The 57298-nt window shown below is 45.8% G+C and carries 65 protein-coding genes, 2 tRNA genes and 1 pseudogene (1 of these 68 cut by a window edge); 26 read left to right on the top strand and 42 right to left on the bottom strand.

The annotated features are described in order from the left end of the window. The 9 genes and pseudogenes from L0665_RS00005 to L0665_RS00045 all read left to right on the top strand — a co-directional run. Window positions 1-543, top strand: a pseudogene (locus tag L0665_RS00005) (hypothetical protein); the annotation flags it as partial. Between the two features lie 331 nt (window positions 544-874). Continuing rightward, on the top strand, window positions 875-1921 hold the full coding sequence (locus tag L0665_RS00010; RefSeq protein ID WP_274923739.1) for a class II glutamine amidotransferase: 1047 nt from the start codon (window positions 875-877) through the stop codon (window positions 1919-1921). After that, on the top strand, window positions 1921-3438 hold the full coding sequence (locus L0665_RS00015; RefSeq protein ID WP_274923678.1) for a glutamate synthase-related protein: 1518 nt from the start codon (window positions 1921-1923) through the stop codon (window positions 3436-3438). The genes L0665_RS00010 and L0665_RS00015 overlap by 1 nt, the downstream gene beginning before the upstream one ends. Beyond that, a complete protein-coding gene (locus tag L0665_RS00020) occupies window positions 3438-4187 on the top strand; it encodes a GltB/FmdC/FwdC-like GXGXG domain-containing protein (RefSeq protein WP_274923740.1) in 750 nt (249 codons plus the stop codon). Before L0665_RS00015 ends, L0665_RS00020 begins: the two co-directional genes overlap by 1 nt. A 6-nt stretch (window positions 4188-4193) precedes the next feature. Then, window positions 4194-5231, top strand: coding sequence for a Coenzyme F420 hydrogenase/dehydrogenase, beta subunit C-terminal domain (locus L0665_RS00025; RefSeq protein WP_274923679.1), 1038 nt, complete (start codon window positions 4194-4196; stop codon window positions 5229-5231). A gap of 116 nt (window positions 5232-5347) precedes the next feature. Then, window positions 5348-6094 carry a DUF128 domain-containing protein gene (locus L0665_RS00030; RefSeq protein WP_274923680.1) on the top strand — a complete coding sequence of 249 codons (747 nt, stop codon included), beginning with the start codon at window positions 5348-5350 and terminating at the stop codon, window positions 6092-6094. A 408-nt stretch (window positions 6095-6502) separates the two neighbouring features. Next, complete coding sequence (locus tag L0665_RS00035; RefSeq protein ID WP_274923681.1) at window positions 6503-6628, top strand: hypothetical protein; 126 nt, start codon at window positions 6503-6505, stop codon at window positions 6626-6628. 181 nt (window positions 6629-6809) lie between these two features. After that, entirely contained in the window at window positions 6810-8108 is a 1299-nt protein-coding gene (locus tag L0665_RS00040; RefSeq protein WP_274923682.1) for an ATP-binding protein, read from the top strand. 643 nt (window positions 8109-8751) lie between these two features. Then, window positions 8752-8946, top strand: coding sequence for a hypothetical protein (locus tag L0665_RS00045; protein ID WP_274923683.1), 195 nt, complete (start codon window positions 8752-8754; stop codon window positions 8944-8946). Window positions 8947-8985: 39 nt separating this feature from the next. On the opposite strand, the gene L0665_RS00050 is transcribed toward L0665_RS00045, so the two are convergent. From L0665_RS00050 to L0665_RS00080, 7 genes are all read right to left on the bottom strand, one after another. Further along, window positions 8986-9636, bottom strand: a complete 651-nt coding sequence (locus tag L0665_RS00050; protein WP_274923684.1) for an ATPase — start codon at window positions 9634-9636, stop codon at window positions 8986-8988. 5 nt (window positions 9637-9641) lie between these two features. Further along, a complete protein-coding gene (locus L0665_RS00055; protein ID WP_274923685.1) occupies window positions 9642-9965 on the bottom strand; it encodes a hypothetical protein in 324 nt (107 codons plus the stop codon). A 99-nt stretch (window positions 9966-10064) separates the two neighbouring features. After that, entirely contained in the window at window positions 10065-11030 is a 966-nt protein-coding gene (locus L0665_RS00060) for a DUF128 domain-containing protein (protein WP_274923686.1), read from the bottom strand. Between the two features lie 134 nt (window positions 11031-11164). Next, entirely contained in the window at window positions 11165-11488 is a 324-nt protein-coding gene (locus L0665_RS00065) for a P-II family nitrogen regulator (RefSeq protein ID WP_274923687.1), read from the bottom strand. Between the two features lie 3 nt (window positions 11489-11491). Continuing rightward, entirely contained in the window at window positions 11492-12688 is a 1197-nt protein-coding gene (locus tag L0665_RS00070) for an ammonium transporter (protein WP_274923688.1), read from the bottom strand. Between the two features lie 115 nt (window positions 12689-12803). Continuing rightward, window positions 12804-14132, bottom strand: coding sequence for a type I glutamate--ammonia ligase (gene glnA, locus L0665_RS00075; RefSeq protein ID WP_274923741.1), 1329 nt, complete (start codon window positions 14130-14132; stop codon window positions 12804-12806). Between the two features lie 163 nt (window positions 14133-14295). Next, the gene (locus L0665_RS00080; RefSeq protein ID WP_274923689.1) at window positions 14296-15303 is read right to left on the bottom strand and encodes a phosphate uptake regulator PhoU; all 1008 of its coding nucleotides are present in this window, start codon (window positions 15301-15303) and stop codon (window positions 14296-14298) included. Between the two features lie 139 nt (window positions 15304-15442). On the opposite strand from L0665_RS00080, the gene L0665_RS00085 reads away from it, so the two are divergent. Beyond that, window positions 15443-15871 carry a hypothetical protein gene (locus tag L0665_RS00085; RefSeq protein WP_274923690.1) on the top strand — a complete coding sequence of 143 codons (429 nt, stop codon included), beginning with the start codon at window positions 15443-15445 and terminating at the stop codon, window positions 15869-15871. Here the strand turns inward: L0665_RS00085 and L0665_RS00090 are convergent. From L0665_RS00090 to thpR, 4 genes are all read right to left on the bottom strand, one after another. Further along, window positions 15856-16008, bottom strand: a complete 153-nt coding sequence (locus tag L0665_RS00090; protein ID WP_274923691.1) for a hypothetical protein — start codon at window positions 16006-16008, stop codon at window positions 15856-15858. The two genes, L0665_RS00085 and L0665_RS00090, sit on opposite strands and share 16 nt — an antisense overlap. Before the next feature lie 126 nt (window positions 16009-16134). Beyond that, entirely contained in the window at window positions 16135-17115 is a 981-nt protein-coding gene (locus L0665_RS00095) for a hypothetical protein (RefSeq protein ID WP_274923692.1), read from the bottom strand. Between the two features lie 127 nt (window positions 17116-17242). Further along, the gene (cca, locus tag L0665_RS00100; protein ID WP_274923693.1) at window positions 17243-18613 is read right to left on the bottom strand and encodes a CCA tRNA nucleotidyltransferase; all 1371 of its coding nucleotides are present in this window, start codon (window positions 18611-18613) and stop codon (window positions 17243-17245) included. Further along, window positions 18610-19149 (bottom strand): RNA 2',3'-cyclic phosphodiesterase, encoded by a 540-nt coding sequence (gene thpR / locus L0665_RS00105; protein ID WP_274923694.1) that lies wholly within the window; start codon window positions 19147-19149, stop codon window positions 18610-18612. The genes cca and thpR overlap by 4 nt, the downstream gene beginning before the upstream one ends. Before the next feature lie 126 nt (window positions 19150-19275). Between thpR and L0665_RS00110 the strand changes: the two genes are divergently transcribed. From L0665_RS00110 to L0665_RS00125, 4 genes are read left to right on the top strand one after another with little or no spacing between them, the layout of a single operon-like run. Then, window positions 19276-19545 (top strand): glutaredoxin family protein, encoded by a 270-nt coding sequence (locus tag L0665_RS00110; RefSeq protein WP_274923695.1) that lies wholly within the window; start codon window positions 19276-19278, stop codon window positions 19543-19545. 1 nt (window position 19546) lies between these two features. Then, a complete protein-coding gene (nrdD, locus tag L0665_RS00115; protein ID WP_274923696.1) occupies window positions 19547-21748 on the top strand; it encodes an anaerobic ribonucleoside-triphosphate reductase in 2202 nt (733 codons plus the stop codon). 30 nt (window positions 21749-21778) lie between these two features. Beyond that, a complete protein-coding gene (locus L0665_RS00120; RefSeq protein ID WP_274923697.1) occupies window positions 21779-22819 on the top strand; it encodes a DUF1786 domain-containing protein in 1041 nt (346 codons plus the stop codon). 31 nt (window positions 22820-22850) lie between these two features. Then, window positions 22851-23516: a DOMON domain-containing protein gene (locus tag L0665_RS00125; protein ID WP_274923698.1), complete on the top strand. Its 666-nt coding sequence runs from the start codon at window positions 22851-22853 to the stop codon at window positions 23514-23516. Window positions 23517-23533: 17 nt separating this feature from the next. Here L0665_RS00125 and L0665_RS00130 read toward each other — a convergent pair whose 3' ends face one another. The 9 genes from L0665_RS00130 to L0665_RS00170 all read right to left on the bottom strand — a co-directional run bounded on the left by L0665_RS00130 (window position 23534) and on the right by L0665_RS00170 (window position 32228). After that, window positions 23534-23758 carry a hypothetical protein gene (locus L0665_RS00130; protein ID WP_274923699.1) on the bottom strand — a complete coding sequence of 75 codons (225 nt, stop codon included), beginning with the start codon at window positions 23756-23758 and terminating at the stop codon, window positions 23534-23536. An 82-nt stretch (window positions 23759-23840) separates the two neighbouring features. Beyond that, complete coding sequence (locus L0665_RS00135) at window positions 23841-24290, bottom strand: NusA-like transcription termination signal-binding factor (protein ID WP_274923700.1); 450 nt, start codon at window positions 24288-24290, stop codon at window positions 23841-23843. 1 nt (window position 24291) lies between these two features. Continuing rightward, a complete protein-coding gene (locus tag L0665_RS00140; RefSeq protein WP_274923701.1) occupies window positions 24292-24582 on the bottom strand; it encodes a 50S ribosomal protein L30e in 291 nt (96 codons plus the stop codon). 10 nt (window positions 24583-24592) lie between these two features. Then, on the bottom strand, window positions 24593-25759 hold the full coding sequence (rpoA2, locus tag L0665_RS00145; protein WP_420847010.1) for a DNA-directed RNA polymerase subunit A'': 1167 nt from the start codon (window positions 25757-25759) through the stop codon (window positions 24593-24595). Further along, a complete protein-coding gene (locus L0665_RS00150; protein WP_274923702.1) occupies window positions 25756-28398 on the bottom strand; it encodes a DNA-directed RNA polymerase subunit A' in 2643 nt (880 codons plus the stop codon). The genes rpoA2 and L0665_RS00150 overlap by 4 nt, the downstream gene beginning before the upstream one ends. A gap of 13 nt (window positions 28399-28411) precedes the next feature. Then, complete coding sequence (gene rpoB, locus L0665_RS00155; RefSeq protein ID WP_274923703.1) at window positions 28412-30238, bottom strand: DNA-directed RNA polymerase subunit B; 1827 nt, start codon at window positions 30236-30238, stop codon at window positions 28412-28414. Continuing rightward, entirely contained in the window at window positions 30235-31803 is a 1569-nt protein-coding gene (locus tag L0665_RS00160; RefSeq protein WP_420847011.1) for a DNA-directed RNA polymerase subunit B'', read from the bottom strand. The genes rpoB and L0665_RS00160 overlap by 4 nt, the downstream gene beginning before the upstream one ends. Before the next feature lie 10 nt (window positions 31804-31813). After that, complete coding sequence (locus tag L0665_RS00165; protein ID WP_274923704.1) at window positions 31814-32068, bottom strand: DNA-directed RNA polymerase subunit H; 255 nt, start codon at window positions 32066-32068, stop codon at window positions 31814-31816. 86 nt (window positions 32069-32154) lie between these two features. Further along, window positions 32155-32228: transfer RNA gene (locus L0665_RS00170), tRNA-Lys, on the bottom strand. A gap of 204 nt (window positions 32229-32432) precedes the next feature. Here L0665_RS00170 and L0665_RS00175 point away from each other — a divergent pair. After that, window positions 32433-32861 (top strand): phosphate-starvation-inducible PsiE family protein, encoded by a 429-nt coding sequence (locus L0665_RS00175; RefSeq protein WP_274923705.1) that lies wholly within the window; start codon window positions 32433-32435, stop codon window positions 32859-32861. Between the two features lie 9 nt (window positions 32862-32870). Here L0665_RS00175 and L0665_RS00180 read toward each other — a convergent pair whose 3' ends face one another. Both L0665_RS00180 and L0665_RS00185 read right to left on the bottom strand, forming a co-directional pair. Further along, complete coding sequence (locus L0665_RS00180; RefSeq protein ID WP_274923706.1) at window positions 32871-33500, bottom strand: response regulator; 630 nt, start codon at window positions 33498-33500, stop codon at window positions 32871-32873. Between the two features lie 2 nt (window positions 33501-33502). After that, window positions 33503-33874, bottom strand: coding sequence for a roadblock/LC7 domain-containing protein (locus L0665_RS00185; protein ID WP_274923707.1), 372 nt, complete (start codon window positions 33872-33874; stop codon window positions 33503-33505). Window positions 33875-34033: 159 nt separating this feature from the next. Between L0665_RS00185 and L0665_RS00190 the strand changes: the two genes are divergently transcribed. The 6 genes from L0665_RS00190 to L0665_RS00215 all read left to right on the top strand — a co-directional run bounded on the left by L0665_RS00190 (window position 34034) and on the right by L0665_RS00215 (window position 37925). Further along, a complete protein-coding gene (locus L0665_RS00190; protein WP_274923708.1) occupies window positions 34034-35209 on the top strand; it encodes a hypothetical protein in 1176 nt (391 codons plus the stop codon). After that, complete coding sequence (locus L0665_RS00195; RefSeq protein ID WP_274923709.1) at window positions 35202-35750, top strand: hypothetical protein; 549 nt, start codon at window positions 35202-35204, stop codon at window positions 35748-35750. Before L0665_RS00190 ends, L0665_RS00195 begins: the two co-directional genes overlap by 8 nt. 168 nt (window positions 35751-35918) lie before the next feature. Continuing rightward, window positions 35919-36710 carry a cell division ATPase MinD gene (gene minD, locus L0665_RS00200; RefSeq protein WP_274923710.1) on the top strand — a complete coding sequence of 264 codons (792 nt, stop codon included), beginning with the start codon at window positions 35919-35921 and terminating at the stop codon, window positions 36708-36710. Continuing rightward, window positions 36707-36913: a hypothetical protein gene (locus L0665_RS00205; protein ID WP_274923711.1), complete on the top strand. Its 207-nt coding sequence runs from the start codon at window positions 36707-36709 to the stop codon at window positions 36911-36913. The genes minD and L0665_RS00205 overlap by 4 nt, the downstream gene beginning before the upstream one ends. Before the next feature lie 48 nt (window positions 36914-36961). Further along, a tRNA-Pro gene (locus L0665_RS00210) sits at window positions 36962-37036 on the top strand. 25 nt (window positions 37037-37061) lie between these two features. After that, window positions 37062-37925 (top strand): damage-control phosphatase ARMT1 family protein, encoded by an 864-nt coding sequence (locus tag L0665_RS00215; RefSeq protein WP_274923712.1) that lies wholly within the window; start codon window positions 37062-37064, stop codon window positions 37923-37925. Window position 37926: 1 nt separating this feature from the next. Here L0665_RS00215 and L0665_RS00220 read toward each other — a convergent pair whose 3' ends face one another. The 3 genes from L0665_RS00220 to rnhB form a co-directional block, all read right to left on the bottom strand. After that, window positions 37927-38661 (bottom strand): tetratricopeptide repeat protein, encoded by a 735-nt coding sequence (locus tag L0665_RS00220; RefSeq protein WP_274923713.1) that lies wholly within the window; start codon window positions 38659-38661, stop codon window positions 37927-37929. A 136-nt stretch (window positions 38662-38797) separates the two neighbouring features. After that, window positions 38798-40096: a site-2 protease family protein gene (locus L0665_RS00225; protein WP_274923714.1), complete on the bottom strand. Its 1299-nt coding sequence runs from the start codon at window positions 40094-40096 to the stop codon at window positions 38798-38800. Window positions 40097-40151: 55 nt separating this feature from the next. After that, on the bottom strand, window positions 40152-40796 hold the full coding sequence (gene rnhB, locus L0665_RS00230; RefSeq protein ID WP_338036404.1) for a ribonuclease HII: 645 nt from the start codon (window positions 40794-40796) through the stop codon (window positions 40152-40154). Window positions 40797-40846: 50 nt separating this feature from the next. On the opposite strand from rnhB, the gene L0665_RS00235 reads away from it, so the two are divergent. Continuing rightward, entirely contained in the window at window positions 40847-41512 is a 666-nt protein-coding gene (locus tag L0665_RS00235; protein WP_274923715.1) for a potassium channel family protein, read from the top strand. Between the two features lie 26 nt (window positions 41513-41538). Here L0665_RS00235 and L0665_RS00240 read toward each other — a convergent pair whose 3' ends face one another. From L0665_RS00240 to L0665_RS00290, 11 genes are all read right to left on the bottom strand, one after another. Beyond that, window positions 41539-42732, bottom strand: a complete 1194-nt coding sequence (locus tag L0665_RS00240) for an NAD(P)/FAD-dependent oxidoreductase (RefSeq protein ID WP_274923716.1) — start codon at window positions 42730-42732, stop codon at window positions 41539-41541. Then, the gene (locus tag L0665_RS00245) at window positions 42722-42901 is read right to left on the bottom strand and encodes a 4Fe-4S binding protein (RefSeq protein WP_274923717.1); all 180 of its coding nucleotides are present in this window, start codon (window positions 42899-42901) and stop codon (window positions 42722-42724) included. Before L0665_RS00245 ends, L0665_RS00240 begins: the two co-directional genes overlap by 11 nt. A 1074-nt stretch (window positions 42902-43975) precedes the next feature. Beyond that, window positions 43976-44722, bottom strand: a complete 747-nt coding sequence (locus L0665_RS00250; protein ID WP_274923718.1) for a proteasome assembly chaperone family protein — start codon at window positions 44720-44722, stop codon at window positions 43976-43978. Further along, on the bottom strand, window positions 44715-44870 hold the full coding sequence (locus L0665_RS00255) for an RNA-protein complex protein Nop10 (RefSeq protein WP_274923719.1): 156 nt from the start codon (window positions 44868-44870) through the stop codon (window positions 44715-44717). Before L0665_RS00255 ends, L0665_RS00250 begins: the two co-directional genes overlap by 8 nt. Next, complete coding sequence (locus tag L0665_RS00260) at window positions 44870-45655, bottom strand: translation initiation factor IF-2 subunit alpha (RefSeq protein WP_274923720.1); 786 nt, start codon at window positions 45653-45655, stop codon at window positions 44870-44872. Before L0665_RS00260 ends, L0665_RS00255 begins: the two co-directional genes overlap by 1 nt. A 4-nt stretch (window positions 45656-45659) precedes the next feature. Then, entirely contained in the window at window positions 45660-45851 is a 192-nt protein-coding gene (locus tag L0665_RS00265; protein ID WP_274923721.1) for a 30S ribosomal protein S27e, read from the bottom strand. A 5-nt stretch (window positions 45852-45856) separates the two neighbouring features. Continuing rightward, window positions 45857-46135 carry a 50S ribosomal protein L44e gene (locus tag L0665_RS00270; RefSeq protein WP_274923722.1) on the bottom strand — a complete coding sequence of 93 codons (279 nt, stop codon included), beginning with the start codon at window positions 46133-46135 and terminating at the stop codon, window positions 45857-45859. 37 nt (window positions 46136-46172) lie between these two features. After that, window positions 46173-46832, bottom strand: a complete 660-nt coding sequence (locus L0665_RS00275; RefSeq protein ID WP_274923723.1) for a hypothetical protein — start codon at window positions 46830-46832, stop codon at window positions 46173-46175. A 28-nt stretch (window positions 46833-46860) separates the two neighbouring features. After that, window positions 46861-48012 carry a DNA primase catalytic subunit PriS gene (gene priS, locus L0665_RS00280; protein WP_274923724.1) on the bottom strand — a complete coding sequence of 384 codons (1152 nt, stop codon included), beginning with the start codon at window positions 48010-48012 and terminating at the stop codon, window positions 46861-46863. Continuing rightward, on the bottom strand, window positions 48009-49589 hold the full coding sequence (locus tag L0665_RS00285) for a tRNA uridine(34) 5-carboxymethylaminomethyl modification radical SAM/GNAT enzyme Elp3 (protein WP_274923725.1): 1581 nt from the start codon (window positions 49587-49589) through the stop codon (window positions 48009-48011). The genes priS and L0665_RS00285 overlap by 4 nt, the downstream gene beginning before the upstream one ends. 5 nt (window positions 49590-49594) lie before the next feature. Next, window positions 49595-49861, bottom strand: coding sequence for a UPF0058 family protein (locus tag L0665_RS00290; protein ID WP_274923745.1), 267 nt, complete (start codon window positions 49859-49861; stop codon window positions 49595-49597). Between the two features lie 53 nt (window positions 49862-49914). On the opposite strand from L0665_RS00290, the gene L0665_RS00295 reads away from it, so the two are divergent. Next, window positions 49915-50799, top strand: a complete 885-nt coding sequence (locus L0665_RS00295; protein ID WP_274923746.1) for an ADP-ribosylglycohydrolase family protein — start codon at window positions 49915-49917, stop codon at window positions 50797-50799. Here the strand turns inward: L0665_RS00295 and L0665_RS00300 are convergent, their stop codons facing one another. Both L0665_RS00300 and L0665_RS00305 read right to left on the bottom strand, forming a co-directional pair. Then, window positions 50800-51255: a UPF0179 family protein gene (locus L0665_RS00300; RefSeq protein WP_274923726.1), complete on the bottom strand. Its 456-nt coding sequence runs from the start codon at window positions 51253-51255 to the stop codon at window positions 50800-50802. A gap of 1 nt (window position 51256) precedes the next feature. Beyond that, on the bottom strand, window positions 51257-52336 hold the full coding sequence (locus tag L0665_RS00305; RefSeq protein WP_274923727.1) for an NAD(P)-dependent glycerol-1-phosphate dehydrogenase: 1080 nt from the start codon (window positions 52334-52336) through the stop codon (window positions 51257-51259). A 13-nt stretch (window positions 52337-52349) separates the two neighbouring features. On the opposite strand from L0665_RS00305, the gene L0665_RS00310 reads away from it, so the two are divergent. The 3 genes from L0665_RS00310 to proS are packed head-to-tail and all read left to right on the top strand — an operon-like array spanning window position 52350 to window position 55199. Further along, entirely contained in the window at window positions 52350-53195 is an 846-nt protein-coding gene (locus L0665_RS00310) for a DUF63 family protein (protein WP_274923728.1), read from the top strand. Then, complete coding sequence (locus tag L0665_RS00315) at window positions 53188-53754, top strand: stage II sporulation protein M (protein WP_274923729.1); 567 nt, start codon at window positions 53188-53190, stop codon at window positions 53752-53754. Before L0665_RS00310 ends, L0665_RS00315 begins: the two co-directional genes overlap by 8 nt. Window positions 53755-53765: 11 nt before the next feature. After that, the gene (gene proS, locus L0665_RS00320; protein ID WP_274923730.1) at window positions 53766-55199 is read left to right on the top strand and encodes a proline--tRNA ligase; all 1434 of its coding nucleotides are present in this window, start codon (window positions 53766-53768) and stop codon (window positions 55197-55199) included. 7 nt (window positions 55200-55206) lie between these two features. Here proS and L0665_RS00325 read toward each other — a convergent pair whose 3' ends face one another. The 4 genes from L0665_RS00325 to L0665_RS00340 form a co-directional block, all read right to left on the bottom strand. After that, window positions 55207-55473 (bottom strand): hypothetical protein, encoded by a 267-nt coding sequence (locus L0665_RS00325; protein ID WP_274923731.1) that lies wholly within the window; start codon window positions 55471-55473, stop codon window positions 55207-55209. A gap of 584 nt (window positions 55474-56057) precedes the next feature. After that, window positions 56058-56561, bottom strand: coding sequence for a pyruvoyl-dependent arginine decarboxylase (locus L0665_RS00330; protein WP_274923732.1), 504 nt, complete (start codon window positions 56559-56561; stop codon window positions 56058-56060). A gap of 133 nt (window positions 56562-56694) precedes the next feature. Further along, on the bottom strand, window positions 56695-57213 hold the full coding sequence (locus L0665_RS00335) for a ferritin (RefSeq protein ID WP_274923733.1): 519 nt from the start codon (window positions 57211-57213) through the stop codon (window positions 56695-56697). 82 nt (window positions 57214-57295) lie between these two features. Beyond that, window positions 57296-57298, bottom strand: partial view of a thiamine pyrophosphate-dependent enzyme gene (locus tag L0665_RS00340; protein ID WP_274923734.1) — the end only. It continues 846 nt past the right edge of the window; the window shows 3 of its 849 coding nt (coding positions 847-849); the start codon falls outside the window, past its right edge; its stop codon occupies window positions 57296-57298.

The raw sequence follows: 57298 nt of genomic DNA on the forward strand, positions 1-57298 counted from the left end.
AGAATGAAGATTGCACCGGAATCCGGCAGCGCAAAAGTGCTGGATCTGATGGGCAAACCATCCCCTGAGATATTTGAGGACTTTCTGAAACGGGCCCGGGATATCGCCTTAAAAGAGGGAATTCCACTGAAAATAAATCCATATATCATCGCCGGGCATCCTGGTGAAGAGAAACCTGAAACAGAAGAGACCATAGATTTTCTCATTAAAAACAAATTACATGGCAACCAGATTCAGATGTTTACCCCCACTCCCCTGACCCGCTCTACGGCGATGTATTATCTGGGATATGATCCTATTACCGAAGATATTACCCCTGCAGAGCATGATGTAAAACGTCTGGAAGAAAGAAAGCTTCAGATTGTCAACCGGGACATCAGTATAAAGAAACTGAGTGCAAGGGAACAGAATGCAAAAATGGAGATACGCAGCAAGTATCCTAATGCAGTCAAATCCGAAAAGAGCATGCCATCTCTGATGAAAAAACCAAGCGGGAATAAGACCCCTGCACGTCCAAAACCGGCGAGAAAACCCAGACGTTAGGTGAGTATTTCAGACATCCGGGAACATAATCATACAACCCAATGATCACCTGTTACCGGGCAATCATTGGCAACACTGAATTTTTTCGCTCGTTCTCCACTATTTTTTATCCATTTCCTGACTGAATGAAAAATTCTTTCATATGGTGTCTTCATCACTCAAATATCCATTCTATCGGCACAATGTGATGGAAGGCACATTCCATCGATCATGTTATAAAACTATGTTATTATCTAGGATAGATTGCATACAATAAAGGGCAACCGGACCCTTGGTCTGGAAAAAGTTCAAATCATATACCACAGATCTCTCTAAAAAATGTGTGATGAAAATGTGCGGAATTATCAGCGTCATCGATAAAAAGAAAAATCCAATGGACGGTACAGCAGTCAGAGAAGCACTCTCCATTATGAATGAAAGGGGTAATGGCGAAGGATCAGGATATGCAGTCTATGGCGCATTCCCGGAATTTGCGGATTACTATGCTATCCACGTATTTTATGACGATCTTATCGGGCCAAAAACAGCAGTCGAAGAAGAACTGGAAAAAGTGGGCACCATAAAGCATGATGAAGAGATCCCGACGTTTGAACAACCCAACCTAAAAAAACGGCACATCCCATGGAGATATTTCTTTCAGCCAAATGTCTCAGCCCTCGGCACAACGGCGTCTGAAGAAGACATCCTTGTCTACCTTATGAAAAAGGTCAATACCACCATTCCCGGGGCGCTGATTTACTCCACCGGCAAAAATATTGCCATCTTCAAGGCAGCAGGCTGGCCGGAGGATGTGGCCAATTTCTATCGCATTCAGGATTATGAAGGATACATCTGGCTTTCACACAACCGGTACCCAACCAATACCGCAGGGTGGTGGGGAGGCGCCCACCCGTTTAATCTGCTTGACTGGAGTGTCGTACATAACGGTGAAATCACATCATACGGGACAAACAAGCGATATCTGGAGGGAAATGGCTACGTATGCACCATGCATACCGATACCGAAGTGGTTGCATACTTAACGGATCTTCTCCAGAGACAGCACGAACTTCCGCCAGAACTGGCATTCAAAGCACTTGCACCCCCATTCTGGGACGAAATTGACAGAATGCCGGAAAAGGAACGGGAACTCAATACTGCCCTGAGAATGACATACGGCCCTGCCATGATGAACGGGCCGTTTGCTATTGTTGTGGCAAGTTCAGAAGGCATTGCAGGAATTACCGACAGAATCAAACTTCGTCCCCTTGTTGCAGCAGAAAAAGGAGACCGCCTGTATCTCTCAAGTGAAGAGGCAGCAATCCACGTTATGGAGCCATCCCCTGACCGGGTATGGATGCCACGTGCCGGAGAACCAGTCATTGGGAGGGTATACTAATGCCCATCGGAAGTGTCCCGCCAAAATATAAAGTGACCATTGACAAAGACCTCTGCATGCTCTGTGAACGGTGCATTGAAAACTGTCCCTACGGAACGTTTCGCCGCGAAGGCAACAAAATCCAGATATTTTCCCGTGCATGCACTGGTTGCCACCGCTGTATCGCCATGTGCCCGCGTGACGCCATCAGCCTTCAGGAAAAACCAATCGATTACCGTTCACACCCGGTATGGTCGCGGGAAGCCCGCGAAGCAATCTATAACCAGGCACAGACAGGGAAGATTGTTTTGACCGGAATGGGAAATGCTCTCAATGTGCCGCAAATATTTGACCGCCTCCTTCTGGATGCCTGCCAGGTCACCAATCCATCCATCGACCCGCTCCGCGAACCAATGGAACTCAGAACCTATATCGGGAAAAAACCCAGGAAACTTACCATTGACAAAACACCGGAAGGGGACATAGACCTTGTCACAAAACTGGCACCTAACCTGAAGTGTGAAACCCCGATTATGATCGCCCACATGAGTTATGGCGCTATATCACTCAACGCTCAGTTGTCACTGGCACGCGGGGCGGCCGAAGAGAAGACATTCATGGGCACCGGAGAAGGCGGACTGCACGAATCCCTGTATCCGTACCAGGACAACATGATTGTACAGATTGCATCCGGGCGTTTTGGTGTTGACATCGATTATCTCGAACGTGGTGCGGCAATTGAAATAAAAATCGGGCAGGGAGCAAAACCCGGAATCGGCGGCCACCTTCCGGGAGAAAAAGTCGATGAGAGTGTATCAAAGACACGAATGATCCCACCCTTCAGCGATGCAATCAGCCCTGCCCCCCATCATGACATCTATTCCATTGAGGATTTGTCTCAGCTTGTCCGAAGCCTGAAGGAGGCAACGGAATGGAAAAAACCCGTATTTGTAAAAATTGCCGCCGTCCACAATGTCGCTGCCATTGCTGCAGGAATTGCACGATCATCTGCGGATGCTGTTGTTATTGACGGATTCCGCGGAGGCACAGGAACTGCCCCCCGTGTATTCCGTGACCATGTGGGAATACCCATTGAAGCCGCCATCGCTGCCGTTGATGCAAAACTCAACGAACAGGGCATACGAAATGAAGTCTCCGTCATCGCATCCGGCGGTATCCGTGACAGTGCTGATGTAACAAAGGCGATAGCACTTGGTGCGGATTCCGTCTACATCGGTACAGCTGCGCTGGTGTCTCTGGGATGCAGAGTATGTGGGAACTGTTACCGTGGCCTCTGTCCTTGGGGTATTGCAACACAGCGCGAAGACCTCACGGCACGGATTGACCCTGATATCATGTATAAAAACGTGTCAAACCTGATACACGGCTGGACGCTTGAAATATCAGAACTAATGGGTGCTGCAGGCATTAACTCCATTGAAAGTCTGCGGGGAAACCGCGACCGCCTCAGGGGATACATGCTGGATGAAAACATCCTCTCAGTCCTTGACGTGAAGACCGTCGGAGCTGATGTATGATGAAAAAAACCCTGACAATCGATGCAAAAGGCATGCACTATACTCCTCTTAACAAAGAAATACGTGCAGCAATAAAGGATGGCGTAACAGAAATCATTCTTGAAAATATCAATGGCCAGCGGTTTATCGGAAACGGCCTCCGTGGCAAAGATTTGACGATCATCATCAATGGAGTTCCCGGCGGAGACCTCTGCATGTTCATGTCAGGCCCGACCTGCATTGTACATGCAAACGCTGAACACGCCCCCGGAAACACCATGGACCGTGGTAAAATTTACATCCACGGAACCGCAGGCGATGCGGTTGCCCATTCCATGCGTGGCGGAGAGGTGTATGTGCGTGACAGCATCGGATACCGTGGGGGGATCCACATGAAGGAATACAAGGATAAATGCCCGGTCCTTGTCGTCGGTGAATATGCCCGTGCATTTCTGGGAGAATATATGGCCGGAGGCATTCTCATTGTCCTTGGACGGGGAAAGGACCAACCTCCAGTTGATGAACGGGGCGTGGGAACAGGCATCCACGGGGGGGAACTCTACATACGGGGAGAGGTGCCCGACCATCTCCTGGGCATCGGTGCAGAGAAAAAACCCTTCACCGAAGACGACCGGGAAAAAATCCGTCCGTATATTGAAAAATACTGCCGGGAATTCGGGGTGGATGAGCCAGAATTATTCAGTGATGAATACGTACATATCGGGCCTTCCAGTGCCCGGCCGTTTGCAGGAAAATATTGCTGGGAGTGAGAAAAAATGCCAGGAAAAAATTATCAGAACCTGAAAGAAGAGGTCTGGGACACCGGCATCTGTTCCGGGTGCGGTGCATGCGTTGCCGTATGTCCGGCAGACGCCATCATATTCACCCACGATGAAAACATAGATTCACCTGTCCAGACGGGGTATTGTAAGGAAGTAACAGACAATGTGCCATGTGGGGCATGTTACGCTGTCTGCCCACGGACCGCGGCACAAGAGACAGCCCGGATGGAAAAGACCGGTCTGGGCGAATATACAGACATCTTTGCTGCTCACGCGGGGTTTGATGTCGAGAAACGACAGAGCGGGGGTGCCGTAACGGCAATTCTCGCGAACGCCCTTGAAGAAGGACTTGTCGATGCCGTAATAACGGTAACAGCAGACCCGTGGACACAGAAACCAGAGTCCGTTATTATCACAAAGACAGAAGCATTGGTTGCAACGGCAGGCAGCAGATATGCCTGGTGGGTCCCCACGCTGGCAGCGCTGAAATCTGCTGTTGTCACACAGAAGATTGAACGAATTGCAATTGTCGGCGTTCCCTGTGCTGTGTCTGCTGCACGGATGATGAAGACGTCAGACCATGATCTGCTCAGGCCGTTTGGGCGGGCCATTCGCCTTATAGTCGGGCTGTTCTGTACGGAAACATTCGACTATGAGATGCTCATCAAAGATAAAATAATTCGTGAGATGTCAATTGAACCCTGGCAGATAGCAAAACTGGATGTGCGGGGTAAACTAATAATTGAAACCACGGATAAGGCCGTCAGGGAGATACCACTACGTGACCTTGAAGACTGTGTTCGAAAAGGATGCCATGCATGTGGTGACATGACCGCTGTTGATGCAGACATATCTGCGGGTTCAGTCGGAAGTCCTGATGGCGAAACGACTCTCATTGTCAGGACTCCTATTGGAGTTGGATTTATTGATCATGCAACAGAGACCGGGAGACTGGTAATTGAAAAAGATGCATGCGATCTCAAGGGCATCATACATCTTTCACAGAAAAAATCCGAACGAATCCACACATAATCTTTTTTTGTTTGATAGTTCAAAATAAGAAGTACATATTTTTCCGGACGATGTAACTGTTAACAGCATCATTCTCTGGATTACCCCGTATCAACCAGAGGTCTGAGACAATAACTATGAAACACCTAAAATTTGTCAATCATCGCATCGATGAATATGCCCTTCAGGTAACATACGATCCGGCAACCGACAACGGCAAAGTGATCTTTAATCTCACCCTGATTAAAGAGGAAGATCGCATTTATGCAGTTGATATCATTCACCAGTCCCATAAAGCGGGTATCTGTGTCAGTGATCGTATGCTCATCACTGACGCGGGTGAACAGATAGGGGATAAAACAATACCAACGGGATACTGCGGCATTGTAACGATGTGCAGCATTACCCTTGATGCAATATTGCTGAGAAACGGCATTCCCATTAATCCCATTGGCGGAGGGTTACTGGAGATAAAAGATCACGTGCCCCGCAGGTTTACCTCTCTGATACGCTATGATGCAACAACGATTGATCCAACGCAGGTGATGATCGACCAGGGCTCCACCGGCATCAGCGGAGTTATTCAGTCGGGGAACGGCAGCATCCTTGCAAATATACGGGAATCGCATATGGCGGCAGAACCACTCCTTTATGAAATTCTCGACCTGTTTGGAACGGTAGGTTTTACCGGCATTCTGGACGTGGGCAGGCCGAACAGACCCATGTTTGGTGTTCCCGTCACAACGAACTATCAGGGTATTGTGATGATCGGCGGAGCAAATCCGGTGGCAGCATTTATCGAATCAGGACGGTGGGCGGAGACGACAGCAATGAAAGGGCTGATTCCGGTGTCACGGCTGGTTCACATTGATGATATTGAGTAGATAATTATTTGGGAGCACCAATGTGTTTCCCGCTTTTTGTTGGGGTGAACTGTTTTTTACACCATGAACACCATCCGTGCACCAGCTGGTGCACGGATAGAAATGGCTATTTTTATCTTAATTTTGTATTAGACATGATTATGACGTTTATCCCATTAACCGTGCACCACATCCGGTATCAGACAGACATACAGACAAACACAGACAAACAAAGAAGAAACCGGATTGCTGAATGATATTGGATTCTGGTGCACACTTCTCATAATATCTGTACATATATCTATATTACTACCTTATTTATGGAAACAAAGAGCGATAATCCCGTATTTTATCCGTGCACTTTTGCCTGAATTGTGGTGCACGGATGGTGCAATAGTGCACGTTTAATTTTTTTTAGTCAATCCCTGCATGTGTCTGGCATCATCATCTGGTATTTGTCATCCGGTCTTTCCTCCGGTCTGTCTCATCCGTGCCATCCGTGCCATCCATGCCATCCATGCCATCCGTGCCATCGGTATAGCCATGGAACACTAGCGGATCTCGCGATACCATGAGGCCGGAGACGTTCTGGAGACTGGGAATGCCTTTGTCGGTACATCATGGTGCCATGATAAATATTTAGACGGGTTATAACCAGGCAAAAAGTGGCATTTTCAATGGGTTATAACCCACCCAAAACATACATTTATGCCGGGTTATAACCCACCATAGCAATGTGACAGACACCCCCGACCTTATGGAAGTCCTGGTCTCTCTCAATCCGTGGTGGAGCGGCAAAGACTTCGGAACCGGCGTACGGCGAAAACGCTATTCATCAAAAATTCGGAAATATTACGCAACAGGAGAGATAGTCGTCCTCAGCGGTGTGCGACGCTCAGGGAAGACTACCCTCCTGTACCAGTTCATCCATGACCTGATTTATGGGCAGAACATTGACCCACGGTCAATTCTTTTTGTCAACTGCGATGAGCCAGCCCTCGCTCGGCTGGACCGGCCGCTTGAAACGGTGCTCGACATCTACCGGAGAGAAGTTTACAGCCAGGAAGGGGCCTGTCTGGTCTTTGACGAAATTCAAAACATCCCGGAGTGGGAGCGGTGGGTAAAAGCAGTCTATGACAGGAAACAGTTCCAGTTGGTAATCTCAGGATCGTCCTCCTGTCTTCTGGACTCAGAGGTGTCGACTCTTATAAGCGGAAGATATCTGTCGGTTCCTGTCTATCCGCTTGACTTTTCCGAGTACCTTCTCTTTCAGGAGGTGGAGGCAGGAACTGACCCAATAGCACTCTCAAGCCAAAAATATGAAATTTTAGAGCACCTGCGGCACTATCTCCATGAAGGAGGATTCCCACAGGTTGTGCGGCAGAGCGAGGAGGAGGTAAAAAAAGATCAGCTCAGGGCATACTACGACAGCATTGTCTACCGCGACATTGTCCAGGTGAACGAGGTGCGCAATCAACGGGCGATGAGCGATCTGCTCTTTTACCTCATGACCAACATCACCTCTCTGTATTCCTATCAGCAGCTGGTGCAGGTGCTGGGTATTGAAGTGGGGACGATTAAAGAGTACATCCGGTATGCCGAAATGGCGAAGGTGCTTTTTGAAGTCCGGTTCTTCAGTTACTCACTGAAGACACAGGCACGGAATAATAAGAAAATCTACTGCATCGATAATGGGCTGAGAAACGCGGTTTCATTCACATTTTCAGCTGATGTTGGGAGAGGTGTCGAAAACCTGGTATATCTTGAACTGCGGCGGCGGGGACACGACCCATATTACTGGAAAAAAGGAGGCGAGGTTGATTTTGTCCTGAAAAATGCCGACAACACGCTGAGTGCAGTCAACGTCACCTACACCGATACGATTCCCGGACGGGAGATGGACGCACTCCGGGAGTTCGCGGACGTTTTTGGTGCCAAGGTAAAAGATCAGGTGCTGATTACAAAGGATACCGAAAAGACGGACGGAGATATCCGGTGCATCCCGCTCTGGAAATGGTTGCTGGGTGAGGAGTGAGGTGGAATCAGGTGGGGTGGAATAAGGTGGGTGTAGAGTTAGGCACACCCCGTTGAGCCTGACTTGCCGACCATTCACCTATCAAACCACCCAACCTACCAACCAACCAAGAGAAACACCAACCCATTTCGACAGCTGGGCAGAATCCTTGCTTCAGATTTCAGATAAAGTATGCATAAGTAACGCATAAGTAAAGCTTAAATAGCCCCCTAAACAGGCCCGCACCCCGGAAAAACACGTCCACACAGACGGACGGAGCGGGCCGTTCTCAACCGAAGACAGGCTGCAGATCCTCTCATAATATCGAGTGAGGAAAAGCCCTTGTTGGTCTGCAATCTGTGGTTTATTTTGGAAATAACCTGCATTCCACCCCCATATTCCGGGTAGTAATAAATGGGACAAAAGGGGCCCATTTTGCCAGTATTTTCGCAAAACAGGGGGGCGAAAAAGATGAGGTCATCGCTCATGACGTGACTGGTTGTGGTTCAAAATGTGGCAATGATTCTGATCTGGACAGATGCACATACTCATGCCAGTCTTCCCCCAGATTATGATTAGCACTCAATAAGATTACAGCAAGTAATTTTGATCTACATTAACCACAGGGACTATATGCAAAGGAAATACGGAGAATTTAAACAAAATGAATGATGATTTGAACGTAAAAATCATCGAGACGCACCACGATGTGAAATGGATCTGCCGGACGCTCGGGGAGATGAAAGAGACAGATGCAGACATCGAGGATCGCATCCAGAACCTGGAAGGGTGGCGGGCAAAAAAGGTCGGGGCAGAGAAGTGGAGCGGCGGGATTGTGGGGCGTTTGCGACGTTGCTAGTGTTGTGGTTAGGGGTGGGGGGTGAAATACCTTCTAAATTCACGTATAACACTGAACATGAATACCCATTTTAGAAAGCGGGTAAACCACGTACTTCACAACCCACTCAACCACACCCTCATCCTCAACCAGCCAGACTATCATTTCAGATTCGGTATCATCTTCATTTTGCATGGTTTTTTGAAACAAAAGTTTTGGATCAGTATTTTCAAAGGAATTATCATATATTGAAACTTCATCGGCTATTACAATCATTTCCGGCAAAAACGAGACTGAACGTTCATATCTATCCCGGATTTTCTTTTCCGGGACATCATGACCACCCTCCCTATACCGGGATTGGACGCGGGCAACATTGATATCAGGATCTTTTGTTGTAATATATGTCAGATGAATCCTATAGCCTTCTTCCTTCGCGAATTTCATAAAATCCAGACGGCTTTCATGAGAGAACACCGTTTCCCATGCAACAGATTTTCCTGCTAACATCAATTCTTCAAGCCGTCTTTCCGTCTCTTCCCGTGCCTTGATTGACTTTTCCAGAACATCAGACATATATTTAATATCCGGATCATCACGTTCACAATAATCAGGGCTTAAATAATATATCGAACCATCTGAGAGAAATGGAGCCATTATTGTGGATTTACCTGATCCATTTGGCCCGGCAAAAAGAAAGAAATCTTTCATCGGTATTATCTACCGTGAGTTTTACCATATGTCCGGCGGGCAACATCCTTTAAAATTTTGTCTGTATCTTTAAATGAGGGAACAAAACCGCTTTCACTCCACTTTGTTCCGGCTAAGATTCTTTGACTCTCAGGGGACATCCGGCCCTGAATCTGACATTTTTCGGATTCACGAATCGGCAGACAGGCCAATTTATATTTGGTTTGCAATCCCCCTACATGGAAGTATTTGATGCCAGTCTCCTGAACACCTCCAGAGGTATATTTATCAGTCTTTTTGTCATCCTCTCGCCCTGAGTATTCCTTTTTGGATGATGGTGTGGAACTCATAATGGTTACCCCGATAAACAAATGATCATACACTTAGATACTATTTATTTCTAATCCGGATTCCATTATCTGATCCAAAACTTAGATAATTCACCCCATTCATCTCCAGTTCCCCTCATCCGCAATCTTCGAAAACGGTATAATCCCCGCACCAATATCTGTCGTCACATTACATCCCTGTTCAATAGCATTCGCGACAAGGTTCAGGCCGCTGAAGAAGACAATTGAGAGACGATAGGGATCGGCCCGCAGATTAAACGGACTCGTACCAATACCAACCGGACGGACAAACCCACACCCGGCCATATCATCAATAATACCCTCAACTTTATCTCTTGCCTGAGCAGTCACTTCCCGGACATTCGCGAGCGCCACCCCGCTCCCGGTATGAACCAGACTATCAACCGAGGTCAGCCCTGCATTAATAAAAAGCTGAAGAGGATCTATTGTTGTGCCCTTATAGCGAATCAGGTCATCAAAACAGACCGGTTGGTTATCAGCAATACGGAACCTCCCCCCGTAGACAATATCAACACCAATCCCGTTATTCTGAAGAACACCGTCCATCGTTATGGAACAGGCAGAGATAAACCCAACCGTATCCTGAGGAAGACGGGGATCGTTATCGGTGACGGAGTAACCCCGGAAGAAACTATAGCCCCGGTCAATCACCTCATCATATGCCCGCGTAACATTCTCAATCTCATCATACGGTACATACGTCAGGTTGTAGGCAATATCCCCGGCCAGCGTCTTCGGGTCAAACGATACATTAAATGAAAGCTGTTCAAGTCGGGATATCACATACCCCATACGGTCATCAACTAAAGCATCCTCTGCCTCAGAAAGACCCTCCGTCGTAAGAACCCGGCCTTTATTACCCACTTTGCGGGTAAATCCCCTCTCATCGAGGTACTGAAGATAATACTGTACTGCCCGATCAGACATCGAAAATCCACGTTCAGCCATCAGCTCACTGAGCCGCTTTGCGCCGAGAGGCCCTTGCTGCTCTGAAAGAATACGCAATATCTCAACAGATTTTCTCTCAGAACGCTCAAAGGTCATTTCACAACCACCCCAGACCAATTGTGGCATTGCAGAAATGAGAACAATTCATTAGTAGGATAATTGAGGATTCATTCATATGTATGTTTTGAAAAAAAAGGATGGAATGGTGCCGGTTTTTTACGGGAAAGAGATCATTCCGGTTCTTCCCGGACCTTTATTGCCTCCTCCACCGGGATGATAAATATCCTGCCGTCCCCTGCCTCACCAGTCACCGCCACTCGTTTGACAATTGATACGATCGCTGCCACATCCTCATCCTCGACGACCATCTCAATTTTCACCTTGGGTATCAGGTCGACATTGACCTTCCTTCCGCGAAACTGGAGAGATATGCCGCGCTGCATACCCCTGCCATGCACATTTGTGACGGTCATTGCAAAAAATCCCCCTTCATCAAGGGCCGCCTTCACATCTTCCACCTTTTCAGGCCGTACGATTGCTTCTACTTTCTTCATCTTTTACGCCTCCACCGTCTCGCCGTGCTGGGAGATATCCAGACCGACATATTCTTCCTTCTCATCAACCCGAAGGCCCATTACCTTGTCAACAACCTTTGCGAGGATGTAGGTCACAACGAATGCATAGGCCACGCATACTCCCACATCCAGCAACTGTATAAGGAACTGATTCACATTGCCGTATAACAGGCCATCAACGCCTCCGATGGCCGCTGTCGCAAAGATACCTGTCGCAAGAGCACCAAACAAACCGCCGACTCCATGGATAGCCCATGCATCCAGCGATTCATCAATACCCTTCTTCTGCCTCCACAGGAGTGCAGCGTAACAGACAAGTCCTGCAAGTGCACCGATGACAAGAGATCCTTTCACGTCAACAAACCCTGCAGCAGGTGTGATTGCAACAAGCCCTGCGATTGCACCGGAAACAATGCCAAGTGTTGCAGGCTTTCCCCGTATCCAGGATGCAACCATCCAGGCCAGTGCGCCGGCGGCGGCGGCAGTGTTCGTCACAACAAATGCGTTTGCTGCGATACCGTCTGCTGCAAGTTCACTCCCTGCATTGAACCCGAACCAGCCAAACCACAGCAGTGCTGCACCCAGGAGAGTGAGCGGAACATGATATGGCTCCATCCCATACTTCCCGAAACCCTTCCGGGCACCAATCACCATGCAGAGAGCGAGAGCACCGAAACCTGAACTGATATGAACTACCGTTCCGCCTGCGAAATCAAGTGCACCGAGTTGTGAAGCCCATCCGCCACCCCATGCCCAGTGTGCAAGCGGGTCATAGACAAGCGTTGTCCACAACAGACCGAATACGATGAATGAACTCAGTTTCACCCGCTCTGCAACAGCTGATGTGATAATTGCCAGGGTCAGGGCAGCAAACACGAGCTGGAACACCATGAACAGTATATCCGGGATTCCATCACCATCCAGTCCGACACCGTTGAGCATGAAATGGTCAAGACCACCTATGAACCCACCAATGTCCGGCCCGAATGCAAGACTGTATCCAAATACCACCCACTGGACACTCACTATGGCAAATGCCACAAAGGCAAGGCCTATCATTGAGATGATGTTCTTCCTTCTGACCATTCCACCGTAGAACAGCCCCACAGCAGGGGTCATAAGCATGACCATTGCCGTACATATTATGATAAATGCGGTATCTCCGCTACTGATTGCCATGAATCAAACCTTTTTTTACCTTATAAATCCAAAGTATTATTCGGAATTCTCGTTTCTTCTATTATACGGGATAATTCTTTTGAGGGGAGAGGAACAGTCTCCCCTTGAATTTCTTTTAGAACCTTGTCAGGTACTGTTCAATCTCCCAGGGATGCACTGCAGTCCGGAATGAGTCCCACTCCATCTGTGCAATACTGTTGAGTCCGTCAATAACATGAGCCCCGAGCGTATCACAGATGAGCGTATCCTCCAGAAGGTGCCTGTTAGCGGTCATCAGGTCACCCGGAAGTGTATCAATATGGGACCTGTTGCGTTCATCTTCAGTCATCTCAAAGATGTTCTGGTTCACCCCTGCGGGAGGAACAAGCTGCTTTTTTATCCCGTCCATACCTGCAGCGAGGATTGCAGCAAAGGTCAGGTAGGGATTACAGGTTGGGTCCGGGCTCCTGAGTTCCATCCGGGTGCTCTTTCCACGGGGGGAAGGAACGCGAACAAGGGCCGTACGGTTCTGTGCACTCCAGCTCACATACACCGGTGCTTCATACCCGGGTACCAGTCGCTTGTAGGAGTTAATCGTCGGATTGGCAACCCGGGTGATACTCTTTGCATGCTCCAGCACACCGGCAATGAAATGCAGAGCGACTTCAGAGAGCTGAAGCGGTGCCTCCGGATCATAAAACACATTCTCCCCGTCTTTGAAGAGCGATGCATTGACATGCATCCCGCTTCCGTTGATGCCAAATTTCGGCTTTGCCATAAAGGTTGCATTCAACCCGTTCTGGAGTGCGATGGACTTTGTCGCATATTTGAAGGTGATGACATTATCAGCTGTTTTTAACGCATCGCCATACTTAAAGTCAATTTCATGTTGACTTTCTGCCACTTCATGGTGAGAGGCCTCAATCTCAAAACCCATGTCTGTCAATGCAAGGACAATCTCTGAACGCACATCTTCTGCGAGGTCAGTCGGTGCCAGGTCAAAGTAACCGCCCTTATCCTGGGGGACAATCGTAGGCATGCCCTCCTCATCAAGTTTGAAGAGGAAGAATTCAAGTTCAGGACCCGTATTGAAAGTATACCCCATCTCCTTTGCTTCAGCGAGCACCTTCCTGAGAATGTGCCGGGGGTCACCTTCAAACGGCGTTCCATCAGGCATGTAGACATCACAGATAAACCGTGCAACCGGGCATTCATTTGCCCTCCATGGAAGAAGGGAGTATGTTGAAGTATCCGGTTTCAGGACCATGTCGGACTCTTCAATTCGTGCAAACCCCTCAATCGAAGAACCATCAAAGGATATTCCCTCTGTGAGAGCTTTTTCCGCCTGCCATGCCGGAATTGCAACATTCTTGGGCAATCCCTGTATGTCGGAAAACTGCAGGCGGACAAATTTCACCTTGTCTGCCTCAATTCTCTCTAATGTTTTTGCAACATCAGTTGACATTGTCATGGATAGTCATAACTCAGATGAACTATTTATAGATAGCACACAACCTACAGGATGTCTGCCATAATCTATATAGATCACAATAGTGATTGCTCAGAAAATTGTATATTATTTTTTAATAAAATAAAAAACACAGCCCAATAAAATCGGACAATCATAATCAGGTGTCGTCTTTTACCAGATAATTGATAGCATTCTCCGAAATCACTCCCGCATACTCACCCACCCTGCGGAAGTTCTCAACACAGTAGCCAATTGAAACAACACCCGGCACACCCAGATCAAAAAGCCAGCTGGAAATGTCATTACATTTTTCTACAAAATCACGCACATCAGAGATTAATACATTTGCTTTCAGAATATCTTTTTCAAACAGTGATTCCAGACTTGCCTCAAAGATATACAAAGATTCCCGACTTTTAACTTCTATGATATCAATAATTTTCTTCTCAAGGGATGTATACATCAGACTTCTGGCGCTCTCAGCAACTTTAACGACGTGGTCCCCTACCCGTTCAACGACACGCGAAATCTGGAGATATATTAAGGCAAGTTCAATATCGACACCCATCTCGCGGGACAATGAAACATTTCGTAACATAAGATTAAACTGGCGGGCGACAAGCCAGTAGAGACGGTTCACATCACGATCGCGAAGGATAACATCTTCGATAAGTTCCTCATCACGGGTCTTCAGCGCAAACACCGCATCCCGTTGCATACCGGCAACAATCACCCCCATTCTTTTGAGCGTACTGGAAAACGGCATCTCACCAGGATTAAGGAGATCACGAATCACAATTTTGTGATCAGTCTGATCGGAAACCTCCTGGCCCACCGTTCGTTGCGTAAATTTTCTCACAGACTTATGTGCCCAGGAAGGAATTCTTCCCGGTGAGACAATTTCAATAACATTATACCCCGCCACATAGGCACCAATCAGAGAGCGAAAAAGAATATCCGCACCATCAAAAAAAGCCAGATCAAATATTTTTACCCGTTCTGACACCTTACCCAATATTTTTGGTGTTACGGTAAGGGATCCATCGGGCTGAATTATAATGCCCACAGGATCATTTTTATGAATGTCAGAAGCTCGTATCCACTCCTTAGGGAGGGAAACAATGAAAGACGAGCCACCTGTTACCTGAACTTTTCTGATTTCCATAAGACACAAATCACCCAACCAAAAAACTGCATTGAAGTCAGAATATAATAATAGATTATCCGCAAATATATATAAAATATATATCCCCCCACCGGCCCGCATACCAGAAAACCGACGTGAACAGTATGGAAACCTTCAGATGAGGGGGGAACACCCGCCCACCAATGGCGGGGGCGACGTTGGCGGAATGGCGGCAGCTTTGCAGCAGCATGGCGGCACTTTCCGCCATGATAAAATCGGGGCATTCCAACCGAATGGTAGAGATCTAAGAGAGAATAGAGAGACGCTTCTTCAAGAGAATAGGATATGGCGGCAATGTGGGACCACACAGCTTCCGGACGTCTCCAATGCAGGTGCGGGCCCGGGGGTCTGCGCCCAGGGATTTTCCGCCAACCAAATTGCTTCCGGTGCAATTCAGGCCGAAAAGTTCGAACAAAGCAACATCCTCGCCCGGTATGATGGCGGCAGCTTCCGCCATCTGCTGCACTCTGCTGTACATGCCGCCAACAAGGGGATAACCGGTGGCAGCACACATGGAACATCCGTCCGGCATCATTCCCCTGCCTGAGGATGCTTTCGCTGAAAGAGTTCTTTCGGACGGCGAAGGATATGAGGGACAGTTAGGTCTGTGACGAGGGCAGGATGTACACAGCCAACGATGAAATTTAATTGCCTTATTGAAAAGATGATAACTGATATTACCATGCATCTATCTCCCTCGCCCTCGGGCCGCAAGCGACACCTTCGGGCTGAATACAGGAATCAGCCGGATTTATAGAATTTATCCATACATAAAATTTAAAAATTGGATTTTTCGTAATCCTCCTGACATTATTCTGACAATGAAACATCAAACTTCCATTGTCCTGTAAGAGACCCGAAATGATTGATTTCAACGGACATTTCCTTTATTTCGGATGAAAGGGGTTCAATCCGGGATCGGTATGTATAGGTATTGTCACTGCTGCCGATAAGATTCATATTCCAAAGAGATTTCTGATCTCCCCCGTCTATCCGGTAATAGCCGTTTGGTTTATCGTCTGATGAGAGGGTAAATGACCAAATCGTTCCATCATCCATCTCTGTTTCATAAACAGGTTCAGGCACATAAACCGAGAAGAAGAGTTCCGTGCTGTTTTCTGTGGCATCAATCCTGTCAAACGTTATCGTTATTCCTTCACTTTCTTGGGAGATATTGACGGGAATTGTTTTCCGGAGAATCTCACCGTCAGGCCGTATCCCGATTTCTGCTATTTTTTTGCCGGACTCTCCCCTGTAGACCATTTCTGTTTTCCCATCCCACGTCATTACATCCGTAATTTCAAGGGTATACAAACCAGGGGATATTTCCACACCGGTGTCATTTAACGACGAATCCCATTTGATATCGTACATGATATTTTCACCAGGGAGTATGGTGATATCATCATCTCCACGCAGGTATCTTTTGACAATCCCGAATGGCTGGGATAAGTCCGCCGGATTTTGTATGAGAAACTCAGGGGGGAAATCCTCAATATTTACCGGGGAATTACCATCATTCGCGAATATTACCGTTACAGTAACATTGCTCCCCTGCACCACCCCGGAAGATTCCGGCACAGCATAAACCACAAGCCCGTTGTAATCCCCCTCTGCAAAATCAGAACTTTTTAAAGCAGATATTGATCCGTCAGGGTCATCATATTCAGGAAGAATTATCCACTCATCTTTGTCATCAGAACCACCGGGTGCAGTGCATCCACAGATGAATGAGGCTGCAATGAGCAATATTAAAAGAACGATTTTAAAAAGACAGTTTTCCCCCACCATATGTATCAGATCAGGCTACAATGACCGATATAATTTACCACATCATGCAGCCAAAGAAATTTTGCCAAAAAATAGTCTTATTTACGGTCTAAACTGTGTGAAAATAAAAAGGATTTATCGTAATCCCTTACTCTTTTTTCAATGCCCCAACCGATGAAATCTTATTGAAAAATGCACCCAGGAATTCCTGAAAGTCATCATTCCAGCAGTCATTACCCGCCCTGACATCGCACTTTCTTTTCATCGAACGCATCACATGCTTTCCCAGCCTCGCGGAGAAGATATCATCTGAGGCGAGGAGGGAATAGACATCCACCCATTTTCTCATAATTTCAACGGCATATCTTCCATCCGGATTAATAAACGGGCCGGAAAAAACCTTTTGATTCAGATACTTCTCACTAAACTTTCCTGCATTCACCGCATTATCAACCGGTGGCCCTGTACGCGTGTACAGAGAAGGGAGCCGGTCAACAAGCAATTCAAAGAGCAGATAGCAGTGGTCCTCGCCCATCGCCTCACTATATCTGTTTACGACAAATCCATTCCGTTCAAGAAGAGAAGCAATACCTGCAGAACTTCTCCTCAGCTGCGGAACAACAATATCAGGAATCTGATGCGGCGTTGCAAAACTGATACTATAGAGCCCTGTCCCACGGAGAGAAAGAATCTGCTCAAATTCATCCCGGGTAATGCCATCTTTTGCAGGGGGGTAAAAAAATTCCAGGCCAGGGGATGCAGAATAGCCCCGGCAGAGCTCAATGAACTCTCCCATCTGTGCCCGTGAAACCGATGCAGCCACATTCCGGTTCGGGTCAACCGGATCAATTACCACAAGAGGATCGTCAAATTGTTTCCCCTGATGACCGACAATGTCAATCGTCTGCCCGGCCCTCCAGGACTGACAGGCTTCGATAAGTGCACTGAATCCACCATACCTAAGAACGAGCAGTTCACACAGATATCCTGCAAACCCTTCCGTCATCAGATCAGAGCCATACACCCCACCCGCCTTTGAAAACTGTTTCATCAGGAGGACATCATCCTCAAGACCGCCGATACGGGACTGAATATACCTGGTGTGAAACGGCGTTCTGTCAACAGCACTCTGAATTCGTGCAGAATCTGTCACCGCATAACAGGGGACAAGGTCCACGTCAAACCCGGATATTGTTGCATTAACATATGGATGTTCCGCATATTTTTCAACAAACTGACCGCCAAACCGTGATGCAATTGACCTGCCGAGAATAATTCCCTCTTCTTCGAGTGCTTCCCGGGGCATCTCAGGAGGATACAGCATAAAAACATCGATATCGCGGTCGCCACTTATCCAGGTATTTCGTGCGACAGAACCAACGACCATTCCCTTTGCGGTTCCGCTTTCATTTACCGCATTAAGAAGCATCTCTGCAACAAGGCATATGCTATCTATCTCCTCTTTTTCCGGACGAACACGTGAGAGCACCTCAACCTCGGTTTCATTCCTCAGGGTCATGCCTTCACCTCCATAATATCCTCATATATCGGCCCTTGCGGAGTAAGTGTACTTTTTTTCAGGGTAATGGTATCAACAACCATCTGTCCAAATGAACACCCGGATATCTCTTCAACTGCGACGCGCAGTGAACTATCAAATCGTTTGATGCGCCCCAATGTTACATGAGGAGTGAATACCCGGGTTTCGGATGCAATGCCCAGCGGAGCAAGAAGTTTGTCCAGTTCAGCAACCGTTTCCTCGCCCCATCCGTTATCGGAAACATCAGCCCAGACAATACGGGGCCGTTTTTTCGGATGAAGCCGGACCCCTGACACCGTTATTTCAGTCGGTTTAAATGAGAATTCAGACATTATTTCCTGTACAGAATGCATTACATCATCAGAAACATCCCCAAGAAACTTCAGGGTAATATGCGCGAGGGGGGGATCAACACAGGTCAGTTTCGCATCACTGTTCCTGAGAATATCCTGCGCAGCATAGAATTGATTCCTGATATTGCGAGTGAGTTCAACAGCAAAAAAAGCCCGTACCATATACAGATCTATTGAACTTTTTATCAGATAGGGTTACCCATACCCCCTATTACCGGAACAGGAAAGAAGTATTATTTTTAGTTCAGAAACAACATTGGTATACGAATCCATGGGGGATTATTTTCTGTGACAGATGCAGCCAAAATCAATGTATATACACTTGAAAACTGCCCGAACTGCGAACTATTAAAGGAATATCTGAATGCGGCAGGTATTGGATATACCATCCGCAATATGATGGACGCAGAGGCATTGACAGAACTCAGAATAAATGGTGTATTTGTACGGGAAGCTCCGGTCCTGCAGATCGGAACAACATTCCTGACATCAAAGGACCTCTTTGGTGCTGAAGGGGTTCGTGAGGAAATCGTTGATTCATTGCTTCGGAGAGAGTAATATGCCAATAAATCCCCGTCATGCAGAGACTCAGCAGACTCTTGATGGCTTCAATGTACCCACGCTTCCCAAAGTCAGAACATCGAGGGGCCATATTTTAGAATGGGACAGGGAAAAAATCGTAACTCAGATTCTCAAAGAAACACAACTTGTTGAAACATTTTATGGAAGCGAAGGGGCAGATGAGAAACTTGCACGTGACATTGCGCTTGAAGTCGAAACCAGAATAAAAAAACTCAAACTCAAATCCCTTTCCGGCCCTTTGATCAGAGAAATTCTTAACATCACCCTTCTGGAACGGGATTTGATAAAATATCGGAATGTCTGTACACGCGTTGGTACGCCAGTGTTTGATGCACATTTAATCGATGTGGGCATGGGATTTGAGGCGCATGATAATGCAAATCTCCAGGAAAATGCAGAGACATCCCACAAGAAAAAAGCAGATAAAATCAGTAAAGAACAGTATCTGCTCCAGTTGCCCCCGGAACTGGCTGATTACCATCTGGCCGGAGACCTGCATATTCATGACCTTGAATATTTTGGAACACGGCCCTTCTGCCAGGACTGGGATCTGCGCTATTTCTTCTATTATGGACTGATGCCAGACGGAAGTGGAACAAAGGCATCTGTCGCCGGTCCGGCAAAACGCGCAGAGGTTGCCGTCCTCCATGCAGTAAAGGCACTGGGCAGCGCTCAGACGAACTTTGCAGGTGGACAGGGGTATTACAATTTCCTGACATTCCTCGCCCCATATTTTGAAGGACTTTCGTATATTGATATCAGGCAACTCATGCAGATGTTTGTCTACGAGATGACCCAGATGATGGTGGCCCGCGGAGGTCAGGTTGTATTCTCATCTGTCCAGTTATCCCCGGGAGTCCCAAACCTCTGGAAAGAAAAACCATGCGTCTATAAAGGCAAAGTCTGGAACGGCACACAGGCCCCGGAACGCAAATATGGTGAGTTCGAACGGGAAGTACGGCTGCTCTTTAAGGCGCTCATGGAAGTAATGCTGGAAGGAGATTACTGGGGCAAACCATTTAATTTCCCCAAACCTGAAATCAGCATTGAACCTGACTTCCTGAACGAAGATGAGGAATTCAACAACGCAAATCCCGATATTCCCTCATACTATGACCTGTACCTGATGACATTCGAACTTGCATCAAAATATGGTACGCCATATTATGACAACCAGATCCCGGCATACCGTGGTTCAGGAGAAGGCATCTCCTGTTATCAGTGCTGTGCGTATCAGTTCTCCTCTCTTGCAGATGAAGACGATGAATTTGATGACAAGATGCTGTTTACCGACGGAAAGCACTTCTCAATGGGTTCATGGCAGGTATTATCAATAAATTGTCCCCGTGCAGCGTACAAAGCAGAAGGGGATGATGAGCGGCTCTTTGCAGAACTCAAAAAATTAATGGACGTCTCTGTTGAAATATTCCAGATTAAACGACGCTGGATGAATAACATCCGTTCAACCGGACGAATGCCATTTGCTATGCAGCGACCAAAAGACCCGAATGATCCTGATATGGAAGAGCGCGGCCCCATTGCGGTTGATTTTGAAGGTCTGGTATACACCATCGGCATTGTCGGCATTAACGAAATGGTCCAGCACCATATTGGATCCCAGCTGCACGAGAGTCGCGAAGCATTCAATTTCGCCATCCGGGCACTGACAGAGATGGAGCTCTACTCAAAGGAAATCTCACAGAAGACCGGGATGACAATCGCTCTTGCACGGACACCTGCAGAAACAACCGGACAGAGGTTTGCTATTGCAGACCTGATAGACCAGAGGTTCAGGCTGCATGCTGAAAAGGTGATCAAAGGTGATCTTGAGGCAGCACTTCCGGAACTCGGACATAAATTTGATCTCCCCGTGTATTATACCAACGGAACGCATGTCACACCTGGTGCGGATGTGCCTCTGACGAAACGGATGGAGATTGAACATGTATTCTTCCCCATCGTCGACGGTGGTAATATCTTCCATATCTGGCTGGGAGAAGCGCGGCCAGACCCACGCGGTCTCATGGATATGGCAATGAATCTCTGCAGAAATACCCAGATTGGCTACTTTGCATTTACCCGTGATCTCACGGTATCTCTTAAACAGTTTAAGGAATACCATTCTGAAAAAAAACCCGAATCATGCCTCTCTGTTGCTGACAGACGGGTAGAAGTTTAACTATTTTCACCTCCCATACTGAAATTACGTATGAAAGGGCCATCTGAACCAATCCTCCTCCTGGATATCGGGAGGGGGACTCAGGACATATTATTGTACACACCAGACCAGCCTGTTGAAAATTCAATCAAAATGATACTGCCATCACCCAATGTAATCGCAGGATTAGCGATTGAGAAGGCTGCATTAGAGGGAAAACCCGTTCATCTCGAAGGGCCGGTGATGGGAGGGGGGAAAAATAGTCAGACCATTAAACAATGGTTGCCAAAAGGGCTGAAAATCTCTGCAACTCATTCAGCAGCGCTTTCTATTCGTGACAATCTTGATTACGTTAAGAAACTCGGCGTTACTATCACCGATACCCCCCCAAAAGATGCCGTCATAATCCGGACGGGGGATTATATGAAAGCTGAACTACAGGAAACATTTTCACGGTTTGGTATACCATATCCAAAAAATCTGGCAGTAGCGGTGCAGGACCACGGTTACAGCCCGGATATGAGCAACCGGAAGTTCAGATTTCTCCATATGAAAGAAAGGCTTGAAAAAGGGAACTGGAATATCAACTCGCTCATCCAGGACCCTCCTTCTCCATCCATGACAAGAATGCAGGCAATTCGTGACACAGAGCCCAACGCTCTTGTCATGGATACCGGAGCTGCCGCAGTTTTGGGCGCACTCGAGGACCCGGTTATCCGGAAAGCTCAGGATAAGGGCGTAACCATCGTTAACGCAGGAAATGGTCATACGCTGGCATTTACGATAGAAGGAGATGAAATCTGCGGGGTATTTGAACATCATTCACGGGTGCTTCTGAATGAAGGATCCTGTCAAAAGTACCTTACAAAACTTCAGGATGGCACACTGACAAATGAAGAAGTGTTTGATGACCACGGGCACGGAGCTGCAGTAAATCGCCCATGTAATCCATCACTCATCGCCGTTACCGGCCCAAACCGCAGTATTATTCTCCCGGATGCGTATCAGGCGGCACCCCATGGTGACATGATGCTGACAGGTTGTTTCGGACTGCTCTCAATATGGATGAAGACCAGAACCAATAACCCCTAACTTTATTTTCTCTTTCGCCCATAAGAGGGGCATGGATGCCGTAAAATTATGTGTGATACTTCTTCTGGCGATAGCCATCGCCGGCTGTTCTGATGAAATACCAGACACAACGATACCGGAACCAACTGAAACCCCCGTCACCACTTCAGCCCCCGTCACAACCATCGCCACTTCCTCCTCCACGCCCACCTTTACCACCACTTCCTCTTCCACCTGGAATTCTGACGGTGTCATCTCTGAAGGTGAATATGCAAAGACTCTTTCATTAAATGGTGGCAATTATGTCATTCACTGGAAATTTGCAGATGATATGATTCATTTTGGTCTTGAAACAACTTCACCGGGCTGGGCAGCAATTGGGTTTGAACCCACCACCCGCATGAAAGATGCAGACATTATTCTGGGAGGTGCAATGAACGGTGTCCCATATCTGTTTGACATGTTTTCAACCGGCCCCATCGGCCCCCACCCTCCCGACACCGACCTTGGGGGAACATATGACATTACAGAATATAATGCAAAGGAACAGGCAGAGGGAACCATTGTTGAATTTTCCCGTAAAACAGATACCGGAGACTCATATGATAAAATACTGACACCGGGTGCAGAAATCACCATCATATGGGCTCAGGCCGACTCCGATGAACCTCTCTTTAAACATAATATCGGGAAAGGAAGTGAGACAATTATCCTCTAATAGGGTAGATACATTTCCTAAAATCCAACATATACCGATACAGCAAGAAGAGCATGAAACCCTCCCAGAAAGAGAGAACAAATTCCAAAGCGGTAATGCATGGAAAAAGAAGCCCACTTCATCCCTTTTCTGTGTGCCAGAGCAATCACCGCAGTGCAAATAAACGAGAGAAAAGTAACAAGACCTACAACAACGACAAGGGGAAGACCAAAAACCATCAGATATGCAATGTCCTGAATCATATCCGCATACCTCCGGACATGGAATACATACATTCAGCTGAACATATGAGGATAAATAAGTGTTTGAAAAAAAGTGAGAATATTATTCAGCGTCGTCCTGGAGAAGCTGAACATTCACAACGTCGTGCTGGCGTTCTGCAAGGCACTTTGCTTTGAAGATATTCTTACCTGCTTTGCCAATTGCAATTCCACGGTCTTCTTCAACAACATCGATAAACGCGACAAGTTCACCCTCTTCATTCTCTTCAAAGAGAACGGATATGACACGTGCCGGAAGGAAACAATTCCTCAGGAACTGTTCTGCATCATCGGAGTATTCAACAACTTCAATGCGCTTGCCTAAGTCATCAGATGCTTTCTTGATGCTGGATCCCTGTTTGCCAATTGCACGACCCATTTCACCAGGGTTTATGACGAAAATTAAGCGTTCATTTCTCTCGTCAATGATACAATCCCGGCTTCCTGCACCGGTCAACTGTTCAAACTGAGCCATCAGCTGAAGGCTCTGTTCATTTAATACAATTTCTCCCATATTAGACCCTCTTGAGTGAAAGGATATCTGACTCACCTGCATCAACAATTGCAAGTGCACTTACCATGTGGGGCCGGCCACATGATTTTCCAAGCATTACACTTGAACCATCAAATGTATAGACAAAGGTATCCTCTACACCAGACAGATATTTGACATATTCTTCCGGACAATTCTTCGCAACAACAACCATCTGGGCTGTCTTGTTTTCAATGCATTCTTTGGTTGATTTTTGGCCGCTGAACACTTTACCTGTTTTTATTGCGCGGCGCAATGAGCTTTCGAAATCCATAATTTGGCTCCTATTTAAATGGTTTTGCAATTAATTTTACATCTCCGGTTCCAAGCTGAATTGGCTGACCGACGATGACGTTCTCTGTGACACCCTGAAGGATATCCATTTCATTTGCTACTGCTGCATCAAGAAGGTGATTGACAGTGACTTCAAATGCTGCACGGGAAAGAACACTCTCCTTTTCACCGGCAATACCATGACGTCCAATCTGTTTGACTTCACCTTCCATACACATCATATCTGCAACAAGCATAATATGACGAACATCGACATCGATACCCTGTTCACGTAGTGTGCTCAGAGCTTCATCGATGATTGCATTTCTCCCGGCTTCGATTCCCAGAACCTCTGATATCTCTGAAATGTTATTTGTCCGTGTACGATATCTGTTGACACCGTCCACACTGAATACATCCTTAAGATTTGAGCCTTCGGTATAAAGAATATACTCTCCACTTTCTTTTCTGACTACAACACGCTCAATATCGTCTATACCCTGGACGATTACATCGCGCACATGATTTGCAAGCTGGAACAGATTCTGATAGCTCTCACGATCCTTTGGATAGAATATGATACGCTCATTATCAACATCCGGTTCAGATTCAAAATCACGGTAATGGCGCTTTTGCTTAATTTTATCAGGGGCCCGTTCAATGATCTCTTCGACGGTAACCTTCCGTTTTTCGCAGACTTCACGGTTAATCTTCACCGCTACCATCATCTGAACAAGGTCTGTTGAAACATCACCAAACTCATTAAGGCGCGTTGCCTCAATCTGCCAGCTTACATCACGGGCACGGTCACGATTATTGGCATATTCCCCTTCCAGATAGATGGTCATGGTAGGTGTCGATGGACTTTTCCGCGCATCCATAATTTCAATGAGACGCGGCAGACCGAGAGTAACATTGATTTCAGCGACACCAGCATAGTGAAATGTTCGCATGGTCATCTGAGTACCCGGTTCACCGATGGACTGTGCTGCAATAACACCTACTGCTTCACATGGTTCCACTCGGGTCCCTTTCAACTCATGATATACCTGCGCCATTATCTCTTCAAATTGTTCTGAGGAGATGGTGTGACCTTCCATCAATTTTTTCAGGTCATTTTTTGTTGTTTCAGGGATTTCTGCCGCATCAATAACCTCAACCATTTTTGCGTCCATCATACCTCCTCCTTCAGCACATTTTCAAGAACACCACGGACATCAACCGGATCACCAAAACATGCCTTTGAAGGATCGGTACCGTCTTCACCATACTGGAACTGGATAATTCTCCCACCGGTTGTTCGGACAGTCATATCATATGCGACCTTCAGATCCTGAAGCGCATTGATCATTCTCCGCTGTAAGTATCCACTCTGTGAAGTACGGACAGCAGTATCGACAAGACCTTCACGACCACCAATAGCATGGAAGAAGAATTCAGTCGGCGTCAGTCCACTCTTGTAACTGTTGCGCACAAATCCATGAGCCGGAGCTCCACGATCTCCACGTTTGAAGTGGGGCAGTGTCCGGTCTTCATATCCACGGGTAATACGTTCACCACGTACTGCCTGCTGACCAATACAACCAGCCATCTGAGTAAGGTTCAGCATTGAACCACGAGCTCCACTGACGGCCATTACCACAGCACTGTTGGAAAGACCAAGGTGACGTCCTGCAATCTCACCCGTCTTATCACGGGCTTTTCCAAGAACCTGCATGATCTGCATCTCGAGGGTCTCTTCCAGAGTACGACCCGGCATTGGTTCAAGCTGACCTTCTTCATAAATCTGAATCCGGCGCTTAACATCACGCATTGCCTCATCAAGACCCTCATCAATCTGCTTATACTCAGTCTTTGACAAATCTTCATCATCAATACCGAATGAGAATCCATCAAACATAATGCCGCGAACTGAGAGCTTGGTGAAATCGTCAATAAACTGTGCACCACGTTCCTGTCCGTGCTGCCGAATAGTCCGCTGAAGAATATTTCCCTTGAACGCACCAATCGATTTCTTATCAATGGTTCCGGTGAGAAGCTGTCCATTCGCGATCTGAACATACGAGTCCTGCTCACAATCACCTTTTTTGCAGACCTCACAGTCCTTACAGGAACTGGAGCGATATACAAGGTTCAGGTCGTCAGCAAGAATCATTGAGAATACCTGTTTATTAGACCAGTATTCAATTCCGTTTTCAACCTTTCCAGGTTTTGGGAGGTGTTCAGGCGGATTAAACTTGATTAATGAGACTGTTTCTTCCTTGTCAAACCACCGCAGGGTATGCGTCAACAGGAACAGACCAGAGATATGATCGTGGATACCACCAATGATCGGTCCACCAAACCGCGGTGAGAGGATGTTATTATAGACAGAACAAAGCATATGTGCTTCAGCCCGTGCCTCTTCAGTCTGCGGAACATGAAGATTCATCTCATCACCATCAAAATCTGCATTGTATGGTGGGCAGACAGCTGGATTCAGACGGAATGTTCTTCCATTCATCAGAACAATCCGGTGGGCCATAATGGACATCCGGTGAAGAGAAGGCTGACGATTGAAGAGAACAATATCATTGTTTCTCAGTTGACGGTCGACAGTCCACCCTGGTTCAAGTTGTTCAGCAACCGTCTCACAGGTGAGTTCATTCAGTCTTACCCTTCGGTTATCGGGCCGGATAGCATAATTTGCACCGCATGGTTCCGTCAGTGAACCCCGGACAGGGCCTTTCAGCACCATTGCCCGGACTTCTTCGATATTAAACGGAGTCACACGAATGGGCACACTCATCTCATTTGCAATAGCAAGGGGAATTCCTACCTGACCAATACTCATATTGGGGTCAGGAGAAATCACAGTACGTCCGGAGAAGTTGACACGTTTACCGGAAAGTGAACCTCTGAAACGACCATCCTTACCCTTAAGACGCTGAGAAATTGTCTTGAGTGGTCTGCCTGAACGATGTCTCGCCGGCGGGCACCCTGCCACTTCGTTATCCATGTAGGTTGTTACATGATACTGTAACAGTTCCCAGAGATCCTCAATAATTAACTGAGGGGCACCAGCATCCTGATTTTCCTTAAACCGCTGATTGATACGGATAATATCAACAAGCTTGTGTGTCAGGTCATCCTCTGAGCGCTGTCCGTTCTCAAGAATAATCGATGGCCTCATCGTAACAGGAGGCACAGGAAGAACCGTGATAAGTGTCCACTCCGGACGGGCAACATCAGGGTTAATTCCAAGGTGACGAAGGTCTTCATCAGGAATCTTCTCAAGACGACTCCGAATATCAGCAGGAGTTAACTTGTGATCAACTTTGCGGCCGTTTTCGTCAGTCCATATTTCTGAAAATGTTGTTGGCTTTTCAAAATTTACTTTATTCTGCTGGGCACCGCAATGAGGGCAAATTCGCTCTTTTTTAACGTCTTTTTCGGTGATAACGTCTGTATTACGCTCTTCTTCAGGACCAAGAACCTTGTATATTTCTTCCGGACTCAGAAGAAGCCGACTACATTCACGACAGGAAACCCGAAGTAATTTCCGGATAAGCCGTGTGTATCCAACATGAGTAACAGGCTTGGCCAGTTCGATATGACCAAAATGCCCCGGGCAGTCAGATGCCTTGTTACCACATGTTTTGCACCGCAACCCTGGGTCAATAACACCGAGGTGAAGATCCATTAAGCCCTGAGGATAGGGAAAACCATCGTCATCATAGGTATCAGCCCAGATGATCTTCCGTACACTCATCTTACGGATTTCTTTTGGAGAGAGAAGACCGAATTCGATCTTCCCCACTCGTTTTGGACTTGGCATATTTAATTACCCCCTATACCTGGTCCTCCAGGTGCATTCTGGGTGCGATACCCATACTCTTCATCTCATCCAGGAGAAGTTTAAATGCATAACTCATCTCAACCGGATAGATATCGATCTCATTTCCACACGCGAGACAGCGCGTAACATTTCTGTTACGGTCAAGGAAGGCAATCATACCACACTTAGCGCAGACATACTGCTCAACCTTGTCAGACTCATCAAGAAGCCTTTCTTTCAGAGCCATTGCCGCACCATGTCCGATCATTACATCACGTTCCATCTCACCAAATCTGAGACCACCTTCACGGGCACGTCCTTCAGTTGGCTGACGGGTCAACACCTGCACAGGTCCACGGGACCGTGCGTGCATCTTCGAGGATACCATGTGGTAGAGCTTCTGGTAGTAGATAACACCGATATAAATATCGGCGTGGAATTGCCTTCCGGTAATCCCATCCCGCATTACTTCACGGCCAGTATGGGCAAATCCAAGATCTGCAAGAGATTTTCTCAGACCTGCTTCAGGCTCTCCGGAGAAGGCAGTAGCATTAATGCGTCGCCCTTCCAGAGATCCAACCTTTCCACCAAGCATTTCAAGCATATGTCCAATGGTCATACGTGATGGAATTGCATGCGGGTTAATAACAAGATCCGGTGCAATTCCTGCTTCGGTGAATGGCATATTTTCCTGGGGAACAATAAGTCCAACAACACCTTTCTGTCCATGACGTGATGCAAATTTGTCACCAACTTCCGGGATTCTGAGATCACGCGTCCGCACCTTAACAAGGCGCGAACTGTTTTCTCCCTCAGTCAGAATGACAGTATCTACAATACCCCGTTCATTGCTCCGCATGGTGACAGAGGTATCACGACGTTTCTCAACGGTTATTAACTCACCGGACGGCTCCTCAAGGAAACGTGGCGGTGATGTCTTACCGATAAGGACGTCCTTTTCACGCACGACCGTCTCGGGGTTGATGATGCCATCGGTGTCCAGGTTCTGATAATATTCTGCACCATGGGCTCCTGCCACTTCCTCATCAGGCACTTGGATTTTATCAACCTGGCCTCCCGGATACCGGCGTTCTTCTCCGTCATAGGTACGGAAAAAGTGAGATCGTCCTACACCACGGTCAATAGATGCCTTATTGAAAATGAGCGCATCCTCAATATTGAACCCTTCATATGAGAGAATGGCAACAACCAGATTCTGGCCGGCTGGGCGGTCATCAGAACCAATGATCTCTGACGTCTGTGTATGAACAAGCGGTTTTTGTGAATAATGGAGAAGATGACCACGGGTGTCCGGACGGAGTTTCATATTTGAACATCCAAATCCGAGCGCCTGTTTGATCATACCTGCACCCATGGTAACACGAGGTGATGCGTTATGTTCCGGGAACGGAACATGTGCTGCTCCGATACCGAGAATGAGCGCAGGATCAATTTCAAGGTGAGTGTGATCAGGTGTGACCTCAAACTCATTCATCGCGACGAAGAGGTCTTCTTCTTCCTCTGCATCGATATACTCAACGATACCCCGGTTGACAAGATCCTGAAAGTCAATTTCGCCTGATTTCAGCCACTCAATATCCTCTTCTGTGACCAGAGGTTTACCTTCCTCAACCACAATCAGAGGCCGACGGGCACGACCCCGATCGGTATGAATGATAATATCTCCATTGTAATCCTTATACGAGACATTGATCTCTGAAGAGAGTTCGCCCCGCCGCCTCATCTTTCGAACCCGTGCGACCAGATCAACGGGAGAATCCGAAAGACCAATCAGTGCGCCATCTACAAAAACACGGGATTTTTTCTGACTTTTGCTCATAATTGCTCCCGTTTCAGTTCTTCAACGCCAAAATTGTAGAGCGCCTTGTTGACCACCTGCGCATCAGGGATTCCTTTTGATATCTCAACCATCTGTGCAAAGTTTTTCACAAGACCACAATTTGGACCTTCAGGTGTTTCAGAAGGACAAATCCGGCCCCATTGTGTTGGATGGAGATCACGAGCCTCAAAGTGGGGCTGTGAACGCGACAGAGGTGAGATAACCCTTCTCAGGTGAGACACCACTGCCATGTGATCAATTCTGTCGAGAAGCTGTGACACACCAGTACGTCCACCAACCCAGTTACCTGTGGCAAGAGGATGAAGCAGACGCTCAGTCAGCACATCTGCACGAACGGCAGTGCCGATAGAGAGATCACGGTGACGCATACTTGCACGTTCAAGCTGATACTTCACATCACGGGTCAGGCGGTTTAATGATATCCTGAAGAGATCTTCCATCAGATCCCCGGCAAGTTTGAGCCGTTTGTTGGAATAGTGATCCTTATCATCAATTCTACGGTTCTCGAGAACAAGATCAAAACACGCCTCTGCCATTCGTCCAAGGAAATATCCCTTTGCAAGCCTGACACTCTCAACTGCCTGTTGGTATCCGGGATCCTCTTCCTTGAGTCCTTCGGGCATCAGATAATTCAGATGAGGGAGGAGATAGTTATCAAGAACAAATTCTGCCCGTTTGCGCTGGTAATCCCGCGTCTGATTCGGAGCAAGTTTCTTCCCGACATACATGATCCCCTCTTCGGTGTCATCGCATTCACTCTCTTCAAGATTCTGCATCATGAAGGTAAGAATCTGTTCGTCATCAGAAACTGCATGCACAACATCAAGATCATTGCCCAGGCCAAGTCCACGCATCAGGTCAACATACCTAAGGTGACCGGCAACGGACGGGAATGAAACTTCAAGAAGATTTTTACGGTTTCTTTCAACAATGACAAGAGCACGATATCCACGGAACTGAGAGAATACTTTCGCGACATAGATTCTCTCATTATACCGCTCCGTGTATTCAGTCATAATCTTGTTGGATGCGAGATCCTCAAGTGTCATTAAAACACGTTCCGACCCGTTAACGATGAAATAACCACCAGGGTCGTGAGAATCTTCACCATAGGATATCCGTTCCTCATCAGACATTCCATACAGATTACAACTTTGGGAACCGATCATTACAGGAAGCTGACCAATTGTTGTTACAACAGGCTCCTGACGCTCATCACCCTGAACCAGAACCATATCCAGACGGATAGGTGCCGCATAGGTTAAATTTCTAAGCCGTGACTCGCAGGGAAACAGACCGGACTGGGATCCGTCCGCTTCTCTTACGACTGGTTTTAACACTTCTATTTTACCAAGTTCAACCCACACGGGATCATTGTCTTTGCCACGCTGACCGATATCAGTCTCAATAATCCGCTGTTCATCCACAACTTTCTGAAGATTAAAATCCAAAAAATTGTTATATGAATCCAGCTGATGGCGTGCTACATGTTCCCGCGAAAAATAGGCTGAAGATAATACATTTGTATCAAGCAGAGAGATCACCCTCAATAATTTATTTTTTCGGCCTCTTGACAACCATCCGGAACGATTCCGCACGGCCTGCCGTCTGGCTGTTTCTTACAATTCGAATAACATCATTGACCTTGCCGTCAATTGTCTTCACAGCTGGATCATCATGATAGATTTTGGGCAACTGGTCATAGGAGATCTTATACTTCAATAGAAGATCGTCTACTTCCTCCCGGGTCATTACGTGATGTTCCGGCACCATCACATGTTCAATTACAGAAAAATCTTTGGTGTCCATCTATTGCCCCTGATCAAAATACCTGATTCTTTTTCAGATGCATCACCGCAAAAAATCACACATTGCGCCACATGCCTTTGTGGCAACGGGCCTAGAGGGATTTGAACCCCCGACCACCTGGTTAAAAGCCAGGCGCTCTTCCTGGCTGAGCTATGGGCCCGATACACTGATCGAATCAGTATACTAAGTGGGATGAGGAAATATATAAAGATAACCCATGTTTAATAACCAAACATTACAAATCACCCCGGAAGGCAACAAATCCCGCGCATTTCATGCATAACCGCCGATGCAAAAAAAGAGGATACAAAGAAAGGTAATACATTAAAACCTCAAAATGTATTATCATCAGAGGAGAGACGAGATGAAAAGAGAATACGACCAAATTGAAAAAAAAATAATTAATATCCTTAGCTCAGGGACATACCTGATCTATGTATTCGTAGCAATCATCCTGCTCATCCTCGCCGCACTATCACTCCTTGATGCCATTACCGGATTTAGGATGATAATGAACGGATTAAAGGAATCAGGTATGATGGAAGCATTGCATGCAGTGCTTCTGACCATTGTGATCATTGAAATTATGGAGACGGTGACTGGCTATCTACGAACACATACCATACAAATACGCCCCATATTAATTGCCGGAATCACGGCGATGGTACGAAGGTTGCTGTTTTTTGACACCGAACCACTGACAGCACTTCTTTTAGGAGAAGTAGTCCTTGCAATTATCGCTGTATTAATACTTACAATAGCAATAATTTACCTTGAAAAAGAAGAGAAATAAACGTATAATTTATCTTTTCAGATGAAGATGTTCTTTTGATATCTGCTCAAGCCGTTCTTCCTGGAATTTAATACTCATCTCCATACTCTCAATTGCCTGCTGAATATTTTCTCCAACTTTCACATTGGAATCATTGAGATTATACGTAGATTCCAAAATCTTCAGAAGACGGCGTGACACATCCGCACTTTTACTGAGCCTTTCATACTCTTCAATAATCTGAGAATCAGTACCCTTGCTCTTCGCATCTTCAATATCCAGATTAATCTTTTCCTGACGTTTCAGTACATATTCAATGGCATCATAGAGCTGACGATGAGTGGTTGGCTTCATGATGTAATCTTCAATATAAGCACCATATTCCTGTGCTTCATCGGGAGTCAGTTGTTTGGCAGTAAGCATCATTACCGGGACATCAACCGTCGACGCATTCATTTTAATGTTTTCAAGCGTTTCCCACCCGTCCATAGGCTCCATCATAATATCCAGAAGAATCAAATCAGGCCTGACATCCTCCAAAACTTCCAGACATTCATTCCCACTATAAGCTGCAATAGGACGATACCCGCCTCGTTCAAGCATCGCAACAAATACGTCAACGATCATCGGGCTGTCATCAACGATTAGAATTGTATACATATCTACTCCTCCCCAATATTACTCGCAATAACCGCCAGTTCACCTTTCAAAGAGTTTATATCAGCCGATTTATTAATAATTAACGTTATTAATGCATTCTTTCCGGCGCCCATAACGAGAATCCCACCTTCATCGACTTCTACAAAAATGGAAGACGGACGTGACAAATGCATCAAACCTGCCGCTGCTTCAGAAGAGCCGAGAATTGTTGCCCCCATCGCTGCAAAAGAAGGAACAGAAATACCCTGTTCAACCATTTTCCCCATAAGCGCACCAGTACGTGAAACAATTACACACCCCAAAACATCATCAAGGGCCATGCATGCATCCAGATGTGCTGCAATTTGCATTTTAACTGAAGTTCTATTACTCACGCCAATCCTCCGGGTAAATATTTAAGGATGAATGCATTTTGAATTTCATATCACATATATCTATTCAATATTTTAGTGTGAACACAGGAGATAAATGCCCACCAAATAAAGGAAATGGACAACAGATTTATTATATCACGATTTTAACTTTTAAACAGTATGCAATTGCCTCGGGGGACGCTGCATTCAGTTAAGAAAGAAATTCAGGCATCCATCCTCTTTAAAGAAATTTCTAAGCAAAAATTTACCGGCCACTGCAATATATATATTATCTCAGGCACTGCATCGGTAGTATTCAGAGAAGGTAGATGCATACTTGCAAAAACGGGACAATTCTGTGGATTTGATGCATTTAAGCGAGTTGAAATGGACCACTCAAATGTTTCTGCTGAACTGTATACATTCAGTGACACACAGATTGGACTAAGCATTGAATTCAATACAGATTGTACGGTTGTTTTTCCAAAAAAAACACTGTTACCCAAAAAAAATGATGAAACTGAACAAATTCCTGAATCTAAAATATTGGCTGAAGTAAAAAGACAGCAACGTTCCAAAGAGCCAGTCAGCCAGGGCGCAAAAAAGAATGGAAACACATTTTTTGAATTTCTTCCCACAGTAAATCCAAAAATAAGAAAACCAAAAAGTGATTTTCAGATACCAAGGGGAAAATTTGTTGCAATTCAAAAATCAGTTCCTCTCCTGAATGTCATCCGTTTTGCTGAGGATAAAAATTTTACCGGATACATGGTCATCGATATTGGCGCTCGGAAAGCTTCCATTATTTTTCGCAGTGGCATGTGCATCATGATTGATTATCCCCCTAAATATGGAGAAGAGGCAGCCCACAATATCCAACAGGAATTTGAAAAGAGGGTAACAGCGGAACTTTATGATCTATCACACCAGCAGATGGATCTTACCCTGGAATTTAATGAGGGGTATTGGGCCAACAACTGGACCAAAGGAACGGGCGTATCAATTACATCAATATCAAAGGGAATTATTGAAGAAAAAATAAGAATCATTGAAGAAAATGAACCGAATCAATCCACCACATATGATCCTAAAGGAGATGTAAACAAATCTCAATCATCTGAATCTGTCGACATCACCGAAATTTCAAATGATAGTGTACAGATTGCAGACACTCCTGATAAAAAAGAAATGGATGAATTCGCAAAAGAAGTGAACAGTCTTGAAAATATGGATATGGAACTTATGGAGTCAAGAGTGAGAGAAAATTTCAAAGACGTGATCAAAGAACTTGATCTCGAATACCTAATCATTGATACAAAAGCTGAGAAAAAACGAATTGGTGACATACATGAATGAAGATAGTTATCTGGTAATTTTGGGCGTAATTGTAGTAATCCTCTTTATCGCATTGATTTTTTTGACATACAAAGTGTTTGATCTTCAGCATAAAGTAGCCGATGGCAATACGTTGAAAAGACATACCGAAAAAATCGTACAAACGAAGACAGAAAAAATAAACGAACACCAGAAAGAACACATTATTTCTGAACCACAAAAAAACACCATTCGTGATGTAAACCTCACAGAGGGAATTTCAGACATCAATGAAAGCATGAAACAGTATACAATGAAATATCACCTTGATTCAGCAACACTGGCATCAATGGATGGATTTTCAATCGCCTCATCACATGCAGACAGCGAACAGGAAGCGGCAAACCTTACCGCACGATACCGGGAAAACACAATAACGGAGATTGGAGATACCCATATCATCCCTCTTGAATACATGGGCGAACACATTCTGATTATCATCAGTACTACTCAACGAATTACCAAAGAACGGTCTGAGATGATGACACGGGATGGAAGGGCAATCCTCTCCCATTGGCTATAAGTATTTAAATTTTTTCCAGCCAATCCCCACACATATTATAACTGTTATGGGAAAGTTAAATGCAAAGGTTGCATCGCATATTCATTTTGCTTTGCAATAACCCATACATATTAAATAATACAAAACCAGAGAATTACTGTGTAAAATCCACGAATTAGAGAGGTATTCATGGTCAAAGTTTATACTATTGCGTCAGGAAAAGGGGGAACCGGGAAGACCACAACATCGGCCAACCTTGGGACATGCCTTGCCGAACTGGGAAAAGAAACGTATGTGATGGATGCCGACATGGGGATGGCAAACCTCGGTATTATCATGGGACTGGAAGATGTCCCCATTACGCTTCACGAAGTTCTTGCAGGAAATGCCAAGGTGTCTGAAGCGGTATACGATGGCCCATGTGGAGTCAAAGTTGTTCCGAGTGGAATATCACTGAAAGGATTTCAGAATGCTGATCCAGACAAATTACGGGACGTTATGCGTGAATTGATAGGGAAATGCGAATTTCTTATCATAGACGCACCAGCAGGAATTAGTCGGGACGGTGTCATTCCACTCGCTATTGCAGACGAAGTGATTCTGATTGTAAATCCAGAATTATCGTCTATGGTGGATGCATTGAAGACAAAGATACTTACTGAACTTGTGGGGGGAAGTGTAAAAGGGGCAATACTCACCCGTGCCACAATGGAAAATACAGAGGTATCAAAGCAAAAAATGGAGGAGGTACTCGGAGTTAAAGTAATAGGAATAATTCCCGAAGATCCAAATACACGCAGAGCGGCCGCATATAAATCACCAATTGTGGTCAAATATCCGGATTCTGATGCTTCAAAAGCATACAGAAGAATTGCCGCAAACCTGGCCGGAACAACATATACCGGAGACTTGGAGAAAGAAAAATCACGGGAAGGTTTCATCGAAAGATTGGCTCGTTCAATATTCAAGGGAAAAAAATGATAGGCACAACACCAGAAGGGGTAATGTTAATATTATTCGGAATAGTAATTGTTTTTCTCCTTTTTGTGATGAAACTGATGCATACCCGGATAAACCAGTTGTTGGAAGAAATGAACAGCCTTAACGGAAAAGTAAATCTGACTTCAAGTGAAGTTGAAGAACTCACAAAGAACGTAGAAGAATTTAAAAATACAAACTTCTGATTTTCAAAACGTAAGATAGATAAAGAAAGCGAACCAAGACTGTAGAGCGGGGCCATAGGGTAGCCTGGACCATCCTAGGAGGCTGGGGGTCTTCTGACCTGCGTTCGAATCGCAGTGGCCCCATTATTTTTTTTTTGGACGGTTTTTTATGAAAATTACTGAAACATGTTTTGAATGTCTTCTTTCGCGCATTGAATATGAATGTGATCTCATCTGCACAGATCCCCAAAAAAAAGACGAAATAGCTAAAAAATGCAGAGATCTTCTCACTGAACTTCATAACAATCCTGAGGCAGGGCCCCAGATATCAAGCAAAATTCATCGGCTTGCATATGAAGAGATGGGATCAACAGATCCATACCATGACTTGAAAGTGAAAGACAATGAAGACGCACGCAATGTATGCAAAAGAGTGATCAACGACACTATGGGTTTTCGTGATCTTTGCCTCGCAGCGATTATTGGAAACACACTTGATCATGGATCCAGTGAACATACAGTGACTGACAACCTTATTGGATATTTTACAAATGAATTTGAAAAGGGTCTGACAATTGATGATACCGATGAAATCCTGGCCCTTTCCGACCGGGTAGTATTCTTCTGTGATAACTGTGGGGAAATTATCTTTGATTCACACCTGATACAATTCCTGAAAGACCATGGGTCCCACATCACCGTGGTCGTTCGCGGAGGACCAATCATCAATGATGCAACACGGGAAGATGCACACACAGCAGGAATAGAAGCAATCTGTGACACCCTTCTGACCAATACCGATGGTATTATACCCGAACTTGGATACAATCCGACACTGGCGCCGGAAAATCTGCTGAAAGCAATTGACAATGCCACACTCATTATTGCAAAGGGCATGGCCAATTACGAGTCCCTGACCGAAATTGAAGGTCTACCCCCTGTTGCATACTGTATGACGGTAAAATGTGTTCCCATCGCAGATTCAATTGGTGTTAAAAAAGGGTCCAGGATTGCAATGCTCAGATATCAATAATTCAGAAGACTTCATCTTCTGAATTGTTCCCATACGGTTTATCGAATACTTCATTCCACGTTGTTTCCAGAACATAATATTCCATCATCTCAACAACACGCAGATTTTTGGGAGATAGTTCATACGCCCGTTCAAGGACCTTTCCTGCCTCTTCCTTATTTCCCAACTGAATATATATTCGGGTCATCTCAAGCAGAATGTCGACATTATCAGGATCCATCCGATAACCACGCATCAGAAGTTTCAGTGCTTTTCCCGTATCACGCTCAATTCGCCCAAGATGATACCAGAGTGCAGGCTGATTTGGTTTTAAACGAATTGCAGTCTTCAGTGCATTCGAAGCTTCATCCGTTTCACCAAGATTCAGGAGACAGATACCTATTCCAAGCCACACCTCTCCATCATGATCTTTTATCACATTCGCATGGCGGTAGCACTCAAGAGAATCAGTATAATTTTCCAGGCGCATAAGTGCCGTTCCCATATTCAGCCATGCGCGAAAATTTTCAGGCTCATTATCGACAGCTCTCCGATAATAATAATATGCTTCCTCATTATTCCCAAGAGAAAGATACACATCACCCTTCCCAACTAAAAAGTCAGGATTTTCCGGCAATGCATCAAGGGCGGTATTAATGAACTGCATTGCTTCTTCAAACTGATTTATCTTAAGATAAGCAATGCCTTCATTATACCAGCCAAGGGCATACAGTTTATTTGCCGGAATTCGCGACATATATGAAAGATACCTGTTTCTGTATGATATTTTCTATTACATACATATTATACATAAGCATATTTTTTCATGTCAGCGGAAACACTGCAACAGAATACATCAGATCATGTGAAAAAATGAGTATTAAAATGAATAATTAACCAAAAAGGTATGGAATTATCAGCAGAAGAAGAATCACTGCTATCATACATGAACTGATAATTGACACAACGATTGATACAAGGTCACCACGACCCCTTTTTTCAAAGAATCTGGCTACCCCCTCCCGCATGATATACCCTCCATCCAGTGGGATAAACGGGAGTGCGTTAAATGTCCCAACTGCCATGTTGAACCAAAATGTCCAGAAGAATATCTGAATTACTCCCCAAAATCCGGAAAAGGGCACTTCCCATACGTCCACATATGACACATCAAAAGCAAGAATCCCCAGGTTCAGACTGTCATCTTCAATGACCGTATTGATAGGCACATACAGTAAAAGAAGGGGGCCAAGCGGGCTTTTTATGAGATTATTAAATACCAACTGAGCCGATTCTGGTGAATAATACACAACACCCATAAATCCGGTTGAAGTATTGTTTAGCTCTGCAGGCCATTCTGCTAAAATAAGGGTATAATCAGAATGAACACCATCTTCCAATGTCGTAACGGTCAATGTATCACCAGGAGTAGTGGTCTGCAAAATGTCTGACACATCAGTTACAGAATTCACAATAACTCCATCCACAGCATAAATCACTGAATCAGGATTTATCCCCGCAATATCAGCAGGATAATCCTCATACACCGCCTGAATCATTGGCGTGGATGATGGAGTTATCATTCCCATTAAAATGACTATTGCAGCAAAACAGATCAATGCAACAACAATATTGTTGGTGATACCAGCCCCATACATCCGTATTTTTGAAGAGCGTGGGGCATTTTCCACCTCTTCCTCATCAGGTTCTACAAAAGCGCCGATCGGAATTACAGCAAAAAGAATTCCGGTGCTTTTTACCCTGATATCCTCTACTCTGCAGAGAATAGCATGTCCAAATTCATGGACAACAAGGGTCACAAAAAAACCGATAATGACTGCAATAGTTATGGGAATAAAATCATTGAGACCAGGAATCGCAAGAATATTCTGTGGTTCATAAATCCCCACGGGTGAAGGAGGATTTATCATTGAATTATATACTGCAAGAAGTAAAAGGGCAGACATCAGGACGGAGATAACAACTACAAGGATAGCACCAAGTGTCCCATATCCACGCCAGAAACGTGTCTGACGCCTGAAAAAATCAAAGAATCCTACCTTCTCAGTCTTCAGCGCAAGAATGGGCCCATAAAAGGTAACATGATCTTCCCACAGATGTGCATACTTAATAATACCAGCAACAAGGGCATACACAATAACTGCAATAATGCCAATTAAAAGCCATTCCATTCAATATACCGTTGGCTTCAGTGATTATAAACAGTTGTATAACAACCGGATGGCATCAGAAATCAAAGAGAGACGCCTGTGACAATCGGTCAAGTATTCTCCTAGTTGTTTCCCAGGACGAACGGGCACATGTTGGCGGGACACCACATTCTTCAATGTATGTCTCAAGAAACCGTATTGTATACGGATCTGACGGATAACCACTCCCAAAATTGCCAAATTCTTCATGAAGCTTCTCAACACACCTGTCACGGGTTACTTTTGCAACGATTGAAGCAGCACTGACAACCGGAAACCGAACATCTGCCTTATGCTCAGATACAATAGAATACCCCTCGCCTGCATACCCGGATACCGTCTTCCCGTAACGTTTGGCATTCACATCGCATGCATCCACAAATGCAGTATCACAGGGGAGCTTCCGGATGACATCCGCATGTGCCCGTGCAACGATATCATTCATGGTTATTTCTGCGCGGAGACTATCAATTTCCTTTGCAGAAATGACTGTGCAGGCAGTCACAAATTTTTCCGTGATTTCATAATATAGTATTTCACGGCGTTTCCGGGAAAGAACTTTAGAATCAGCAACGCCCGTTAATGCAAAATCATCCATATCAGGGGCTGATACACCAGCAACAACCATCGGCCCAAGGACCGATCCTTTTCCGGCTTCATCAATACCACAGATCACGTACATACGGTTCAATCCACAACCTATATCAATAGCTGTGGTCGATACGCATTTTGATGTATACCATCATCATTGGTCTTGGAGGTATCGGCAGGGCTCTTGCAGCCATGTCGGTTGAAAATGGAAATTCAGTGGCAGTTATCGACCAGGATGAGGAACGCTGTAACGAGATTATTGACCACTTTGATGTCCTTGCTATTGCCGGAAATGCAACAGACAAATCCATTCTTCTGGATGCAGGAATAGATCGTGCACAGGCACTTGTTGCAACAACAAGTGACGACGCGGTAAATCTGATGGCCTGCTGGTTAGCTAAAAAATTTAATGTCCCGAATGTAGTATCCATCGTAAACCAGAAAGAGCATTCTGAGATGTTCAAAGAGGTTGGCGTTCACATCAGTGAAAATCCCGATGAACTGGTTGCTGAAAGACTCTATTTCTGGTCAGAGAACACTGATCTTCACCAACTTGCATCAATTCCGGGTGGGTCCATCTTTGAAATTGATGTTGATGATGATGCTCCGATGATTGACCACGAAATTAAAGAGCTTGATGTAACAGATTTCGTATTTATTGCCATTAAAAGAGAAAAAGGAGACATTATCATTCCAAGTGGTAAAGTGCGTATTCGAAAAGGGGATAATATCATTGTTTTCACAAAGAAAGATGCAGAAAAAGAATGTCTGAATATTCTCAACAGACAATTAAAAAAGAATGTCTGAATATTCTCAACCGGAAGCTGAATAATTCAGTCTAACAACCGTCTGAGAGTTCCAATATCTTTTAAGAGCCAGGGATTGTATTTGACCAGTTCACGAATAAGGTACTTGGTATCGAATATTTCCATATCCAGTTTATTCACAGAATTTACGATGGAATTCAATTTTTCATCCTTGAGCTTAATGAATATCTCTTTGACCTGATAATTGCGCTTCAAGCCTCTCCCCATTTTGGAATCCCGCCACGCAACATCATATTTCATCAGGGCTTTTTTACTGCAGTCACCGGACGCGATGCATTCTGCCGCAACCTCTCCAGCCAGTTTCCCGGTATACATTGCATTAATGATGCCACCACCGGTGATGGGATCACTCAGCCTCGCAGCATCACCCACAATAATCAGGCCGTCTGCTACCGTGCATTCCAGTGGCTTGCACGCAGAAACGCCACCGACAATTAACTCTATAATTTTTCCATTTGGCAGATGCTCTGCAATGAATGCGTCCAGATAATCTTTTGGCCGCTTACCGTCTCTGCACATTTTTCCGGATATGCCAATACCGACATTCGCTGTTCGCTCCCCTTTGGAGAAGATCCAGACATACCCTTCCGGAGCAACCTCACGCCCGAGGTAAAAGGAATTCAGGCCTGGATCAATGTCTAAATTGGTCATCAGATACTGAACACAGGTCTCTATTTCTGCCACGGGAACAGTCGTGTCAATACCACACCAGCGGGCAAACTTCGATTCCACACCGTCTGCAGCAATCACAACATCAGCATGTACTTCGAGTGTTTTGCCCCCGGTTTCAATTATTGCACCACAAACTTTTCCATTTTTAATAATTGCACTGCTTGCCCGGGACTTGACAAATACATCACACCCTGCATTTGCTGCTTTCCAGACCAGTTCACGATCGAAGATTTTCCGATCCAGTACATATCCCACTTCATTTCCTGCCATTTCCGGATTCAGTTCAAGTATTTGACCATCCGGAGCAACAAGCTGGGCACCATTGATCTTTGATGAGATCCATTTTGGATCCAGATCAACAAGTTCTGAGATTTCATGTCCCACACCCTCTGCACACCGTACAGGTGCACCAATCGCCGGGCGCTTTTCAATGATGCAGCAGGAGAGCCCCGCATCTACAACAGCCTTTCCAGCCATCGCCCCCCCGGGGCCCCCTCCAATTATCAGAACATTGTAGTTACTCTGCATTCTTCACCTCCAGAGCGCCAAGAGGACATATTTTGGAACAAATACCACATTCTATACAGGTTTCTGGATCAACAGTAAGGTAAGCATCTACCAGTTCGAGTGCACCTTCCGGACAGACCGAAACGCAGGCACCGCAGTAGCCGCATACTTCCCTTTTGATGATAAGCATTTTGAATACTTTGATCATTACGAAGTATAACCCTTCCTTTAAGAAGAGGCAAGGGGGCAAATAGAATGCATTAATTTACCCATTTCCCGGGTGAAGAACGCATACAATTCACCCCGGAACCAGAAATAAAATAGATCCTAAATCACCTCTCAATAGCAGGGAAACTCTCCTGAATCCCATATACGTTGATACAATGCAACACTCAGGGAGGATATTTAGCTTACTTGGCAACAGTCATGCCCAGCCCCGGCGGCAGTGTTATGGGTTTAAAATAAACGGGTACCACAAATGGATGAAACCTGTTTCTGTCACATCTTATTTTCCGCATTTACCGTAATTCATACTGATGAAAATTCCTGCTCATTCATGGTGTGAAAATGATTGCACCATATATGCGTAATCACCCCCGGGACTCAGACACACCGACACCCTTGTAACTACCAGTATGCCACAGCATACACCGTGCAGGGACGGATTACTCACAGGGAAGGAAGAGCAACACATACAGTGAAAGAAGAGTGAAGGCACCACAGGTCACGCAACACATCCCTAAAGAGAATTTACCCACCCTCCCCTAAGAAAAGTGATTACACTGGCTTTTTGCGGTCACGATGAACCACCAGATGGCACAAATGTACCCATGGGAACAGATATCCCTGTACCATACGGTTCAGTCAGCTATTTTCGAATACACATGCCATGCACTTTTTGTCACGGGAGGTGATGCACCAACAACCTTCCGGTCTTTTTTTCGGAACAATTTGCATAAAAGGAAAGACACACGGCTGAATACCTTTCTGCTGCAAAAAGAGGACACATACATGCACCTCATCTGTTTTGATCCATTTTTTACCCATTTCCCTCACCGGTGTACAGAGTCACCACACAATGTCTGTGAAAAGTCATTCCGGATGTAAGAAAAGAGCGTTACCCGTATCTAAAAAATCAATACCCCATATCCTACGCATTTCAATGAGACGGACAGGAATGCATGATATCTGAGGCTGATACACTCACAACCGCACTAAAAATGAAAAGAAGAAAATATTACCAGGATCCGGACAGATATCCGGATCAGCCAATATAGCTTAGTTCTTCCTCAGCCTTTGCGTTCTCAAGTTCCCGTATTTTTTCAACAATCCCTTCCATTTCAACGGCACGTTCTTCAAGTTTCGTGTCGTCGATGTCAAGGCCTGTCAGGGCGTTCAGAACACCAAGAACTGCATGTGCACTCTTGGGATCAACAATGTAGCCAGAGGTTTCCCCCATCAGGCACACACCTTCAATTCCACGCTCCGCTCCAAGACTCAGGAGAAGACCGGATGCACCGATGATTCCACCACCGGGTTCATCTTTCGAAAAAACCACACCCGCATCTTCAGCAGGCTCACGGAGAGAAATATTACTGACAGCACCAAAGACCTGAGTCTCCTCCTGCAAATGGCCTGTCCCATACCCTCCGAGGGTGTAAATCCGTTTAACACCCAGCTCCTCAGCAATGTCAAGATACGCATCTGTAAGCAGATAATGTCCCTCTCCGGATGCACTCTGAACGTCGCCTACAAGAAATGCAATGGAGTTACCATCGGTATTGACCAGGTACACCTCATTGCATGAAAGACGGGCAACACCATTATCATCGATCAAGACCTGCGGGGGGAAGAAAATAGATGTAATCTCTGCGATTTTTTCTGCACCAAATTCTTCAATCATATGCTCAGCGACAAGCTTTCCAACCTGGCCAACGCCAGGAAGGCCTTCAATGAGAATATCAGCATGATAATCCTCATCAGTGAGCATTTTTATACGAATATCATCCATAGCGAACTTTCCGTCGATATTTACCTAACCTGTCCTGTGGTGAATATCGGGCCGGATGTGCAGTCCGGGTTTCATTACCACATGCGGGACAGGAAAAATTGAGGGTATATGTTCCATCAGACGGACATCGTCTAATTTTTCCGGCCATTAATTTTTACCAGAACGTGCTTTCCGGACAAATTCTCCGGTGCCGCCGGCGCGTTCAACAACACCAACTGCAGCTTTTGCAACTTTGTTGATAGCCTTTTCAGCGGATTTGTAATCGTGTGCAGTCACCTTCACACGGTACTTTGGAGCACCGACATACACAAGTTCAATCTCAACCCCTTCAATACTGGGCTGAGCACTGCGCAATGCCCGGCGGATCACATTTACACCATCTGGTTTGTTAGAGGTCAGAATCAGATTTCCGGTAATGGTGACTTTAGATAATTTCACATTCTCATTGGCGACTAAAATCAGTGCATCTGCAACCTTTTTATCCAGATTCAGACGACTAAGAGTTGATTTTTCATCGACAATAATATCTTCAAATACCGGGAATAATGCTCCATATTCATGGTAGAAAACACTCTGTATCGATTCTTCATCAGCACCAGATGTTTCTGAGACAAATGAAATCCATTTCAGCGCTTTTCGTTCATTTTTCCATTCATGAACCTTCTCTTTGCGCTGATGATCATTTACATCCTTCAGCGAGAGATCGATATGGCCCTTAGATCTTTCAACATGAAGAACTTTACAGACAACCTTCTGTCCTTCACGGACATAATCCCTAATGTGCTTAATCCAGCCCCGGGCTACCTCAGCGATAGGTATCAGGCCTTCACGTTCATCATATTCGTCCAGAGATACGAATGCAACAAAATCCTTTACATTCGTAACTGTGCAGACAACAAGTTCACCTTCGTCGGGCCATTCTCTCTCTTGCATAGAATTACTCACTCAACTCTTCGATAATCTCAGCATGAATCTTAGCGTTTCCGCCTGATGGTTCTGCAAGTACACTTCCACATACAACACAGTCAACAGTTGTACTTGCCCGCTGGAATATGAGCTGTTCATTTTCACAATCCTGGCACTTTACTTTGTAGAAAGCGCTTCGGTTTTCTCTATTAATCCGTACCATTCTAATCACTCCGTGAGTTCAAATTTACCAGCCTTTACACCACGACGCAGATGTGCTTTGCCGCACACTGTGCATCGGTATCTTACATTAATCCGCTTCGTTGGCTTGTCGCCACCAGGAACCTTTGAGAATTTACCCATGTTCCCGACTTTCCCACGGCGTGCTTTCTGCCTGTCAATCCAATGAAGATGCATATTTTTCCCGCTCTTCACCTTTTCGACCTCATGGATCTCATGTTTCCTGCAATAAGGACAGTAGGTATTAAATTTCGTTGGCATTTTCATGGAATAAGCCCCTTCATGTGGATATTGAATCCCAATATTATTTACATACCTTAATATTTAAGGCTATGTTGCGTTCATAAAGTACCTGCGCATTCCTGAGAGGAAGCGAAACCAGGTCATCTTTAATAAGACTATATATTCTCCCGTCAGTCCCCATAAAAGGTTCGATATCGTCAAGGACATGAACAAGGTCATATCCTGCACTGACAGCCTCGGGTAATTCGGATTCATCGGGACGGATTTCTTCATCAGGGGATGTATCTGCCATCCCACCCTCAGAAACAGAAGGCAAAAGGGCCTGAACGGCTTTTGCCCTCTCAACCAATGCACCATCAATAAGAGAATGCCTGCACGTTGCGATTGCTGCATGAATGTCATCATACATCTCCCGCTCTTCAGGAATCATCTTCCGAAGTTCCTGGGCATCCACATAATGCGTATCCATCTGGTTTATGGCCATCTTCAGAATTTTTTTAAACCGCTCACGCGAAATATCATTCAGGGTTACCGTGAGACTGTCAATCTCATTCATGAGATCAGAGCCACGGTCAGTAAGAAAATTTTCAATAGACTGTGCTTCGGAGTAGAGTTCCCGTAACCTCACCTGGCCTTTTTCAAAAATATCCCGGGATATACCAGTGAGTTTCCCACTTTCCCGCTCGTCCAGAACAACTATCCGCAGGTCTTCAAGCTCCATATGTTATCAGCTCACCAAATATTACCAGTCATAAATCAGGAGCATACATCTCCCCAATTCCCCTGCAACAAAGAAAAACAGCCATTTCATCCGGCACCCTGTTTACCCCTTTCTCAATGGTATATACCTGACCCAGCATAGGCATTGTGAGAGAGAACGGACATTCCACAGAGACCATAGTTCCACCAAAATCAACGACTGCATCAACGAGAGGATCAAACTTTTCAAGATCTGCCACCGAAGCCAGTTCTGTGACACGGAAACCGGAACCACCATGAAGAGAACCCGGCGCACGGATCAAACGCTTAATGTCTGTTGTTACTGGTTCATCAGTAAGGGCAGCCTTTGAGAGAATAAGATGTTTCAGCGGTTCATAATCCTCTTCAATAAGTGCACGAAGCGCATTATTTTTCATCAAAGATGCCGGTGAGGAGACATCATTGACCGACGCAATCACTGTGTCGATTCCCTCAACGAACGAACGTGCAGATTCTTTGCCCACACCTCGCAGGGAAGAGAGATACTTCACACCATCCTTCTCCCCCATATCATGGATGCGCTGCAGCTCTTCGCGTAAAGAATCACGATACCGCACTGGCCATCCACCGCCCGCCCCCTCATGAGCGCTGAGCATGAAACCGGGGTCAATGCCGATAGCACAGACATAATCCACCAGTTCGCGACGCTGCGAGCTGCCCCATTCACGGATCTCAAGATCCCGGATATGGACATGATACCCACGCCCACCTGAAAAGACCAGCGACATATTGCGCTTTGAAAATCCAAGTTCATCGGTGAGCATATCGATCAGTTTCAGCGTCTCATCTTTCACCCGGGAGAGCATCGTATCATAGGACACTTTCTGAACAATGTGATCAGCATCCAGATCAAAGATAAGGTCCGCACCTGCCCATACTTTGTCACTCATCGTCGGAGCTGACGGGAGTTCATAGTATGCAGTGGAAAAATACATATGACGGGGAACAGTCACCCGGACATAGGATGCCAGCTCCTCGCGCGACTGAAAAGCCATATGCCGCCGCATCTTTACCTTTGACGTTTCATCAAAGGAGATAAAACCCCATTCACGCTGACGGAGCGATGGCGGCACAAATACCGGAGCATGCGAGTAGTAGGAAGCAAACTTTTGTCGGATATATTCACGAGTGGCAGGATTCATCCAAGCCTCTTTACCATATATGGACCTGATCGTTCATATCCATGTCTGGCATAATACGGCCGGACCCCGATTCCACTCATCACAGCAACCGAAAGATATCCATCTGATGCAGCCAGGTCTTCTGCTGCCTGCAGAAGGCACGCACCATACTGCCGGTGCTGCCACTCACCTGATTCGGTACCGACTTTTTCCAGGGGAACCAGAGACCCATACACGTGAAGTTCACGGATAATCGCAGATTCAGACAGTTCAGTCCGCCATGGATTCCCAGGATACCGCAGGCGTACAAATCCAATCAACGAGTCTGATGCCGTTATCGATATAAAATGTTCAGTACCTCCACAGCACTCATACGTCATCGTCTCAATTGCTGCTTCCCCGGTTGTCGGATTACGACCTGCTTCTCTGCACCGAATGCAACGGCAACTCCCACCCATTTCCTTAAGCCTCTTCTGGGCAAGCTGCCGGAAGTTACTGTGGTGCGAACCAGAGACGATCAGCTTTGCCGGGATATCACGCTGAACACGCTGAAGGCGGGTATATTCCGGGATGCATGATTTCCCAAATGCAATCAAATCAATCAGATCTTCTTCCGGATACGTTGCATATCCTCCTGCTTCCCACAGGGCTTCAATCTCTGAACCCGGAGTAACAAGTGTCGGATAAATCTTCAGAAAATCCGGCCGGTATGAAGGATTACAAAAGAGCTCTTCAAACATCCACCGGTCATCAGCCATTGTTGCTGAAGGAAGATTCGGCATGACATGAAACCCGACCTTAATCCCGGCATCCCGTAAATGGGTATTTGCGGATATGGTCTCTGCAATTCCATGCCCCCGACGGTTATATTCAAGAATATCATCTCTGAGTTGCTGCACACCAAGTTCGACTTTTGTCACACCGAGTAAGAGCATACTATCGATATGTTCCTGCTTACACCAGTCCGGACGTGTCTCGAATGTTGCAGCAATACAGCGTGCCCGGGCAGTCTCATTCCTGCGGCATACCTCTTCATACGATGAGCCGTCATCCGGGAGGACTGCACCACCAAACTCATTCATGGCACGGATACACGAACCCATAAAATATTCCTGATACGCCGGATCGCGAGCTGTCATAGTGCCACCCATTACAATCAGTTCAACCTTGTCAGTATGATGACCGAGGAGTTCAAACTGAAGTAGCCGCTGGCGGACCTGCACATATGGATCAAACTCAAACTGGCGGCCGCGCAGTGCCGCAGGTTCTTCACCGGTGTAACTCTGAGGTGACCCAAATGGATGATCCGGCCCACCCGGACAAGGCAGACATTTCCCATGAGGACACGGATGAGGAGATGTCATGACCGCAACAGGCGCCACACCAGATAATGTCCGGGTCGGTTTTACCTGAAGGATTAAACGCATTGATTCAAATTCATCATCTGTTGCCGCTGCAAGTATGACTGAATTTTTTGGAATTATTGAAAGCCGATATTCTTTGGCAACCTGAATCTTTACCTTCTGAACATCCGACGATGTAATCCCTGGAAAAGAAAGCCGGGAGATAATTTCCCGGAAAATAGCATTGTCCTGCATACCGTCTAATGACCGGCAATAATCTCATCAGGAGTCGAATACTCCTGATAATCAAGTGAAGCGAGACCTTTAGACTTCAGATATGAAACAAGTTCATCACCCAGCGTCAGAATTGCTTCCTTATGACAGGATTTATTTTTATGAATATGCACCGGAGAGATAGAGAAAGCATCATATCCGGGTGTGCAAACCTCGTCGCCATACGTAGACTCGTAGTATTTTTTCACATGGACAAAGAGCATGTGAAGATGTAGTAGTTCCTCTTTTTGCACCAAATCACCAATCCTTAGAATTACTACTAATCAGGAGAACATATAGTTTATTGGTGATCTTTATATCGCAGGTTTCACGTTCAATCGGAGCACTCGCAGGACTCGCCCTGGGAGACGCATTTGGCGCCCCATTTGAGGGGGGGCCCCCGCCGGAACACAACATCCACGAACCCGGTAATTTTGGGATAAATCCCATAATTTACTGGCAGTTTACTGATGACACGAAGCAAACACTTGCAATATCAAAATCAATACTCAAATGTGGACATTTTGACAGTATGGCTGCAATAAATGCTTTAATTGATGAATATGAACGTGACCCACGGTTCTATGGCCCAACATCAGGGAGGGTCTTTTCCATGATACAAAATGGGTGCGCTCCACTGGAAGCAGCACAAATCCTCTTTGAAGAAGAGGGCCGTGGCCGGACAAATGGCAGTGTAATGCGGGGTGTCCCCATCGGTATATTCTACCCTCCGGAGGAGGTTTGGGCGTACAGCCTTGCAGCTTCCCGAATCACCCATTTTCATCCGGTTGCCTGTGAGGCATCAGCAGTATTCAACACGATAATTTCATGCCTGGTGCGGGGCATGGACATCGCCGTTGCAGTTGACAGGGCAATTAATTCCTGTGAAATCAGGGACGTTCGCGAACGAATTATTTCACCGGAAAAATACCCGTTGAACCCATCCATGGATGCACTTGACACCCTCCACACATCCCTTTCCATCGCACTCAGTACTGATTCGTTTGTAGACGCAGTCACAGAGGCAGTTATGCTGGGAGGAGATACAGACACCATCGCTGCCCTTTCCGGAGCACTGAAGGGTGCAGAATACGGCATAGGATCACTCCCGGAGAAATGGCTCATGCATACCGAAGGTATCGATGAGGTGATAGCCTGCGGAAGAGCCCTGTGGAATATAAGAAAATACTGATCAAAACGGGCTCAGAAGAACCCTTTTCATCCGTTTTCCCAGATCACAGGAGATAACTCCCCCATTATCGATCTCAGCAATCCGATACCCTTCACCGGGGACGATGCCTTCCGGATTGCAGAGATCAAAATTGACACAGTCACTCTGTGTGCATCCTGCCTCGTAGGTAATTGTCGAATTGAGAATAGTACGTTCTGCTAAAACGGCAGCAGGGATCTGGGCCTCCACCACTTCCACCGTGTATGCACCATCCACATGGACATGGCAGGAATGAAGCGTAGCAGTCCGGACCCCGACAATACGATATCTCCGGTGAGGCAAAAGATTGTGACAGACCTTCCTGAGCCTGCAGCCTTCACATTCATGCACTTCCCCCTTATACACAAATTCAGTGCCCTCATGTGCAAGCGCCTTTCCTACCAGAGTAATTTTTGTATGTTCATTCTTTTCGGTCATTTTAGTCCTCATATAACATTGCAATCAACTGTTCCGCAACCTCTTCAGTGATGCCCATATCCAGAATGGTGAACCGTTCCGGCCGGATGCTACGAGCAAGAATCAGAGCCTGCGCCGCAGATTTATCATCAATTCCAATCTCCTTTGGTGTTGTCGGCGCCCCTATCTGTTTCAGAGACGTGCGAATACTCCTCCAGTCACCACCGTGCAGATACATCGTAATGATAGAACCAATACCACATTGTTCACCATGAAGCCCCTTTCCCGGAGCAATCTGATCAAGGGCATGACTGAACTTGTGTTCTCCACCTGATGCAGGACGCGAAGAACCCGCGATACTCATTGCCACCCCGGAAGAGAGCAGTGCTTTTATGACGGTCCATGCGCTCTCTTCAGCGTGGGGCTTTATGAGGTCAGCATTTTTACTGATTATTTCTGCGGTCATTCGGGAAAGTGCCATGGCATAATCAGAGATTGGCTCTCCGCGGAGGCGATGAGACAGTTCCCAGTCGAGAATGGCAGTATAATTGGATATCACATCTGCACACCCTGCCGCAAGAAGACGATGAGGCGCTGCGGCAATAATGCCGGTATCAGCCACCAGTGCAATGGGCGGGTTTGCCTCAAGAGATACACTCCCTCCTTTAACCGGCACTGACGCACGCGATGAAGCAATGCCATCATGAGACGCTGCTGTGGGAACACTGATAAACGGACGGCAACAGTTGTATGACACTATTTTTGCCGTATCAATTACCCTCCCACCCCCGACACCAATAAAAACATCCACGCCAGCCCCAACTTCTTCAGCTTCTGAAATTATTTCCGGGGATATTTTATCGACAATGAATACTTCAGCATCAGCCACCTCCTTAACCAGTGAAAGGACCCGACTCCCGGCAACGTTCATTGTCCCTTTCCCACTGAATATGAGCACAGAACCAGAGACCTGAAGATCCTCACAGACCTTCGGCAACTGCATAAGAGCATCATGACCAATGATCACATCACGTGGCAGCTGCATCCATTTTGATTTATCCAAAACAGGTGTTTTGAGTAATTTTATACCGTCAGGACTCATGTACTATCATTAAATGATGTGGGATTTTATATACAAATATTACGTTGGCCCGACACTAAACGGGGAACCCTATACCATTGTTGATACACTGACCTATGCAGTAATCCTTATTCTCGCAGTATATCTGGTTTACAGATGGCTGAAAAAGACAGGGATAGACATCGATCAGGAATTTATCGTTTCAACAATCCCCTTTGTCGTTCTCGGAGGGTTAATGCGCGTTGTCGAGGACACAGGAATAATTCCCCGGCCATGGAATGTCATTCTGGTAACACCCATTATCTTCTTTGTGATTTTTTTCATCACAATTTCCATCCTTGTGACTGCAAGAGCACTGGAAAAGAAGAGCCTCGTCAAATCATATACCAAAGCCTATGCTGCAGGTGGCGTATGCGCCTGCATCATTGCTGCGGCCGTTTTGGCCTATTTTGGCATCACTGAGACACGGATTGCCCTTGATGTTCTCGTAACAATACTGGCAATGGCAGCGGTCTCATCAGCGGCTGTCTGGGGTCTTCTCCGGTATGGACTAAAATGGACATTTACGGAGAATATCCTCTATAAGCTACTTATTTTTGGCCACATGCTGGATGCAAGTGCGACAAGCTTCGGTATCGAGCTCCATGAACTAACGTATGTAGAAGTGCATGTTGTCGGTTCCCATCTCATAGAAGCTACCGGCACCGCTTTTTCCATGTTTGCCCTGAAACTGGTTGTGATCATTCCTGCAATATATGTGCTCGAAATGTACAGAAAAGAAGGAAACAGTCAGTTGTGGCACCTTATCCTTCTGGCAATGATTGTTGTTGGAATGGCACCCGGCATCAGGGACATGGTAAGGATGATACTCTATGTTTGATGGCAGTTACCGGACAGCTGCAATCATAACCGTGGGAATCCTGATTCTCACGGGCGTTCTGGGGGCCTTTGCAGTTTATTCGGATAAATCAATTGGAGAAGAACTTATTTCCCTGATGAATGAGGAAGTCTTCAAAAATATTGAATCCGAAAATCCTGCAGTTGTTGCAGTAAACATCTTCGCAAACAATGCAGAAACGTCAATAATTCTTTTCATCGGCGGAGCATCCTTTGGTCTCATAACCCTCCTGATTCTTTCCATGAACGGGATTATTATTGGCATGGTAGTTGAATACGTCCGGCAGGAACAGGGACTCTATGTCATTCTTGCAGGAGTGCTGCCGCATGGAATATTCGAGATTCCTGCATTGGTACTTGCGGGCATGTTTGGTCTCCTTCTCGGTGAAGAATTATGGAAAGAACTGCATGGCACCGGGGATGCAATTTCCGCAGCACAACAATATGGAAAACGATTCCTCGGCTATGTCCTCCCTCTTCTTGGAATTGCGGCGATTATAGAGGGATTTATTACACCAGAGATCATACAGTTATTTATCTAGGATGATGAGTTATGCAGGAAGACAAAGGCGCACTCCCGCCAAAAGAAACATTCAGTGAATGGTACAATGACATTCTCTGGCAGGCAGAAATAATGGATGTCAGGTATCCGGTTAAGGGTGTGTATGTCTGGTTCCCCCATGGATTTGCGGTCCGAAAAGCGACCTATGCAATCCTCAGAGAATTGTTGGATAAAGATCACGACGAAACGCTGTTTCCACTATTGATTCCAGAAAATGAATTCATGAAGGAAGCAGAGCATATCAAAGGATTTGAAGAGGAGGTATACTGGGTCACCCATGGCGGAACGAGTGAACTCGATGTGCCACTGGCACTTCGCCCAACATCTGAGACAGCCATATACCCTATGTATGCCCTGTGGGTCAGGTCCCATGCAGATCTTCCAATAAAGCTCTACCAGATCGTTAACACATTCCGCTATGAAACAAAGCACACACGGCCACTCATCCGTCTGAGAGAGATAACATCCTTTAAGGAAGCGCATACCGTCCATGCAACATGGAAAGACGCTGAATCACAGGTAAATGATGCAGTGACCTTATATCGCACATTCTATGACAGGCTCTGCGTTCCCGTCATCATCTCACGCCGTCCGGAATGGGATAAATTCCCCGGTGCAGATTATACCATCGCAACCGATGTAATAATGCCTGACGGAAAGACCCTTCAGGCTGGAACGGTCCATCATCTGGGCGACCATTTCTCCCGTACATTTGATATCACATACGAGGACGCACAGGGAGAACAGCAGCTTGCATACCAGACATGCTATGGGATATCAGAACGCTGCATCGCGGCACTCATCAGTACACATGGAGACGACAAAGGACTGGTTCTTCCTCCGGCTGTCGCACCCGTACAGATTGCCATTGTTCCCATTATAATCAAAAAGCGCGAAGAAGAAATCCGGGCAGAAGCCGAAAAACTTGAAACTGAGCTTAAAGACGCAGGTTTCAGGGTTAAAACAGATTTCAGAAGCATTCGTCCCGGTGCGAAATATTATCACTGGGAGATGCGCGGTGTGCCACTCAGAATAGAGATCGGGCCACGTGATATTGATAATGGTGTGGTAATGGCTGTGACACGATTTGGAGAAAAAAATACTGTCTCGAGGGATTCTCTGATACCCGGTATCCAGACCATCATGAATACGTTCACAGAGGAACTGAAAGAACGGGCAGAACAAAAAGCGCAGGAAAAGATTTTTTCCGTTTCTTCTCTTGAAGAAGCACGTGAAGCAGCAGGCAAGGGAGTGGCAGTTATCCAGTGGTGCGGATGTGAAGAATGCGCAAAGACCATTGAAACAGAGATTGATGTCAGTGTTCTGGGCACTGACGTTCAGAGCAAATATATTGCAGATACTGCAGGCACATGCATCATCTGCGGCAAACCATCACGTCCGGCAATTATTGCACGGACATATTAATCCATTTTTAACATTCCCTTTTTTTCATACACCTTTTTCCCATCACAAATTTAATGGCAAAGGCGGATGGGATTGCCAATACAATGCAGGCCATATTCAGAGGGCTTTCCGTTGGCACCGGAGAAGAAGGCTTTGCTATGGGGATTTTATCCGGATCAGAAAGGGCGCCATCCACATCCACAGCCACAGGAATTGTTAAAATTCCATCCCCCCGCACATTGCCATATCCATCATATTGCGTGACAGTCATTACGTCAAGTGTCCTATCCCGCATTCCAGCAGGAACGGTACCACTCACTTCCACAGAGAGATATTCTGATCTCCCTGTGGATATTCGAGATACTATCCATTGATAAATACATTCTCTGCTTCCTTGTGAAATGTCTGAACCAGATTATTGTCAACAATAAGAAAATACTGCCATTTAGGGCAATTTAATCCTGTAAAGAGCTGGAGCGAGTCACTCCCCGGAAATGTCACCTCTCCTGACGAATCAAATGAAACACGTGCGGATACCCGAAGTAAATCCCCGGGAAAAACATTCTCCGAACCGTTTACCAAAATCTGATCAATAACAAATGAGGCCCCACTGGCGGAGACTGGAATAATTACTGTGCAAAAAAGAACAAGACCAGCAAAATGAGTCAGACGCATACACCATCTAACTTTCGCAATCCACTACATATGATAACAAAAAAAAAGATTGCTGTGGTGGCCCCACATCTCTGCCACCAAAGAGGACGAAATTAAATCTGCCACAATACTATTTATTGTTGTCTATTGATCATACAATTGGGAGCACACCACAGAGCAAAATGATCCACACCATATAATGGTTCCCTTTTGTTGAACTTCAGATTAGTCCATCAGAAATACAGCTGCTACAATGACAGATGTCCAGTCTCCATCATCCCCCACCACAGCACTCTTTGTCACATTCATGGTGCGCTCAAGTTCACTCTCAGAAATACTGCCAAACATGTCCTTTGCAAGTTTTTCCGCATATTTCCCGACCTGTTCAGGCCCCATACCAAATGAATGATGCTCAGTAAAGTACCCCCAGTGAGATTCCATATCTTCCGGAATTGCTACCCCCAGGGAAGCTGAAATTCTCCGGTGAGGTTCATTGGAAGACAGGCGCGAAAACACCGTGAAAACAATACTGCCTGCACGCAAATCCGGGAGTGCCTCTTCTTTTGATATAATTCTGCATTTCGGAGGGAGGATAGAACTGACGGTAACAATATTATAGCATTCAATGGATGCGTCACGCAATGCCATCTCAAATGAAGTCAGTTCATCCGGACTCCGGCCAGCACCGCAGGTAAAAAACACACGTTTTGGTACAAATCTATCGCTCATATTCACCACCAAATAAGTATATACGTTTGGCTGTGTGCTCACTTAAAAGAAATTGAAGTAACATATTAAGAATTTCCGGATTTAATTAAATATTGATTTTCAGTGTCAAAAAAAGGGAAGAGTAAATTGGAATTTACTCAACCTGTGTTACAAGCGGATGATATACTCTTGCAGCTAAATCCTTATCGACCATAAAGAGAATACTCATTCCTGTTTCATCACTGACCATATTCAGTTTTTCAAGAATGGTGCGTGCATTCTCCTCCTCCTCAACCTGTTCGTCCACAAACCACTGAAGCAGATTATATGTCGCATGATCATGCTCCTCATGTGCAATCTCAACAAGATTGTCGATCTTTGCTGTGACCAACTGCTCATGCTCATACTGAAATTCAAAAGCCATTTCCGGAGATTCCCAAAGGGAAGGCGGGGCATCAATAGCCTGAAGTTCTATTATTCCGCCACGGGAAAGGACATAATCATAAAATTTCATTGCATGATCACGCTCTTCCATTGCCTGAATCCGTTCCCAGTTTGCAAAACCACGCAGCCCGATAGAATCATACCAGGCAGACATGGAAAGATAAAGATAGGAAGAATAGAGTTCCCATTTTATCTGCTCATTGATTGCGTCAAGAATTTTTCCATTCATTGTGTTTCATCACCTCGTTCAGCCTCAACACCCCCCATTGACAATGCGCAATATAATAACCTATGGTCGGATAAGCCGGAAGTTA

It is taken from the genome of Methanogenium marinum (genome assembly GCF_028912405.1).
Taxonomy (GTDB): Archaea; Halobacteriota; Methanomicrobia; order Methanomicrobiales; family Methanomicrobiaceae; genus Methanogenium; species Methanogenium marinum.

Excerpts from the sequence above, each read along its gene's own strand:
- L0665_RS00010 (WP_274923739.1), top strand. The coding sequence starts at position 875 with ATGTGCGGAATTATCAGCGTCATCGATAAAAAGAAAAATCCAATGGAC.
- L0665_RS00015 (WP_274923678.1), top strand. The coding sequence starts at position 1,921 with ATGCCCATCGGAAGTGTCCCGCCAAAATATAAAGTGACCATTGACAAA.
- L0665_RS00020 (WP_274923740.1), top strand. The coding sequence starts at position 3,438 with ATGAAAAAAACCCTGACAATCGATGCAAAAGGCATGCACTATACTCCT.
- L0665_RS00025 (WP_274923679.1), top strand. The coding sequence starts at position 4,194 with ATGCCAGGAAAAAATTATCAGAACCTGAAAGAAGAGGTCTGGGACACC.
- L0665_RS00030 (WP_274923680.1), top strand. The coding sequence starts at position 5,348 with ATGAAACACCTAAAATTTGTCAATCATCGCATCGATGAATATGCCCTT.
- L0665_RS00035 (WP_274923681.1), top strand. The coding sequence starts at position 6,503 with ATGTGTCTGGCATCATCATCTGGTATTTGTCATCCGGTCTTTCCTCCG.
- L0665_RS00045 (WP_274923683.1), top strand. The coding sequence starts at position 8,752 with ATGAATGATGATTTGAACGTAAAAATCATCGAGACGCACCACGATGTG.
- L0665_RS00050 (WP_274923684.1), bottom strand. The coding sequence starts at position 9,636 with ATGAAAGATTTCTTTCTTTTTGCCGGGCCAAATGGATCAGGTAAATCC.
- L0665_RS00055 (WP_274923685.1), bottom strand. The coding sequence starts at position 9,965 with ATGAGTTCCACACCATCATCCAAAAAGGAATACTCAGGGCGAGAGGAT.
- L0665_RS00060 (WP_274923686.1), bottom strand. The coding sequence starts at position 11,030 with ATGACCTTTGAGCGTTCTGAGAGAAAATCTGTTGAGATATTGCGTATT.
- L0665_RS00065 (WP_274923687.1), bottom strand. The coding sequence starts at position 11,488 with ATGAAGAAAGTAGAAGCAATCGTACGGCCTGAAAAGGTGGAAGATGTG.
- L0665_RS00070 (WP_274923688.1), bottom strand. The coding sequence starts at position 12,688 with ATGGCAATCAGTAGCGGAGATACCGCATTTATCATAATATGTACGGCA.
- glnA (WP_274923741.1), bottom strand. The coding sequence starts at position 14,132 with ATGTCAACTGATGTTGCAAAAACATTAGAGAGAATTGAGGCAGACAAG.
- L0665_RS00080 (WP_274923689.1), bottom strand. The coding sequence starts at position 15,303 with ATGGAAATCAGAAAAGTTCAGGTAACAGGTGGCTCGTCTTTCATTGTT.
- L0665_RS00085 (WP_274923690.1), top strand. The coding sequence starts at position 15,443 with ATGAGGGGGGAACACCCGCCCACCAATGGCGGGGGCGACGTTGGCGGA.
- L0665_RS00090 (WP_274923691.1), bottom strand. The coding sequence starts at position 16,008 with ATGGTAATATCAGTTATCATCTTTTCAATAAGGCAATTAAATTTCATC.
- L0665_RS00095 (WP_274923692.1), bottom strand. The coding sequence starts at position 17,115 with ATGGTGGGGGAAAACTGTCTTTTTAAAATCGTTCTTTTAATATTGCTC.
- cca (WP_274923693.1), bottom strand. The coding sequence starts at position 18,613 with ATGACCCTGAGGAATGAAACCGAGGTTGAGGTGCTCTCACGTGTTCGT.
- thpR (WP_274923694.1), bottom strand. The coding sequence starts at position 19,149 with ATGGTACGGGCTTTTTTTGCTGTTGAACTCACTCGCAATATCAGGAAT.
- nrdD (WP_274923696.1), top strand. The coding sequence starts at position 19,547 with ATGCCAATAAATCCCCGTCATGCAGAGACTCAGCAGACTCTTGATGGC.
- L0665_RS00120 (WP_274923697.1), top strand. The coding sequence starts at position 21,779 with ATGAAAGGGCCATCTGAACCAATCCTCCTCCTGGATATCGGGAGGGGG.
- L0665_RS00125 (WP_274923698.1), top strand. The coding sequence starts at position 22,851 with ATGGATGCCGTAAAATTATGTGTGATACTTCTTCTGGCGATAGCCATC.
- L0665_RS00130 (WP_274923699.1), bottom strand. The coding sequence starts at position 23,758 with ATGATTCAGGACATTGCATATCTGATGGTTTTTGGTCTTCCCCTTGTC.
- L0665_RS00135 (WP_274923700.1), bottom strand. The coding sequence starts at position 24,290 with ATGGGAGAAATTGTATTAAATGAACAGAGCCTTCAGCTGATGGCTCAG.
- L0665_RS00140 (WP_274923701.1), bottom strand. The coding sequence starts at position 24,582 with ATGGATTTCGAAAGCTCATTGCGCCGCGCAATAAAAACAGGTAAAGTG.
- rpoA2 (WP_420847010.1), bottom strand. The coding sequence starts at position 25,759 with ATGATGGACGCAAAAATGGTTGAGGTTATTGATGCGGCAGAAATCCCT.
- L0665_RS00150 (WP_274923702.1), bottom strand. The coding sequence starts at position 28,398 with ATGCCAAGTCCAAAACGAGTGGGGAAGATCGAATTCGGTCTTCTCTCT.
- rpoB (WP_274923703.1), bottom strand. The coding sequence starts at position 30,238 with ATGAGCAAAAGTCAGAAAAAATCCCGTGTTTTTGTAGATGGCGCACTG.
- L0665_RS00165 (WP_274923704.1), bottom strand. The coding sequence starts at position 32,068 with ATGGACACCAAAGATTTTTCTGTAATTGAACATGTGATGGTGCCGGAA.
- L0665_RS00175 (WP_274923705.1), top strand. The coding sequence starts at position 32,433 with ATGAAAAGAGAATACGACCAAATTGAAAAAAAAATAATTAATATCCTT.
- L0665_RS00180 (WP_274923706.1), bottom strand. The coding sequence starts at position 33,500 with ATGTATACAATTCTAATCGTTGATGACAGCCCGATGATCGTTGACGTA.
- L0665_RS00190 (WP_274923708.1), top strand. The coding sequence starts at position 34,034 with ATGCAATTGCCTCGGGGGACGCTGCATTCAGTTAAGAAAGAAATTCAG.
- L0665_RS00195 (WP_274923709.1), top strand. The coding sequence starts at position 35,202 with ATGAATGAAGATAGTTATCTGGTAATTTTGGGCGTAATTGTAGTAATC.
- minD (WP_274923710.1), top strand. The coding sequence starts at position 35,919 with ATGGTCAAAGTTTATACTATTGCGTCAGGAAAAGGGGGAACCGGGAAG.
- L0665_RS00205 (WP_274923711.1), top strand. The coding sequence starts at position 36,707 with ATGATAGGCACAACACCAGAAGGGGTAATGTTAATATTATTCGGAATA.
- L0665_RS00215 (WP_274923712.1), top strand. The coding sequence starts at position 37,062 with ATGAAAATTACTGAAACATGTTTTGAATGTCTTCTTTCGCGCATTGAA.
- L0665_RS00220 (WP_274923713.1), bottom strand. The coding sequence starts at position 38,661 with ATGTCGCGAATTCCGGCAAATAAACTGTATGCCCTTGGCTGGTATAAT.
- L0665_RS00225 (WP_274923714.1), bottom strand. The coding sequence starts at position 40,096 with ATGGAATGGCTTTTAATTGGCATTATTGCAGTTATTGTGTATGCCCTT.
- rnhB (WP_338036404.1), bottom strand. The coding sequence starts at position 40,796 with ATGTACGTGATCTGTGGTATTGATGAAGCCGGAAAAGGATCGGTCCTT.
- L0665_RS00235 (WP_274923715.1), top strand. The coding sequence starts at position 40,847 with ATGTATACCATCATCATTGGTCTTGGAGGTATCGGCAGGGCTCTTGCA.
- L0665_RS00240 (WP_274923716.1), bottom strand. The coding sequence starts at position 42,732 with ATGCAGAGTAACTACAATGTTCTGATAATTGGAGGGGGCCCCGGGGGG.
- L0665_RS00245 (WP_274923717.1), bottom strand. The coding sequence starts at position 42,901 with ATGCTTATCATCAAAAGGGAAGTATGCGGCTACTGCGGTGCCTGCGTT.
- L0665_RS00250 (WP_274923718.1), bottom strand. The coding sequence starts at position 44,722 with ATGGATGATATTCGTATAAAAATGCTCACTGATGAGGATTATCATGCT.
- L0665_RS00255 (WP_274923719.1), bottom strand. The coding sequence starts at position 44,870 with ATGGCCGGAAAAATTAGACGATGTCCGTCTGATGGAACATATACCCTC.
- L0665_RS00260 (WP_274923720.1), bottom strand. The coding sequence starts at position 45,655 with ATGCAAGAGAGAGAATGGCCCGACGAAGGTGAACTTGTTGTCTGCACA.
- L0665_RS00265 (WP_274923721.1), bottom strand. The coding sequence starts at position 45,851 with ATGGTACGGATTAATAGAGAAAACCGAAGCGCTTTCTACAAAGTAAAG.
- L0665_RS00270 (WP_274923722.1), bottom strand. The coding sequence starts at position 46,135 with ATGAAAATGCCAACGAAATTTAATACCTACTGTCCTTATTGCAGGAAA.
- L0665_RS00275 (WP_274923723.1), bottom strand. The coding sequence starts at position 46,832 with ATGGAGCTTGAAGACCTGCGGATAGTTGTTCTGGACGAGCGGGAAAGT.
- priS (WP_274923724.1), bottom strand. The coding sequence starts at position 48,012 with ATGAATCCTGCCACTCGTGAATATATCCGACAAAAGTTTGCTTCCTAC.
- L0665_RS00285 (WP_274923725.1), bottom strand. The coding sequence starts at position 49,589 with ATGCAGGACAATGCTATTTTCCGGGAAATTATCTCCCGGCTTTCTTTT.
- L0665_RS00300 (WP_274923726.1), bottom strand. The coding sequence starts at position 51,255 with ATGACCGAAAAGAATGAACATACAAAAATTACTCTGGTAGGAAAGGCG.
- L0665_RS00305 (WP_274923727.1), bottom strand. The coding sequence starts at position 52,336 with ATGAGTCCTGACGGTATAAAATTACTCAAAACACCTGTTTTGGATAAA.
- L0665_RS00310 (WP_274923728.1), top strand. The coding sequence starts at position 52,350 with ATGATGTGGGATTTTATATACAAATATTACGTTGGCCCGACACTAAAC.
- L0665_RS00315 (WP_274923729.1), top strand. The coding sequence starts at position 53,188 with ATGTTTGATGGCAGTTACCGGACAGCTGCAATCATAACCGTGGGAATC.
- proS (WP_274923730.1), top strand. The coding sequence starts at position 53,766 with ATGCAGGAAGACAAAGGCGCACTCCCGCCAAAAGAAACATTCAGTGAA.
- L0665_RS00325 (WP_274923731.1), bottom strand. The coding sequence starts at position 55,473 with ATGCGGGATAGGACACTTGACGTAATGACTGTCACGCAATATGATGGA.
- L0665_RS00330 (WP_274923732.1), bottom strand. The coding sequence starts at position 56,561 with ATGAGCGATAGATTTGTACCAAAACGTGTGTTTTTTACCTGCGGTGCT.
- L0665_RS00335 (WP_274923733.1), bottom strand. The coding sequence starts at position 57,213 with ATGAATGGAAAAATTCTTGACGCAATCAATGAGCAGATAAAATGGGAA.